We start from the raw sequence: 57,671 nt of genomic DNA, 5'->3' as shown, positions 1-57,671 counted from the left end.
CTGCGGATCGCGGGGCTGAAGCCGGGAAAGGAGGTCCTGCTGGCCCGGCGATTCGAGCTGGAACAGCCCGATCGTCCGGCTCTCCTGGATGAGCTTGAAGGCGAAGGTGTCGTCGAGCGGCACCTGGCGCGGGTCGTCCAGGTCGATCCGCTCGCCGGTCGCCCGTTCGAGTTCATCGACGGCGTGGGCCATCGCGGACTGCATCCGCACGCCCAGGACGTCCAGCTTGATGTTGCCCAGCGCCTCGACCTCCTCCTTGGCCGCCATCACCATCGGGTAGCGGTCCTGCGGCGTGGGCTGCACCGGCAGCCGGTCCAGCAGCGTCGCGTCGCTCACGATCACCCCGCAGGGGTGCATGGCCATGCCGTGGACCAGCGAGTCCAGCCCCTCGGCCAGTTCCCACAGCGGCCCGTAGCGCTCCGCCTCGGCGGACAGCCGCCGCAGCTCGGGCAGTTCGGCGAGCGCGCCGGTGATGTCGGAGGCCGGCAGGTGCGGGAAGCTCTTGGCGATCCGGTCGACCTCGGCCGGCGGGATACCCAGGGCGAGGCCGGTGTCGCGCAGCGCCCGGCGCGCCCGGTAGGTCTCCGGCATCGCGGTGACGGCCACCCGCTCCGCGCCGAACCGTTCGAAGATCGCGTCGTAGCACTCCAGCCTGCGGGCGGACTCCACGTCGATGTCGATGTCCGGCAGCGAGGACCGCCGGGCGCTGAGGAAACGCTCGAACAGCAGCCGGTGCTCCAGGGGGTTGGCCGTGGCGATGCCCAGCGCGTGGCAGACCATCGACCCCGCGCCCGAACCGCGGGCCGCGACCCGGATGCCCCGCTCCCGGATGTCGGCGACGACCTGGCCGACGGCGAGGAAGTAACTGTCGTAGCCCAGCCGGGAGATCACGGCGAGCTCCTCGTCCAGCCGTGCGCGGGCGGCCCGGTCGCGGTCCAGGCCGCGTCCGGCCAGCCCGTCCTCGGACCGCCGGCGCAGCAGGCGCGCGGCGGCGCCCGCTCCGCTCCCGGCGCCGAGGATCTCCGGCTCGGGAAAGTGCGGGGTGCCCAGGCCGAGATCGGCCGCGGGGTCGACGGCGCACACGGCGGCCGTGGCGGCGGTGTCCGCCAGCAGCCGCCGGGCCCGCCGGTCGTCCGCGCCCGCGCACTCGGCGATCCGCCGCGCGGCCTCCGCCATCGCCCGGCCGTCCTTGAGCCAGCGCTGCCCGCCGTCCAGCCGGCGCGGGTCGACGGGGCGCAGCAGCCGCGCGGCGTCCAGGACGTCGGCGAGCCGGTGCTGCTCCGGGTCGGCGTAGCGGACGGCGTTGGTGAGCACGGCGGTGGTCCCGGTGCGGTCGGCCAGCGCGAGGGTGCGGGCGGCCAGCCGCAGCGACCCCGGCCCCGTGCCGGACCGGCCGTGGAGGACGGTCTCCAGCCGCAGGCCGTCCCCGAAGACCTCGCGCCAGGGCGCGAGCAGCGCCGCCGCGGCGTCCTCCCGGCCCGCCGAGAGGGCCCGCGCCGGCTCGGAGACGGGGCCGAGCAGCGCGATCAGCCCTTCGCCGCCGTGGGCGCGCAGCGCCTCCCAGGGAACCACCGGTGGGGTGGCGGCCCCGGAACCGGCCGCCGTGCCCGAGTGGGCGGCCGAGGTGATGCGGCACAGCCGCGCCCATCCGGCCCGGTCCCGGGCGAGCAGGACGAACCGCAGCGGCGCCTCGGCGACATGGGCGCCGCCGCGCACCGGGGTGCGGCGGCGCGGCGCGGGCCGGGGCCCGGGGCGGCCCGCCGGGGCCGGCGGGGCCGACGGCTCCACCGCTAGGTCGACGCCGAAGAGGGGCCGTACCCCGGCGGCCGCACAGGCTTCCGCGAACCGTACGGCGCCGGTCACGGTGTCCCGGTCGGTGAGCGCGAGGGCCGGCAGGCCGCGTTCGGCGGCGCGCCGGACGAGATGCTCGGGGTGGGAGGCGCCGTAGCGGGCGGAGTAGCCGGACGCGACATGCAGATGGGTGTATCCCGCCGTACCGGCCATGCCACGCTTCCTTCACTCCGCCCCTTTTCAGCCAGCCCCCACCCCTCGCCTCGTACGTGCGTTCGATTACTCTAACCCCGTCGTGCCAGTTCAGCGCGGTGGAACAGGCAGCGCTCCGGGCCGCAGCCGTTCGAATCGGCTGGCCGGAAAAGGGCCACCCGGCCACCATCCGGACCCGTCACCGGAGTTGAGTGCGGACCCCTCCCCCGGGCTCCGGCGGGGAGAGGGGTGATGACCTTCGTCACGGTGGCGGTTGTTCGATTCCGTCCGGACCGCTCGGGCCCCGCTCCGGCCCCGGGCGGCCGGGCCCGCCGGAGGGCCGCGCCGTCACACCCTCCCCGGCCCCGCCGCCCGTCCCGCGGACGGCGGGACGGGCGGCGGGACGGACAGGGAGACGGACAGGGACGGAGGGGCACAGAGGAACGCAGGGGGACGGCGGGCGCGGAAGAACACCGACGGCCCCCGGACACCTGTGGTGTCCGGGGGCCGTCGGCCCGCCGTGGGGGGTGAGGAGGCGGAGGGTCACGCGGCGGGGCGCGGGACCGTTTCCGTCAGCCGGTCTGGGCCGGCGCCGGCCGGGTCAGCCGATGGAGGCACCGAAGGCGGAGAGCGCCTCGGGAACCGGCTGGAAGAAGGTCGTGCCGCCGGAGGAGCAGTTGCCGCTGCCGCCGGAGGTCAGACCGAGCGCCGTGGAACCCGCGAAGAGCGAGCCGCCACTGTCACCGGGCTCGGCGCAGACCGTGGTCTTGATCAGACCCGAGACCGACCCCTCCTGGTAGTTGACGGTCTCGTTGAGGCCGGTGACCTCGCCGCCGTGCACCTGGGTGGTGCTGCCGCTGCGCTGCACCTCCTGGCCGACGGTGGCGTTGCCGGCCTGGGTGATCGTCTGGGAGCTGCCGTTGTAGAGGTCCACCTCGCTCGGCTGGCTGCCGCCGGAGGTGTACTTCACCAGCGCGTAGTCGTTGCCCGGGAAGCTGGACTCCTCCATGGTGCCGATGGCGGAGCCGCCCGAGGACGTGGACCAGGTGCTGCCCGTGCTGCCGCAGTGGCCGGCCGTGATGAAGTACGGCTCGCCGCCCTTGACCACGTTGAACCCGAGCGAGCAGCGCGCGCCGCCGCTGTAGATGGCCTGGCCTCCGGAGGCGAAGGTCGTGAACTCGCCGGCGACCCGCTCGACGGTCGCGCGGCCGTCCAGCCCGTCGACGACCTTGTTGAGCTTCTCCAGCTTGGCGCCCTTGACCGTGCTGTCGGCGGTGACGACGACCTTGTTGCTCTTCGGGTCGACCGACCAGGAGGTGCCCGGGATGGTGGCGTCGGCCTCCAGGGTGGAGCGCGCCGCCTTCAGGTCGGCGAGGGAGTGCTCGACGACTCTGGCCACCGCGCCCTGCTCGCGGACGTCGGTGGCGGCCTTCTCGTTCAGGACGTTGACGACGAGCCGCTTGGCGTCGGCGTCGTAGTAGGAACCGGCGGCTTCCTTCCCGAGTTCGGAGAGGAGGTTATCGGCCAGCTTGTCGGCCGAGGCCACCGAGAGGGTGGAGGGGGTGGGGGCGGGCGCCGCGTTGGCGCTGTTCAGGGTGAGCGCGCCGGCGGCGAGGGCCGCGGCGGCGGCTCCGGCGACGGCGATACGGTGGCGCGGTATGCGTCGATGCTTCACGCGTGAGCCTCCAGTGGGGGGCGGGCCCGCCGGGTGAGCGGGGACCCGAGGAGATACGTCGGTCGTACGCCGAGGTCATGGGCGCGGAGGTAAGTCGCGTCCATGCCAACGAGCGACGAGTATTCCGACGGGCACACGGCGTTCACAAGATCCTCCGCATCTCCGGCACAGAAAAGGCGGACAACCCTCACTCCGCCCGCACCAGCCGGTTTCCGAACATCCACATCCGACCATCGGACGCCTACCGATTTCCGTACGCGGCCTTCCGGTGAACGGACGGCAGCGCCGCGATTCGCGCGCACCGGCCACGGCGGAACGCCGACCGGCCTGGCCGGAAATCATCGCCGGATCACCGCTATGCGCAGGGCTGTGGCCGGCCAGCGGACGGCCGGGCCCCGTACCCGGCCCCGGCCGCACGGACGGTCCCCCGCCGGGCGCTCTCCCGTCCCACCACCCGGCCTCGCCGCCCGGCGCCCTTCCGGCCCCACCACCCGGCCCCCGACGCCCGTCTCCGGGGGCCGTTCCGGGTACCCTCCCACGCCGGCCCGCGCGCCTCTCCGGGCGGCTTCCTCCGCCGGGGTCACCGTCCACGCCGTGCCCGTCGGGCCACTCGGGCCACTCGGGCCGGGCAGCCCTTCCTCACCCCCGGCGGGGGAAGCACCCGCACGCGACCAGGGAGGGCGGCACCGGGACGGCGCCCTTCCCCGCGGCCACCGCCGCCGTGGTCCGGAGCGTCCGGGGCGGGGAGCAGGAAGGGGCCGCCGCCCCACCGGCGGCGCCCGCCGCGGTCTCACCGGCGCCCGCCGTTCGGGGTCCGCGCCGGCCGCCCGGACCCGCCGGCCGCCGCCCCGGCCCCGTCCACCGGGAGTCACCGGGGAGCCCCGGAGCCCCCCGGGAGACAGCGCCCCCGGCCGGGCGCACACACGCCCGTCCCGCCCCGGCGGACCGGAGCGGGACGGGCGCCCCGAGCGACACGAACGGCAGGCCAAGACCCCGGTGGGCGAGGCCGCGGGAAACGCGGGAGCCCCCGCCCGGTCGACTCGGGCGGGGGCTCCGTCAGCCGGCGGGACGCGCGCCGGCCCCTGCTGTCAGTAGATGCTCACACCGTAGGCGTTGAGGGCCTCGACCACCGGCTGGAAGAAGGTCGTGCCGCCGGAGGAGCAGTTGCCGCTGCCGCCGGAGGTCAGGCCGATCGCCAGGCTGCCGGAGCGCAGCGAGCCGCCGGAGTCGCCGGGCTCGGCGCAGACGTTGGTCCGGATCATGCCGTAGACGATGTCGCCGCCACCGTAGTTCACCGTGGCGTTGAGGCCGGTGACGCTTCCGCTGTGGGTGCCCGTGGTGGAGCCGTGCCGGGTGACGGACATGCCCACGGTCGCGTTGGCCGCGCCGGTGATGTCGACACCGCCGGCGGTACCCGGGCGGCTGACCGAGCCGTCGTAACGGACCAGGCCGTAGTCGTTGTTGGGGAAGCTGGAGCCGACCGTCGGGCCAATGACCGTGGTCCGGCCGGAGTTGGACCACCAAGTGCCCGCACCGTCGGTGCAGTGGCCGGCGGTGAGCATGTAGTCGGTGCTGCCGGAGCGCACGTTGAACCCGGCGGAACAGCGCCAGCCGCTCGCGTAGATGGCGTCGCCGCCCTGGACGTACTTCTGCATGACGCCGGGGGTGCGCTCGATCTTGAGGGCGCCGGCCTCGGTGCCGGCCTCCTTCTTGATCTTCGCGATCTCGGCCTTCGAGACGGTGCTGTCCACCGTCACGACGACAGTGTTGGTCGCCTTGTCGACATGCCAGGCGGTGCCCGCCACATCGGCGTCCAGCACCGCGTCGCTCGCCTCGGCGAGCTGGTTGGCGCTGTAGGTGACGGTGGGTTCCGCGCTGGCGGTGGCCGGCACGGTGAATGCGGCGGCCGCCGCCAGGCCGGAGGCGATGGCGATCAGCCGGGTGCGTCTCGCCACCGCGCCGTGGGGGGCCGTGCGCTTGATCCTCACTGCTTCCTCCAGAGAAGAATCGATAGATCCGCTTGGGGTGGGCGGACCGTGAGGCGCAGTCAGGGAACACTCCGGATTCCGGATACGTCGTGCCCCTGACAAGCACTGCGAGGAGTATTCGGGGGTGGAACACGAGTTCACAAGGGCCCTTTTCGGCCGGTCATGAGGGCAGAGCGGACTGCCCCGGGGACTCGCGGCCACGCGCGGCGCCCCGGATTCCGGGCACCACTGGGACGCGTCCCGGCGGCGGAGGGTTCCCCTCCGGCCCCCGCCTCCCCGCCAGACATGATCGTCGCTGCTGAGAGGGGCTCCCGGCCCGCCTCCGCCGCCTCCGGCCCCGTCGCCGGCGACCCCGCACCGGTCCGCCGGCCGCACGCCGGAGAGCGGCGGCGGGCCGCCCTCCGTGGCCGGCCCGCCGGGATCACCGACTGGTGCATCACGGGCGGAACACCGTGTCCGAAAATCGACCACCGAGTTGCATCGCGGCAGGTGGCCCGTTCCACCGGCCTTCACTTCCGCTTCGGCCGCCCCGGTCACAACGGTCACAACGGGCGCACCCGCCGCAGAGGCCAAGATCCCGGCGGGAGCCCCCACCTGCCGGGAGGGGGCCCGGGGGCGTTCGGCGGCGCACGCGGCCTCGGCCCGCGCACCTGGCACGACGTTGCGCCGGAGTTGCCGGAAGGAGGAGGGGCGCCCGCGACACGCCGGGAGGACATCTGATTTCCGCGCGCCTCCGGCGCCACCCACCCCGCCCCGGGTACCTCCGCCGCCCTCCGGGGCCGCCCGGAACACCCCGGTTCCACCCGTCCTGACCGGCGATCCGAGGCCCCGTCACCACCCCACCCGGCAAACCGAACTGATGTCCCTTTTGGCCTTCTGCACCAGTACCGTCACGAAAAGCGCGTGCGGGGGCTATCCGTTTGGCGCATCATCCGCATCATGGACGACCATAGGAGGGCGGACGGCAGCGACCGCGGGTAGAGAGGAGGCGTCCATGGGATCGGTGCGCAGGGCCAGCGCATGGCTCGGCCTCGTCGACGACAGCGACGAGCGCTACTACGACGACGACTACGCCGAGGACCCGCAGGACGCGGAGGTCTGGGCGACCGACCCGCGGATCCAGGTGGCCGACGAGGCCGCGCAGGATCAGGGGCGCCGGATCGCCACGGTCACACCCGCGGGCTTCCGTGACGCGCGCGCCATCGGCGAACTCTTCCGGGAGGGCGTGCCGGTGATCGTGAACCTTACGACCATGGAGCCGTCCGACGCCAAGCGGGTGGTCGATTTCGCCGCCGGGCTGGTCTTCGGTCTGCGCGGCGGCATCGAGCGGGTCGCCACCCGGGTCTTCCTCCTCACGCCGCCCGACTACCGCGTCGTCACGGGCGAACCCGGTGGCCGGGTGGCGGGCGGCTTCTTCAACCAGAGCTGAGGCCGGGCGCTCACCGGAACGCGTCGATCCCGGTGAGCGCCTTGCCCAGGACGAGCTGGTGCATCTCCACGGTGCCCTCGTAGGTGAGCACCGACTCCAGGTTGGTGGCGTGCCGCATCACCGGGTACTCCAGTGAGATCCCGTTGGCGCCGAGGATCGTCCGCGCCGTGCGGCAGACGGCGATCGCCTCCCGGACGTTGTTGAGCTTGCCGAAGCTGACCTGCTCCGGGCGGAGCGTCCCCGCGTCCATCCGCCGCCCCAGATGGTGGGCGAGCAGCAGTCCCTTGTGGAGTTCCAGCGCCATGTCGGCCAGCTTGGCCTGGGTGAGCTGGAAGCCGCCGATGGGCCGTCCGAACTGCTCGCGTTCCCGGGCGTAGCCGAGGGCGGACTCGAAGCAGGAGCGGGCGGCGCCCATCGAGCCCCACACGATGCCGTACCGCGCGTGGGTGAGGCAGCCGAGCGGGGCACCCAGCCCGGTGGCCCCCGGCAGCACGGCGCCGGCCGGCAACCGCACGCCGTCCAGGACGAGTTCACTGGTGACGGAGGCACGCAGGGACCACTTGTGGCGGATCTCCGGGGCGGAGAAGCCCGGTGTCCCGGCGGGCACGAGGAAACCCCGGACCCCCTCGTCGGTCCGGGCCCACACGACGGCGACCCCGGCCACCGAACCGTTGGTGATCCAGGTCTTGCGGCCGTCGAGCACCCAGTCACCACCCGGCTCCCGCCGGGCGCGGGTCCGCATCGACCCGGGGTCCGAGCCGTGGTCGGGCTCGGTGAGCGCGAAGCAGCCGATCACCTCACCGGCGGCCATCGGCGGCAGCCACCGCTCCTTCTGCTCCTCGGAGCCGTAGCGGTGGACGGCGTACATCGCGAGCGAGCCCTGGACGGAGACCAGGGAGCGGATGCCGGAGTCGGCGGCCTCCAGTTCGAGGCAGGTGAGGCCGTACTGCACGGCGCTCGCGCCGGCGCAGCCGTAGCCCCGGAGCGGCATGCCCAGGGCGCCGAGCGCGCCCAGTTCCCGGGTGAGTTCGCGGATGACGGGCAGCTCGCCGCGCTCGTACCAGCCGGCGATCTCCGGCTGCACCCGCTCCGCGGCCCAGCGGCGGACGGTGTCGCGCACCGCCCGCTCCTCGGCGTCCAGCAGATCGTCGAGACCCAGCGGATCGAGCGGATCGAACGGCGGCGCTGCGGCTGCGGGCATCTCTGGGGGCCTCCAATCGGGTGCGGCTCCGGGCCGGGCCGCTCACGGTCGCTCAGGGCTCGCCCGCCCGATGATCAGACGCTACGGCGGGGCGTTCGGGCCTGTCCAGCCCCGCCCCGCGTACCCCTGGGGGCGGGGCGGGCCGGGATCAGCGGTGGGCGGTCACGGCCGCGGTGTCCCGCTCACCGTCCCTTCCGCCGTCCCTTCGGCCGTCCTTCCCCGTCTTCCTGAAGGTGTTCCCGGCGTCCCCCGCGGCGCTGGCACCCCCGGCGTCCCCGGACTTCTCCCGGTCCCGGTGTGGCGGTTCACCGGCGGCCTCCCGGCCCCCCGCGCCTCCCGGCCGGCGGGCGGGGAGGGTGGCGGCCGGGTACGGCCCGGCGGTGTGCGGGCCGGGGTCGCGCCGCTCCGGCGTCGCCGCTCCCCGCGGCCCGTCCGCCCCGGCCGGCTCCCCCGCCCCGGCCGGGTCGGCCGGCCCGCAGGGACGGTCGCCGTCCATGCGGCGCGGCAGCCGCAGCGCGGCCAGGGCGCCCAGCAGCAGCAGGAGCGCGCTGACCGCCAGCGTGACGTGGAGGCCGCGGACGAACGCCTCCCGGGCGGCGGTGCGCAGCGCGGCCGCGGCCGGCCCGTCGAGTCCGCGCGCCACCTCCTGGGCCTCGCCCAGGGAGTGGGCGGCGGCGCGCGAGGCGCCGGCCGGGACCCCGGGCGTCCCGGCGACCGCCGGTGCGTAGACCGCGTTCATCACCGTGCCGAGCAGGGCGATGCCGATGCCGGCGCCGAGTTGGTAGGAGGTCTCGCCGATCGCGGCGGCGCCACCGGCCTGCTCGGCGGGCGCGTCGCTGAGCATCGACTCGTACGCGCCGAAGAGCGTGGTCTCCAGGCCGAAACCGAGCAGGACGAAGCCGGTGAGGAGGAGCGCGGGCCGGTCCTGCTGGCCCATGGCGGTCAGCGAGACGACGGCCACGGCGGTCAGCGCGAATCCTGCGGCGACCATGGCGCGCGGGCCGAACCGCTGGAGCATCCGCGAGCCGAGCAGACCGGCGGCCATGGCCGCGCAGGTCAGCGGCACCATCCGGAGCCCGGTCTCCAGCGGGGAGAAACCGAGGACGAGCTGGAGGTACTGGGTGGCGATGAGCTGGAGGCCGACCAGGGCCAGCATCGCCAGCACGATGCAGCCCACAGAGGTGCCGAAGGCCGGGCGGGCGAACATCCGCAGGTCGACCAGCGGGTGTTCGCGGCGCCGCTGCCGGCGGGCGAAGAGCACCAGCAGCACCAGCCCCACGAGCAGCGGGCCCGTCGTGAACAGGTCGAGGACGGGTTCCCCGCTCCCGGCCCGCTTGACGCCGAGGACGGTGCCCGCGAGGCCGAAGGCGGCCATGAGCGCGCCGAGCACGTCCCAGGGGCCTTCCCCGTCCCCGGTGGACTCCGGGAGGAGCCAGCGGCCGACGGGGAGACAGACGGCCATCAGCGGGAGGTTGATCAGGAAGACCGAGCCCCACCAGAAGTGCTCCAGCAGCGCCCCGCCGAGCAGCGGGCCCACGGCCGCGCCGACGGCCGCGACCGCGCTCCAGATGCCGATGGCCAGCGCCCGTTCCCGGCGGTCGGGGAAGACCTGGCGGAGGATGGAGAGCGTGGCGGGCATGATCATCGCGCCGCCGACGCCGAGCAGGGCCCGCCCCGCGATGAGCATGTAGGGACTGTCCGCGGTGGCGGCGACGAGGGAGGCCACGCCGAAGATCCCGTAGCCGAGGAGGAGGACGCGGCGGCGGCCGACCCGGTCACCGAGGGTGCCGAAGAGGATCAGCAGCGAGGCGGCGACGAGCGGATAGGCGTCGACGATCCAGAGGAGTTCCACCGCCCCGGGCCGGAGATCCTCGGTGACGGCGGGGACGGCGACGTGGAGGACGGTGGCGTCCAGCGCGACCAGCAGCAGGCTGACGCAGAGGACGACCAGGACCGCCCAGCGGCTGGGGCCGCCGGCGGGGGGCGGTGGTTGCCGGGGAACGTCCGCCGCCCGTGGTCCGCGGGCCTTGGCCGTTCCGGACATGTGCGCACCTCCGAGTGTTGCGCTCGCTCTCGGCGGGCTCCGGAACGGGCGGCTCCTGCCCGCGCCCGGCGTGGCGTCGAGAAGTGAGTGAAGACGACAGGGTACGCGAGCGCGGAGAGGCGGCCTGTGTCCGGGCTCACTTCCGCCGTCCGCTGTCAACGCGACATGCCGCGGGCCGGGCGGCTTCCGGCGGGCCCCGGGGGTCACCGTCGCCCCGCCCCCGCCGGAAGACCGATTCCGGAGCCCCCGCGGGAAGAGCCGGGCCCTCCCCGCGGGGGCGGGCGGACGGGTGGGCGGGCCGCCCCGCCGGCGACCCGGCCGACGGCGGAAACCCAGGTCAGCGTGGGGTTCACGGAGTTCCGCCCGGGGAACATGAGGGCCGGGCGGGGAAATGGCGGGCGACTTCGGGATGAACGCTTCGCGCCCTCGAAAAGTGAGCCCGATTAACGCCTTCCAGGGAATTCCACCGAGCCCTCGCGGCATTTGAGGGAACACCGCGAATAAACTTCTCGATGAGAGCAAGTCCACATCACATCGTCATCACGAACCCGCACGTATGTGGGGGTCGGCCGTTCACCCCCTGTAACGTCCGTTCCGTGCGTACCGACCGAATCCTCGCCCGGCTCGAACAGGAGCCTGAGAGAGCGAGCAACCGCGATGTCCCGCGGATGAGCCGAACACGCAAGGTGCTCCTCGCCTCGGCCGTCGCCTGTTACGCCGCGATCGTGCTGGCCGTGCTCGTGAGCGACCGTCTGGTCCACCTGGACTGGCAGGTCATGCTCTTCCGCCCGTACAAGCAGTGGCCGGAGCTGCACGCCGCGCTCGACTACTTCGTCGTGCTCGGGCAGCGCGGCCCGACGGCGGTGCTGGTCGCCGCCTGGCTGGGCTGGCGCTCCTGGCGGCAGCGCACCTTGCGCCCGCTGCTGGTACTGGGCGCGGCGCTGCTGCTGCTCAACAGCACCGTGGGCTCGGTGAAATACGGGCTCGGGCGGCTCGGCCCGCACTACGCCACCACCGTCGGGGCGGACGAGATGTTCGCCGGCGGTGACATATTTCCCTCCGGTCACACCGCCAACGCGGTGGTGACCTGGGGGATTCTGGCCTATCTGGCGACGACGCCGCGGGCCCGGCGGGTGCTGTCGCTGGTCGCCGCCGGCTTCGCGCTCGGGGTCGGCGCGACCACCGTCTACCTGGGCACCCACTGGGTGAGCGATGTCCTCCTGGGGTGGATCGCCGGACTGGTGGTGCTACTGGCGCTGCCGTGGTGCGAGCCGCTGATCGCCGCCGCGAACGACTGGCTGCTGGACACCCGGGACCGGCTGAAGGCGGGCCGCCGGCCGGCACCGCTGCCCTTCCCCATCCCCCCGCTTCCCGCGGTGCCCGAACGGCTCCCGAGCACCGCGGTCCCCGACGGGACGGCCACGGCACCGGCGGCGCGTGAGCCGGCCGGGCCCGTCCCGCCCCGTGAGCCGGTGGCGGCCGCAACCGGTTCCCGGCCGGGCGGTACGGGCTACGGGGGCGCGCCGCCGCGGACCTATCCGGCGCCGCGGACGCACCCCCACCCCGGCCGGTCCGAGCGCTCCCCGGCCGGGCCGACCGGCAGCCGCAGACCGCAGCCGGGCGCCGACCGCGCGCCGCGCACCGCGCCCGTCGGTCCCGGCGGGCGGTACGGGCACACGGCCGGCTGAGCCCGGCCCGGACGGCACGCACAGACCTCCGCGCGGCACGCCCCTGGTGGGGTGAGGGCCCGCACCCGGTCCGGGGTGCGGGCCCTCACCGTGTCACCGGTGCGCTCCGCGTGGCGTCGCGCCGCTCGCCCGGGCCCGCGTCCGCACGGCGACTCCCGGGGCCGGGGAGCGGCGGCTCACCCCGTCCAGCAGCGGACCACCTCGCCGTCCGCCACCGCGAAGTTGATGCGCCCTTCCCGGAACTCCATGGTGATGACGGCGTCGGTCGGCAGCGTCCGCACGGTGGCCCAGCCGCGTTCCCGCGCGCGTTCCTCCGCCTCGGCCGCGCCGAGCCCGACGTAGATCTCGCCGGCCTCGCCGACCTCGTCGGCCTCATTGGCAGCCTTGTCGGTCCCGTTGCCGCCGGCCGCCCGCCCGGGGCCGTCCGCCGGTCCGGCTGATTCCGCTGGTTCGGCTGATTCGTTCATGACAGCCACCGTACTGCCCGGCCGCGCGCGGTGGCCCGGCCGCCCCGCCATCCTCCGTACCACCGTGCCGCGATGACGCATCGTGAGCGGTACGGGGCCCGCTCCCCGCGCCGCTCACTCGTCCCGGTGACTTCCACGGCAAGTCATTAACCCGCTCTCCTGCCCGGGATTTCCCCGGCCATTCCGCCGGACCACCGGCCGGTTCCGCATTCGCACCGCTCCCGCACATTGCGTTTGCGTTAGGCCGGACGAGGTAGGCGCGTGCCGAGGAGAGCCATGGCAGACAAATCCGAGAACAGCGACAAGAGCGCGGCGAACGGCCGCGGCGGCAGCCCGGCGGCGCTGGAGGTCCTGCGCACCGCGGGTGCTCAGCTCGCCGAGCTGACCGGCCTGCGGGCGGAGACCGTCACCCGTTTCGAGCGCACGGACGAGGGCTGGGTCATCGAGATCGAAGTCCTCGAACTCCCGCGGGTGCCCGACACGATGAGCCTGATGGCTTCGTACGAAGTCACCACCGACCGGGACGGTCAGCTCACGGGGTACCGGCGCGCCCGGCGCTACGAACGGGGCCGGTCGGACCGCCGCTGACCCGTCGGACGATCCGGCACCGGGCCGTTCTTGCCCCGGGGGCGTCCGAGCACCCCGGGAAACCGGGGGAACCCGGCGGAACGGCAACCGGAGAACCGTCGAACACCAGAAAGGAAGTGCATCCCCGCATGACCGTGGTACCGGCACAGCAACAGGGCGGCTCCGGAGGCGGCAGCAGCGGCCTCTACGACGTTCTGGAACTCATACTCGACCGAGGGCTGGTGATCGACGCGTTCGTCCGGGTCTCCCTCGTCGGCATCGAGATCCTCAAGATCGATGTCCGCGTGGTCGTCGCCAGCGTCGACACGTATCTCCGCTTCGCCGAGGCCTGCAACCGCCTCGACCTCGAATCCGGCCCGCGGAAGGACCCGGGCCTGCCGGACCTCGTCGGCAAGATGACCGAGTCGGGGGCGAAGGGCAAGTCCAAGGGGGCCCTCTCCGGTGCCGCCGAGACCCTCAGCGAGGCGTTCAAGCAGGGCCAGGACCGGGCGGGCGGTGAGGAGCGGGAGGCCGAGCCGGCCCGCAAGTCCACCAGCCGCCGCACCAGCACGCGCCGGAAGGAGGAGAGCGAGTGAGCACCTACGTCTACGGCATCATCGACGCCGAGCGGGAGCTCCCCGACGGTCTCGCCGGTGTCGGCGACCCGCCGAACCCCGTGCGGGCGCTGCGCGCGGGCGGTCTGGCCGCGGTCGTCAGCGACTGTCCCGAGCAGCTCCGCCCCAAGCGCCGTGACCTCCTGGCCCACCAGCACGTCCTGGCCGAGGCCGGGGCCGACGGCGCCGTGCTGCCGCTGCGGTTCGGCAGCCTCTCCGCCGACGACGACGCGGTCCTCGCCGTGCTGACGGACCACGCCGAGCACTACCGGAGCCAGCTCGGCGAGCTGGACGGCCGGGTCGAGTACAACGTCAAGGCGGCCCACCGCGAGGACGACGTGCTGCGTCTGGTGGTCTCCGAGAACGACGAGATCCGGGCGCTGAACGAGGCCAACCGGGCGGCGGGCGGCGGCTCGCACCAGGACAAGCTGCGTCTCGGCGAGATGGTCGCCGGCGCGGTACGGGCCCGCGAGGAACAGGACGCCAAGATCCTGCGGGACGCGCTGGGGTCCGCCGCCGACCGGCAGGCGCCCGGCCCGGAGTCGGCGGGCTGGCTGCTCAACCTCTCGTTCCTGATGGGGCGGGACACCGCCGCGCCGTTCGTGGAGTCCGTCGAGGAGCTCCGCCGGGCCCACCCGCACGTGGACCTGCAGGTGACCGGCCCGCTCCCGCCGTACAGCTTCGTGCGACCCGCGCCGGAGCACGTCTCCTGATGGGACTGCTGGGCGAGATCCTGCTGCTGCCGCTGGCACCCGCCCGGGGCACCGGGTGGGTGTTGCGGCAGGTGGTGGCCGAGGCGGAGCGCCAGTACTACGACCCCTCGGCCATCCAGCGGGAGCTGAGCGAGCTGGCGGAACAGCTGGACCAGGGCCTGATCGACGAGGCCGAGTTCGACCGCCGCGAGGACGAGCTGCTGGACCGGCTCGAAGCGGCGCAGCAGCGCCGGGCTCCGGCGCAAGGCGGTGGGTGGACCCCGCCGCCCCGATGACAGGGAGAACGACCATGGACAACCGGCTGGCCCTCACGCTGGCCGTGGGCGCGGGTTACCTGCTGGGCCGTACCAAGAAGGCGAAACTCGCCCTCGGGGTCGGCGGCATGGTGCTCGGCAAACGGCTGAAACTCACCCCTCAGCAACTGGGCGGGCTGCTCACCGAGCAGCTCAAGAACAACCCGCAGCTGGCCGAGGTACGCGACCAGCTGCGCGGCGACCTGCAGGGCGTGGGCAAGGCGGCGGCGACCGCGCTGGTCTCCCGGCGGCTCGACGCCCTCTCCGACCGGCTGCACGACTCCACCCTCGGGGTCAAGGACAAGCTCGGTGGCCTGAGCGGCGCCGTTCCGGGGGCCCCCTCCCGGGGCGGGCGGGACGGAACCGCGGACCACGACGAGCGAGACGACGACGGGCGTGACGAGCGCGGCGAGCGCGAGCAGGACCGCGGCGACGAGGAGAAGCCCGCGCCCCGCAAGACCGCGCAGAAACGGTCCTCCGGCGCGGGGGCGTCATCCAAGGAGGCCGGGGGGTCCAGGGAGTCCGCGAAGTCCCGGGGATCCGCCTCCGGCGCCACCAAGAAGACGGCCGGGTCCGGCCGCTCCGGGCGCCCGGTGAAGAAGACGGCCGCGTCCGCGGATTCCCGGGGCCGGACGGCCGGTTCGGCGGCGAAGAAGACCGCCGCCCGGCGCCGGACGGGAGGCGAGGACCGTGGCTGAGAGCAGAGGCCCGGCGTCCTCCCTCAAGGAGAACCTGGCCGGCAACCCGGCCGTGGACCGGCTGAAGCAGGAGGCGTCCGCGTTCGCCGCGGCCCAGGCGCAGCGGCTGCTGGTCTCGGCCGGGCAGAAACTCGGCACGGCCACGAACCGCCTCACCGACATCGCCGAGGGCCGTGACTCCGGCGGCGGTTCGGGCCTGCTGAAACTGGCCACGGAGGGCGGGAAGAAGTTCGCCGAGGGCAAGGGCCCGCTGCGTTCCGCCGTCGAGATGGGCGCCTCCTCCGTCAAGGACAAGGCCAAGGAGGCGCTGGGCATGGGCGGCAAGCGCAAGGGCGGTGGTGGCAAGGGCAAGTTCGTCACCATCAGCGAGGACGTCGATGTCGGCGTGCCGCTGCGCGAGGCGTACAACCAGTGGACCCAGTACCAGGAGTTCTCCACCTTCGCCAAGGGCGTACAGGGCGTGGAGTCCGCCGACGACACCACGACCAACTGGCGGGCGAAGATCTTCTGGTCCAGCCGGAGCTGGAAGGCGAGCGTCACCGAGCAGATCCCCGACGAGCGGATCGCCTGGACCTCCGAGGGCGCCAAGGGCACGGTCAAGGGTGTGGTGACCTTCCACTCCCTGGACCACAACCTCACCCGCATCCTCATGGTCGTCGAGTACTACCCCAAGGGCCTGTTCGAGAAGACCGGCAACATCTGGCGGGCCCAGGGCCGCCGGGCGCGGCTGGACCTGAAGAACTTCCGCCGCTTCGTGATGATGCGCGGGGAGGCCACCGGCGCCTGGCGCGGTGAGATCCGCGACGGCGAGGTCGTCCGCAGCCACGACGAGGTCGTGGAGGCCGAGGAGGAACAGGCCGAGCGGCGGGACGGCGCGGCCGCGGAACACCCCGGCGAGGGTCCCGGGGACGGCCACGACGAGGCAGCGGCGCCCCACGGGGAATCCGACGGCGAACACGAGGAAGAAGCGGCGTACGAGGACGAACTCCCCCCGGAGGACGCCGAGTACGACGACGACCTGGAGGACGCCGAGGAGTTCCACGAGGACGAGCCCGCCGACGAGGAGGAGCCGGAGGACGAGGCCTACCTCGACGAGGACGCCGACGAGGCCGAGGACGCCGACGAATACTTCGACGAGCACGAGGAGCCCGACGAGCCCCACGAGCTCGACGAACCGGCCGCCGAGCACGACGAGGAGCCCGTCGAGCACGAGGACGACCTCGAGGACGAACACGAGGACGAGGACGAGCCGGCCGGCACCCGCCGCTGACCCGGGGCCCCTCCCCCGCCGCCGGCCCGCCCGCCGCACGGACATCGCGGCACGCCACCCCACCCGCACGACCAGGAAAGGAACCCGAGCGTGACGAGCCCACTGCCCGGACCCTACGGACAGTCCGGCAACAGCGCGAACCTCGCGGACATCCTTGAACGGGTGCTCGACAAGGGTGTCGTGATCGCCGGTGACATCCGGATCAATCTGCTGGACATCGAGCTCCTCACCATCAAGCTGCGGCTGATCGTCGCCTCCGTCGACAAGGCGAAGGAGATGGGCATCGACTGGTGGGAGCACGATCCGGCGCTCTCCTCCGGTGCCAAACGCCGTGAGCTGGCCGAGGAGAACGAGCGCCTGCGGGAGCGCATAGCCGCGCTGGAGGAGCAGCGGCAGGCGGTCCCGGCGGGCGGGGAGGCGGCCGGCCTGCCCGAGGCCTCCGGCGCCTCCAGGGACTCCGGGGACGACCCCGGGCGGGAAAACGAACGGGAACCCGAGAGGGAGAACGAGCAGAAGGAGAAGAACGGGTGACGACGCTGCGGTATGTCTACGCGGTGGTCCGCCCCGGCGGCCCGCCCCTGCCCGGGGAGCTCCGGGGTGTGTCCGGCGCCCCCGTCGGCACGGTCGACGGGGGCGGGGTCACCGCGGTGGTGAGCCCGGTTCCGGCCGAGGAGTGGGACGAGGAGCCGCTCCGGGCCAATCTGGAGAACCTCGACTGGCTGGAGCGGGCCGCGCGCGGCCACCAGCAGGTGGTGGACGCGGTCGCGGCGCTGGGCGTCGCGCTGCCGCTGCGGCTGGCCACACTCTGCCGGGACGAGGAGGGCGTCCGCCGGATGCTCGACGGCGACGCACAGCGTTTCGAACGCGCCTTCGGGATACTCGAGGGCCGGGACGAGTGGGGCGTCAAGATCTTCACCGAGCCGGACCCGGCCGGCGGCAGCGGTGGTGGTGGGGCCGAGGCCGGCGGTACCGGCACCGGCGGCCCCGCGCCGTCCCGCCCCGCCTCGGGCCGGGACTACCTGCGGCAGCGCCAGGCACACCGCCGCTCCCGGGAGGACTCCTCCCGGCGGGCGGACACCTGGGCGCGCCGGGTCCACGACGAACTCGTCACGCTCGCCGAGCACACCCGGCTGCACCAGCCGCAGAACGCCCGCCTGTCGGGCGCCGCCGGGGAGAACGTCCTCAACGCGGCCTATCTGGTCCCCCGCGACCAGGCCGGGCCGTTCGCCGCCCGGGTGGGCGAACTCGCGCGTGACACCGCGGGGTTGCGGGTGGAGCTGACGGGCCCCTGGGCGCCGTACTCCTTCACCGCGTTCGCCACCGGCGCGGAGGAAGGCGGCGGGACCGGTTCCGGTAGCGCGGGCGCGGCCCCCGCCGCGGGCGCCTCCGCCGGGGAGCGGGCATGAGTACCGAGCCCGAACCGCTGGCGCACCGGCAGGTGGCCCTGGTGGACCTCCTCGACCGGCTGCTCGCCGGCGGGGTGGTGCTCGCCGGGGACCTGACCCTGCGCATCGCCGATGTGGACCTGGTCAGGATCGACCTGCACGCCCTGATCAGCTCGGTGAACACCGACGTACCGTCTCCGTGGGAGCCGGGAGAGGAGTGACCGTGAGCCGCCCCGTGCCGCGGACCGGAAACCGCGTGGAGATCGACAAGGACACCGTCGAACGGGACCTGATGCGCCTGGTGCTGACGGTCGTCGAACTGCTGCGCCAGCTCATGGAGCGGCAGGCGCTGCGCCGGGTCGACCAGGGGGACCTCACGGACGACCAGGAGGAGCGGATCGGCCTCACGCTGATGCTGCTCGCCGAGCGGATGGAGGAGCTCCGCGACCGCTACGACCTGACCCCGGAGGATCTCAACCTCGACCTCGGCCCGCTGGGCCCGCTGCTCCCCCGCGACTGAGCGCCCGGCGGCGCCTGCCCCCGGCCGGCCCGCCGGAGCACGGCCTTCCGCCCGTGCTCCGGCGGGCCGGCGGCCGTTCGCGGCGCCGCCCGCCGTCCCGTCCGCCGTCACCCCGACCGGCTCCGCCGGGATGCCGGACCTCCCCGGACCTCTCCGAGCCTCTCCGGGCCTCTCCGGGCCTCTCCGGGCCTCTCCGGGCCTCTCCGGGCCTCTCCGGAGGAGCGGCCATCCCCTACACGCCGTCACCCACCGGTAGGCCGGCGGACCACGCCCCGGCCCGCCGGCCCGCCGCCGGCTCTCAGCCTGGCGTCGCCCTGACGCCGATCCGTACCGACAGGTCGTTGTCCACCGTGTAGTACGGGCCGGCCATGGCCGGCCCGCGCGGGGTGGCCAGCGGCCGGGCCGGGTAGCTGTAGACCGCCTTCTTGTCGGCGACGTCGTCCAGGATCCGGGCGATCCGCACCGCCACCGCGCCGTCCTCGCCCGTGGGCCGCAGCCAGAGGTCCCACGGCTCCTCGGCGCCCTCCCAGACGTCCGCGAACCAGGCGTACACCAAGGTGGCGGAGAAATGGGAGCCGTCGCCGGTCACCGGCGCCGTGCGGATGTGGGAGGGGTCGAGCCGGCGGCGCGCCTCGATCACGGCCCCGCGCCCCGCGCGGACGCCGTGCAACCGCCCCTCGACGACCACCTCGCCGTCCCGGACGAGCAGATCACCCGCTTCGGCGTGCGGGGCCCGCAGCCAGCTGCGGAGCGAGAGGTTGCCGTGCTTGGTCGCGTAGGGGATGCGGACGGCGACCGGGCCGCTCCCCGGGTCCGGATGGCGATCGGTGATCGTCCGCAGGTCGTTGACGCCGGACGTGAGGCGGACCGGCTCGGCGCCGGGGGCCGTCTCGAAGGCGTCCCAGCGGCCCTCCGGCAGCCTCACCGTGCTCGGCAGCACCGCGCGCAGCCGGCTCTCACCGGAGGGGACCAGCGGCAGCCGCAGCTCGTCGGCCGGACCGCCGCGCCCCCCGCGGCGGCGGAACAGCAGGGCCGTGTCCCAGGAGTCGGCGCGCTCCGGGGCCTCGACGTCGAAGGTGAGCCCCCCGGCGGAGTCCGCTATGCAGTCGGCCCGGGGCGCGGCGGGCGGTTCGGGCCGCGTGGCGGCGGCTCCGGAGGCGGGCCGGGGGATGCCCGGCCGCAGCGGAAGATCGGCGGAGGTGGTCATGCGGTCCTGCCCCCTCTCAGGGCGGCGCCGGCGGCGGCGCGGGCGGAATAGGCGCCACCGAGCAGCGCTCCCCGGGTGCGGTGCAGCGAACTCCGCAGCCGGCCGCGGGTGCCCCGGCCGCCCCGGCTCACCAGGTCCTCGAAGAGGGTCTCGTAGCGGCAGGCGACCCGGGAGGGGTCGAAGCGGGCGGATCCCCGGGCCGCCGCGCGCCCCATCCGTTCCCTTAAGGCGTCGTCGTTGATGAGTTCGAGGAGGGCGGTGGCCACGGCATCGGCGTCCCCGGGCGGGACCAGCCGGCCGTCCACGCCGTTGTCGATGATCTCCCCGGGTCCGTGCGGGCAGTCCGTGGCGACCACGGGCAGCCCGCACCGCATGGCCTCGACGATGGTCATGCCGAAGGACTCCAGGCTGGAGGTCACGGCGGCGATGGAGCCCTTGGCCCACTCGGGGTCCAGCGGATGGGCCGGTCCCATCAGGAGCACGTGGTTGTAGAGGCCGAGGCGGTCGATGAGCGACCGGAGGCGTTCCTTCTCCGCGCCCCCGCCGTAGATCCGCAGCCGCCAGTCCGGGCGGCTCTCGACCACCGTGGCGAAGGCCCGGACGAGCAGGTCGTAGCGTTTGACGCGAGCCAGCCGGCCGGCCGCGACCACGCACTTGCCGGAGCCGTCCGCGGGCGCGACGCGGGGCTCGGGCACGCTGTTGGGCACCGCCCCCACGTGCACCCCGGGCAGCCGCAGTCTGCGCCGGTAGGACGCCGCGTCCGCCTCGGTGACGGTGGTGACCGCGTCCAGCCGCGGGTAGACCCGGGCCAGCTGGGCGCGGAGCGCGGTGGAGTGGCTGTCCAGCGTCAGGTGCTCCTGACCGACGAGCACGGGGCCGCGCCGGGTCTCCCGCGCGATGTGGACGTTGAGGCCGGGCCGGGTGCCGACGACCACATCCGCCTCCACGGAGCGCAGGTGCTCGGCGATCCGGCGGTCGGTGAGCCTGCTGTACTGCTGGTAGCGGCCCTCGGCGGAGGGGAAGACGCGCGCCGGCTGCTGGTGTTCCGGGGCGTCGCCCGCGTACTCGGGGCTGTCCTTGCGCAGGTCCACGAGGTGGTGCACGCGGACGTCCGGGCCGTGGTCGAAGACGGGTCTCTCCCGATGGCGGAAGACGGAGACGATTTCGACGTCGTGCTGTTCGGCCAGCGAGCGCGCGAGATTGCACGTCGTACGGATCGTGCCGCCGATGCCGTACGCGTTGTGAATCAGGAATGAGATCTGCATGCGTCCCCGAATTCCGCGATTCCTGCGGAGAGCCCCGAGTTGCCCGTCTGCTCCGCCTGCCGAAGGATTGGACCCGTTACGGCGGCTCCGGGTTGGCCGCCATGACGATTCCGTTCCGCAAGGGATACGGGATCGATAGCCCATTCCCGGAACCGTCCGCGTCGTGGGAACGTCAATGTCACTGTCCCGGTTACGGCGTGACGGTGCATCGGTCACTGCTTCACCCCCAAGGGCGACCCTCCGGCCCCAGGCCGTGGTGTCGCGCGTGTTCCCCGAGCGGCGGACGGGCCCCGCCGCTCCTCCCCCTCGGCTCCCCCGGCCGGGCCAACCGGCCCGGCCACCTCCTTCCGGGTGTCCGCGCCCGCCCCGGTGAAACACCCGATCGCGGCACAACAGGGCACATCACGGCACACACCGCGGCCCCCGGGCCCGGCTGCGGGCGGGCCGCCGGCCTCACCGCCGCGGCCGGCCCCGGTCCCCCGGCCCGGGCCCCGTCGGCGGGGCCGTCCCCGCCAACGGGATCGGGGCACACGGAGGTTCCCCTCCGGGGCGCCCGCTCCGGGCCCGCGGCACGCCGGGCGTGACCCCGGCCGTGCGTCACCCGTTGTGCTCATGCGGGCCGGAACGCCCGGCCGCCACCGACGAGACCGAGGAGCCTTCCGTGCCGCGTTTGCTCGACGTCAGCGACGACGTGCGCGCCGAGATCGGCGACGAAGAAGCCGACCGGCTGCTCACCGGCGAGAACGCCCCGGGCAGTTATGACTGCACCTCCTGCCGGACCCCTGGCGACACCGAGCAGGAACGGACCAGCACGGTCCTCTTCGTCGGCGACGAGACGGCCGTGCTCGCCTTCGCCCACGCCACGTGTGTGCCCTCGCAGGTGGTGCCGGTGGCGGAGGAGCAGTTGCAGGGCGCCGTCCGTTCCATCACGGCCGGGGAGGGCGTGGAGGCGGGCATGGAACCGCTGCCCGCCGGGCCCGCCGGGCCGGAGCTGCCGGCCCTCCCGGGGCACCGGGCGCCGGACCTGGCGCACGACTTGCGCGCCGTACCCGCGGGTGGCGCCCGGCCGGGCCCGCCGGCGCCGCTGCGGGACCCCTCCCCGGTGCCCCCGGCGGAACCGCGTCCGGCGGTGATCGGGGTGACCTGCGGTCTGGTGCTGGTCGACGGGGCGCTGTGGCCGGCGCTCGCCGTGGAGCCCACCGGCCCGATCACGCGGCCCGGCACGGCCGGTGACGCCTTCCTGCCGATCCTGCTGGAGCAGGGGTTCCGGCCGCTGAGCCGTCTGGAGCAGGCGGCTCCGGTGCTGCCGGGCTGGTCCGTGCTGCTGGTGGAGGGAAAGCTGCACGCGGTGCTCCAGCCCGGCGCCCCCGGGTCCACCCCCACCGCCTGGTGGCAGGCGCACCAGCCGCTGGCGGTCACCGACGGCTGGCGGACCGCGGCCGCGCGGCTGGCGAAGGTGCTGGTCGTGGCGGGGCCCGCGGGCTCGATCGGCCCGCAGTCGCACGAGGACGTGCTGCGCGAGGCCCTGGACCGGGCGGCGGCCGGCGGTCTGCTGGTGGCCGCCGTGCTGCCGCTGGCGGGCACATGACCCCGGGGACGGCCGGGGACGGCCGGTCCCGTCCCGCGGGCGGGCCACCGGCCGGGCGGTGGCGAGTTCACCCCGGGGAGCCGCATCCCCCGGGCGCCCGGTTCGTTGGCCCGTACGTGCACTCCTACGAACCGGCGGCCCGCCTCCCGTACACCCCGTACGTCTCCGGGTCGCTCCCGGCGTACCCCGCCCCCCGCGGCGCCGGGCAGCAGTCGCCGACGCCGATCTACGACACGCTCTACGCCGAGTACCGGCGCGCGTTCCGCGCTCTGCCGGGCGACCGCCTCGGCGAGGAGGACCTGGCCTTCACACCGTTCGGCATCCGCGAGCTCGCCGAACCCCGGCACATCTGGGAGCGCGTGCCGCCGCCCGAGCCGCCACGGCGGCACCGGCGTCCCGTGCCCCGCGCGCTGCCGCCGGCCGCGCGGGACCGCCACCCGCGCTAGGAAGAGCCCGGCGGGCGGCGTACGGCTCGCCGGTCACGGCGCCCCGGCCGGAGGGCTCACCGGCTCGCGGTGCCCGGCGCGGCGGTTCGGCCGCGCCGGGCACCGGATCACTTCTTGCGGCCGCGCTTCTCCCGGACCCGCACCGACAGGTGGATCGGAGTGCCCTCGAAGCCGAACTCCTCGCGCAGCCGCCGCTCGATGAACCGACGGTAGCCCGCCTCCAGGAACCCCGAGGCGAAGAGGACGAACCGCGGCGGGCGGACGCCGGCCTGGGTGCCGAAGAGGATCCGGGGCTGTTTGCCGCCGCGGACCGGGTGCGGGTGGGAGGCCACCAGTTCGCCGAGGAAGGCGTTGAGCCGGCCGGTCGGCACCCGGGTCTCCCAGCCCGCGAGGGCGGTGTCGATCGCGGGGACGAGCTTCTCGAGATGGCGCCCGGTGCGGGCGGAGAGGTTGACCCGGGGCGCCCAGCGGACCTGCACCAGATCCTGTTCGATCTCGCGCTCCAGGTAGTAACGGCGCTCCTCGTCCAGCGTGTCCCACTTGTTGTAGGCGATCACCAGGGCGCGTCCGGCGTCGACGGCCATGCTGATGATGCGGGTGTCCTGCACGCTGATCGTCTCGCTCGCGTCGATCAGGACGACCGCGATCTCCGCCTTCTCCAGAGCGGCCGCGGTGCGCAGCGAGGCGTAGTAGTCGGCGCCCTCCTGGAGGTGGACGCGGCGGCGGATGCCCGCGGTGTCCACGAACTTCCAGGTGCGCCCGGCGAGTTCCACCAGTTCGTCGACCGGGTCGCGGGTGGTGCCGGCCGTCGCGTCGACGACCACCCGGTCCTCACCGGCGACCTTGTTGAGCAGGGAGGACTTGCCCACGTTGGGGCGGCCGATCAGCGCGACGCGGCGCGGTCCGGCCGGTCCGCCGCCGAAGCTCTGCGCGGGAGCCTCCGGAAGCGCCTCGAGGACGGCGTCCAGCAGGTCGCCGGTGCCCCGGCCGTGCAGGGAGGAGACCGGGAAGGGCTCGCCGAGGCCGAGGTTCCACAGGGCGGCGGCGTCCGCCTCACCGCTGGGACCGTCGACCTTGTTGGCGCAGAGCACCACCGGCTTGCCGGCCCGGCGCAGCAGCTTCACCACGGCCTCGTCGGTGTCGGTGGCGCCGACCTTGGCGTCCACCACGAAGACCACCGCGTCGGCGGCCTCGATGGCGTACTCGGCCTGGGCGGCGACGGCGGCGTCGATGCCGAGGACGTCCTGCTCCCAGCCGCCGGTGTCGACGACCTTGAAGCGGCGCCCGGCCCACTCCGCCTCGTAGGTCACCCGGTCGCGGGTGACCCCGGGACGGTCCTCGACGACCGCCTCACGGCGGCCGATGATCCGGTTGACGAGGGTGGACTTGCCGACGTTCGGGCGGCCGACGACGGCGAGCACGGGCAGCGGCCCGTGCCCCGCGGCGGCGAGGTCGCTCTCGATCTCCTCGGGGTCGAAGCCCTCCTCGGCGGCGAGCTCCATGAACTCCGTGTACTCGGCGTCGCCGAGCGCACCGTGCCCGTCGCCGGCCGTGTCGTTCACGTGATGGTCGTTCATGAAGTCCGTTCCTCGTTCGTACGTCGGCGGGCCGCTGACGGGCCCGCGTGCTGCGGTCGGCGGGGGCCTGACGGCCCGGCGGGTCAGCGCCCCGTGAGGCGCCGCGCCTCCGCCAGGTGCGCGCTCAGCCGCCGCTGGATGCGCTCGGTCGCGGCGTCCATCGCGGTCCGGGTGCGCCGCCCGGTGCCGTCCCCCGCGTCGAAGGGGTCACCGAAGACCAGGTCGACCCGGCCGCGCAGCGGGGGCAGCGCGGGGACGAGCCGGCCGCGGCGGTCGTTGCTGCCGAGCACCGCCACCGGCACGACCGGTGCCCCGGAGCGTACGGCGAAGTAGGCGAGCCCGGCGCGGAGCGAGGCGAAGTCGCCCTCGCCCCGGGAGCCCTCGGGGAAGATCCCGAGGACCCCGCCGCGCTCCAGCACGCGGAGCGCGCCGGCGACGGCGGAGCGGTCGGGGCGCGTCCGGTCCACCTTCAGCTGCCCGATCCCGCGCAGGAACGGGTCGAGCGGACCGGCGAACGCCTCCTTCTTGATCAGGAAGTGCACCGGCCGGGGTGCCGTGCCCATGAGCAGGGGGCCGTCGATGTTGTGCGTGTGGTTCACCGCCAGGATGACGGGCCCCTTGGCGGGGACCCGCCAGGCGCCCAGCACCCGGGGCCGCCACAGCCCGTACATCAGCCCCGCGCCGAGTCGGCGGCCGAACGCGGCTCCGCCCGCCGACGCCCGTCCCGCGGAGGGGGGCGCCGCGGACGGGGCGCCCGCGCGCGCCGTCCTCACGCCGACTGCCCCGCGCGGTCCGCGGTGCCGGTGGCCGGTGCCGGGCCGTCGCCGGCCACCTGCTCGACGAGGGTCACCACGCACTCGACGACCTGCTCCAGGGAGAGTTCGGTGGTGTCCACCTCGTGCGCGTCCTCCGCCTTGGCCAGCGGGGAGACGGTGCGGCCGGAGTCCGCGGCGTCCCGCCGGGCCAGCGCCTCACGGGTGGCGTCCAGGCCGGCGGCCTCCTTGCCCTTGAGCTCTCCGCTGCGGCGGGCGGCGCGCGCCTCGGGCGAGGCGGTCAGAAAGATCTTCAGGTCGGCGTCGGGGAGCACGGTGGTGCCGATGTCCCGGCCCTCGACCACGATGCCCCGCCCGGTGGAGCGGGCGATCTCCCGCTGGAGGTCCGTCATCCGGGCCCGGACCTCGGGGACGGCGCTGACCGCGCTGACCGCGGCGGTGACCGCCTGGGTGCGGATCGGGGCGGAGGCGTCGGCGCCGTCGACCGTGATGGCCGGCCGCTCCGGGTCGGTGCCGGAGACGATCGAGGGTTTGGCGGCGGCGGTCGCCACGGCGCCGGCGTCGGCCACGTCCACCCCGTTGTTCAGCATCCACCAGGTGATCGCGCGGTACTGCGCCCCGGTGTCCAGGTACCGCAGGCCGAGCTTGGCGGCGACGGCCTTGGACGTCGAGGACTTGCCCGTGCCGGAAGGGCCGTCGATGGCGACGATCACTGCTGCCGGAGCGGTCCGGGCGGCGGTTTCCACGGTGACGAACACCTTCCTCGAATGCACGGGCGGGAGCGGGCCGGCCGGGGAGCCGGCCGGGAACCTCCGCACAAGGTTACCGGCCCTCCGGAGCGCCCCGCGCAGCCCCGGTCCCGGCTGCCCGGCGGGGCGCCGGGGCCGCGGGGGGCCGCCGGGACCCGGCCGGGGCTCCCGGCCCGCCCCGCCCCGGCCGCGGTGGTCCGGGGCGGGGTGGCTGCGGGCGGCGGGCGGCGGGTGGTCCGGGCTCCGCGGGTCACTGCCGGATCGACCAGCCCCGCTCCCGCAGCGCCGCGGTGAGGTCGGGGGCCGCCGCCGGTTCCACCATGAGCTGGATGAGACCGGCCTGCTGCCCGGTGGCGTGCTCGATCCGGACGTCCTCGATGTTGATCCCGGCCCGGCCCGCGTCGGCGAAGATCCGCGCCAGCTCGCCGGGCTGGTCGCCGATGAGCACCGTGACGCTCTCGTACGCCGCGGGGGCCGCGCCGTGCTTGCCCGGCACCCGCTCGCGGCCGGCGTTCCCGCGCCGCAGCAGATCCGTGATGCCGGTGGCGCCGTCCCGCCGCTTCTCCTCGTCCGCGGAGTCCAGGGCGCGCAGGGCCCGTACGGTCTCCGCGAGGTCGTCCGCGACGGCGGAGAGGACCTCGGCGACCGGGCCGGGGTTGGCGGAGAGGATCTCGGTCCACATCCCCGGGTCGGAGGCGGCGATCCTGGTGACGTCCCGGATGCCCTGCCCGCAGAGGCGTACGGCCGTCTCGTCCGCGTCCGTCAGCCGGGCCGCGACCAGGCTCGAGAGGAGCTGCGGGGTGTGGGAGACCAGCGCCACCGCCCGGTCGTGCGCGTCGGCGTCCATGACGACCGGCACGGCCCGGCAGACCGCGACCAGCTCCAGGGCGAGGTTCAGCACCTCGGTGTCGGTGGCGGCGGTGGGGGTGAGCACCCACGGGCGGCCCTCGAACAGGTCCGCGGTGGCGGCCATCGGGCCGGAGCGCTCGCGGCCCGCCATGGGATGGCTGCCGAGGTAGCTGACCGGGTCCCCGCCCAGCTCCGCCAGCTCGCGGCGCGGGCCGCCCTTGACGCTGGCGACGTCCAGGCAGGCCCGGGCCAGCCCGCGGCGCTGCGCGTCGGCGACGGTGGCGGCGACCCGGCCCGGCGGCACGGCGACGAGCGCCAGGTCGACGGGGCCGTCCGGGGCGTCCTCGGTGCCGGCGCCGAGCGCCGCGGCGGTACGGACCCGGGACGCGTCACGGTCGGACAGATGGACGCGGACACCGCGGCCCGCGAGGGCGAGCGCGGCGGAGGTGCCGATCAGTCCGGTCCCGATGACCAGGGCGGTTCTCACTGGATGACGTCCTCGCGGAGTGCGGCTGCGGCGCCGGTTCGGGTGGGTGCGGCGGCCGCCGCGGGCCCCGGCGCGCGACGGCGCGTCGCGTCCCGGCTCGCCGCCCAGCCTAGCCAGTGCCGCGGCAGGGGAGGTCCACCGCTCCGCCCGGCCACGGGTTCCGGCCCCTCCGGCCGCCCGTCCCCGCGCCCGTCCGGCCGCGCCGCGGGGGCGGGCGGCCGGAGGGGGGAAGAGGGGGGAAAGGGGGGAAACCGTCAGAGTTCGACCTCGCGCATCAACATGCCCACCTCGGTGTTGGTCAGCCGGCGCAGCCAGCCCGACTTCTGGTCGCCCAGCCCGATCGGCCCGAAGCCGGTGCGGACCAGCCGGTCCACGGGGAAGCCCACCTCGGCGAGCATCCGGCGGACGATGTGCTTGCGGCCCTCGTGCAGGCTGACCTCGACCAGGTAGTTCTTGCCGGTGTTCTCCACCACGCGGAAGCTGTCCGCCCGGGCGTAGCCGTCCTCCAGCGGGACGCCGTTCTTCAGCTGCTTGCCGAGGTCGCGCGGGATGGGGCCCTGGATGGCGGCCAGGTAGGTCTTCCGCACGCCGTAGCGGGGGTGGGTCAGCCGGTGTGCCAGCTCGCCGTGGTTGGTCAGCAGGATGATGCCCTCGGTCTCGGTGTCCAGCCGGCCGACGTGGAACAGCCGGGTCTCCCGGTTGGTCACGTAGTCGCCGAGGCACTGCCGGCCGTCGGGGTCCTCCATGGTGGAGACGACCCCGGCGGGCTTGTTGAGGGCGAAGAAGAGGTACGACTGGGTGGCGACGGTCAGGCCGTCCACCCGGACCTCGTCCTTCTCCGGGTCGATGCGCAGTCCCTGCTCGGTGACGACCCGGCCGTTGACCTCCACCCGCCGCTGGTCGATCAGCTCCTCGCAGGCCCGCCGGGAGCCCAGGCCGGCCCGGGCGAGGACCTTCTGGAGCCGCTCGCCCTCCGGCTCCCCGAAGGTCTTCGGGGGCCGGGGCCGCTGCTCGGCGTGACGGGCGCGGTTGCGCTCCTCGATCTGCGCCTCGTACTCGCGCGGCCGGGACGGGGGCTGCGGGCGCCCGCCCCGGACGGGCCCGCCGGCGCGGGAGCCGCCGCGGCCGCCCACCGGGGTCCGGGGGCCGCCCTTCGCGCCGCCCCGGGCCGACGCGCCCCGCGCGCCGCCGGAGGACGGGCGGGGGGCCCCGCCGCGGCCGTCCCGCTCGCGGTCACCCCGGGGGGCGCCCCTGCGGTCGTCACGGCCGCGGTCGTCGCGGCGGTCGTCACGGCCCCGGTCGTCGCGGCGGTCGTCACGGCGCCGGCCGGTGCCGTCGCGGTCCCGGTCCCGGTCCCGGTCCCGGGTGAAGTCCACGTCGTAGCGGCGTTCCTCGGGACGGGGCCGGCCGCGCCGCTGTCCCTCCTCGCGTCCCCCGCCGGCCTGCCGCCGGGAGGAGGGGCCGCCTGCTCCCCGCCTGTCCCGGTCGCCGGTGTCCCTGTTGTTCCTGCCGCTGCTTCGCATCAAAGTTCCGTCTGTGGAGGGCCGCTGTCGTCGGTGTCCGGGGCGTCCGGATCGAACGACGCCACTCCCTCCCGGGACTCCGGCTCCACCGCCTCCGCCTCGGGGAGGAAGGGCGCGAGCTCCGGCAGTTCGTCCAGGCCGCGCAGGCCCATCCGCTCCAGGAAGTAGTGCGTCGTCCTGTACAGGATCGCACCTGTCTCGGGTTCCGTGCCCCCCTCCTCCACCAGCCCCCGCTGGAGCAGGGTCCGCATCACGCCGTCGCAGTTCACCCCCCGTACGGCGGAGACCCGTGAACGGCTCACCGGCTGCCGGTACGCGACGACTGCCAGGGTCTCCAGCGCGGCCTGGGTGAGCCGGGCCTGCCGCCCGTCCAGCACGAAGGACTCGACGGCTGCCGCGTACGCGGGCCGGGTGTAGAACCGCCAGCCCCCCGCCACCAGACGCAGTTCGAACCCCCGGCCCTGCGCGGTGTACTCGTCGGCCAGCTCGCGCAGCGCGCGCGTGACGGCGCGCTGCGGCCGTTCCACGGCCTTGGCGAGCTGTTCGGCGGTGGCCGGTTCGTCGACGACCATCAGCACGGCCTCCAGGGCGGGCCTGAGGTCCAGTCCGGCCACGTCCGGGGAGCCCGCGGGAGGCCCCGGGGCCTCCCCCCAGCCGTCCACCGCCGGTCCGGGGAGGTCGTAGCCGGGGTCCTCCGCGGGGCGGGCGGGGCCGGCGGCGGGTCCGTCCGGGGCACCTCCCGCGCCTGTGGGCCCCGCCGGCCCCGGTGCCTCCGCCGGTTCCGGCGCACCCGGGGCACCCGGCACCTCCGGCACCTCAGAGGGTCCTGGGGCGGTTCCGCCCGTCCGGCCGCGCGGGACCACTCCCCCGCCGTCCGGGCCGGCGGGAGCCCCGGCGGTGCCGTTGGCTTCGTTCACGCCGTTCACGCCGTTCACGCCGTTCGCACCGTTCACGCTGACCACGTCATCCCTCTTCCTCCGGATCGCCCGCACCGCCGGGGGCGGCCGTGCCGCCCCCGGCCCGGGCCTCTTCCGCCACACCCGGCCGCTTCTCCGGCCGGTCCGCCTCGCCGCCCGGCTCCTGGTCGAACTCGTCGGTGACCAGCGGCCGCGCCCCGGCCCCGTCCGCCGCCCCGGTCCAGCGGACCAGCAGCGCGCCCAGCGCGTCCTCCTGCTCCAGCGCGACCGCCCGCTCCCGGTAGAGCTCCAGCAGCGCGAGGAAACGGGCGACGACGGTCAGGGTGTCCTCGGTGTCCTCGGTCAGTTCCGCGAACGTCGCCGAACCCGCCTCCCGCAGCCGGGCGATGACCACCTCGGCCTGCTCCCGCACGCTGACCAGCGGGGCGTGGATGTGGTCCACGTAGACCTGTGGCCTGGCCCGGGGCTGCATCGCCTTGACGGCGAGCCGCGCGAAGCCCTCGGCGCCGATCCGGATGACGACGTCCGGCAGCAGCTCCGCGTGGTGCGGCTCCAGGCCGACGGTACGGGGGTGACGGCGCGCCTCGGACATCAGCCGCTCGTCGAAGATGTCCGCGATCCGCTTGTACGCGCGGTATTGCAACAGCCGCGCGAAGAGCAGGTCCCGCGCCTCCAGCAGCGCCAAATCCGCCTCGTCCTCGACCTCGGCGGCGGGCAGCAGCCGGGCTGCCTTGAGGTCGAGGAGGGTCGCGGCGACGACGAGGAATTCGGTGGTCTGATCGAGATCCCAGTCGGGGCCCATGGCACGGATGTGCGCCATGAAGTCGTCGGTGACCCGGGAGAGGGCGACCTCGGTGACATCCATCTTGTGCTTGGCGATCAGTTGGAGCAGCAGGTCGAACGGGCCCTGGAAGTTGGCCAGCCGCACGGTGAAGCGGCCGTCACCGCCGTCGCCGGCCTCGCCGCCGTCGCCGCCACCGGCCTCCGGGGGAGGCCCGGCGGTCTTCCCGGGAGGGCGATCGACGGGGCCGGAGCCCGGTCCGGGGGCGGGACCGGTGCCTGGTTCGGGGGCGGGACCGGCCGTGGGGCCCGTTCCGGAGGAGAGGGCCAGGGGGCCGGTGGGGGGTTCGCCGGAGGCGGGGAGGGCGTCGGCGGCGGTACCGGACGGGCCGGCGGCCCGCGCGGTGTCCTGCCCGGGGCCGGTTCTCCCGGGGCCGGTTCTCCCGGCGCCCCGGGCGGTCCCGGCAGCCCCCGTCCCTTCCTGGTGCGGGTCCACGCCGTCCCCGGCGGGCTCGGGGCCCGAAGTGACCGGCGCAGCCCCGGCGTTCTCCGGTGGTGCGCCGGCGCCGGCGCCGGTGGGGGCGCGGGGGGCCGGGGCGCGGGCGCCGTCCCCGGTGTCCCCGGTGTCCCCGGTGTCCCCGGTGTCCCCGGTGTCCCCGGCGGATGGTGCGTCCACGGGCGCCTCACCACGGCCCGGCGCGGCCGGTGGCGTGGGCGGGCGTGCGCGGGGGGCCGGCCAGGCGGCCGGTTCGGTGAGGGGCGGCGCGGCCCCGGAGCCGCCGTCTCCCGCGCCGGTTCTGCCGTCCCCGGCCCCGGTTCTGCCGTCCTCGACACCGTCCGGCGCCGGTTCCGGCGCCTCGGGGGGCCACCGGGGGGCCGCCGGCTCCGGCACCGCCGGACGCGCTCCCGGCCCGGCGCCCAGGGGGCGGCGGGCGGGCCGGCGGGGCGGCGGGGGTCGGTCGTCGGTCGGGGGCATCGCGCGGTCCATGGTGCGGAGGTACCGGGCGATACCGCCCGTGACACGGGCAGGTTACCGCTCAGCTGCCCCGCAGGCGCCGTACGAGGATGCTCGCGTCCCCGCGGGACTCCAGGTCGGCGAGGACGACCGCGACGGCCTCGCGGACGATCCGGCCGCGGTCGACGGCGAGTCCGTGCTCGCCGCGCAGCACCAGGCGCGCGTGCTCCAGGTCCATCAGCTCCTCGGCGGAGACATAGACCGTGATCTTCTCGTCGTGGCGCTCCCGGCCACTGGGACGGCGCGCCGCCGCGCGCCCCCGGCGCCGGGGCGCCCCCTGCGGGGCCGCGGCGGCGGGGCGGTCGGGGCTCTCCTGCGCCTGCCGCGCGGCGGGACGCCGGACGGACGGCACCGGCGGCACCGTCGGCGCGGAGGGCGCCGCGGCCGCCGGGGACCCCCCGGGCGCCGTGCCGGCCGGGGCTCCGGGCCGGTCGGAGCCTTCGGGACGTTCGGAGCGCTCCGGCCGATCGTCAGGGGAGCCGGAGCCACGCCCGCCGTGCTCCGGCGGGGTGTCGCGATCGGGGCCGGCGGCCTCGTCCTCGCCGGGGAACGCCGGGGCGGGCACCCGCGGCGTTCCGTCGGCGGGGGCGTCCCCGTCCCCGTTCCGGCGGGCGGGGGCGGGGGCGGCCGGCGCCTGGGACGCCGGGGTGGAGGCCTGGAGCGCGGTGCCCCCGGTGGTGCGGAAGAGTTCGTCGGCGCCGGGAAGACTCACTCGGCGTGGCACCGGGCGAGCACCTCCCTGGCGAGCTGGCGGTAGGCCGCGGCACCGACGGAGTTGGAGGCATAGGTGGTGATGGGCTCACCGGCGACCGTGGTCTCCGGGAAGCGGACCGTGCGGCCGATCACCGTGTGGTAGACGTGCTCGTCGAACGCCTCGACCACCCGCGCGAGGACCTCACGGCTGTGGACGGTGCGCGAGTCGTACATGGTGGCGAGGATGCCGTCGAGCTGAAGGTCGTGGTTGAGCCGCTCCTGGACCTTCTCGATGGTCTCGGTGAGCAGCGCCACCCCGCGCAGCGCGAAGAACTCGCACTCCAGCGGCACGATCACCTTGTGCGCGGCGGTGAGGGCGTTGACGGTCAGCAGACCGAGCGACGGCTGGCAGTCGATGACGATGTAGTCGTAGTCCGGGAGCAGCGGCTTGAGGGCGCGCTGGAGCGTGGACTCCCGCGCGACCTCGCTGACGAGCTGCACCTCGGCGGCCGAGAGGTCGATGTTGCTGGGCAGCAGGTCCATGTTGGGGACCGCGGTCTTCAGCAGCACCTCGTCGGCCGCCATGCCCCGCTCCATGAGCAGGTTGTAGACGGTGAGGTCCAGCTCCATCGGGTTGACGCCGAGGCCCACGGAGAGCGCGCCCTGCGGGTCGAAGTCGACCAGCAGCACCCGGCGGCCGTACTCGGCCAGCGCGGCGCCCAGGTTGATGGTCGACGTCGTCTTGCCGACCCCGCCCTTCTGGTTGCACATCGCGATGACCTTGGCCGGGCCGTGTTCGGTGAGCGGCCCGGGGATCGGGAAGTACGGCAGCGGGCGGCCCGTCGGGCCGACCCGTTCGCGGCGCTGGCGGGCGGCGTCCGGGGCGAGGGTCGCCGCGTACTCGGGATCGGGCTCGTACTCGGCGTCCGGGTCGTAGAAGTGCCCGTCGGGCAGGTCCTCGTAATCGGCGAAACCGGGCTCGCCGCCGGCCTGGCCGCCGGCCGTGTCGTTCACGTGATGGCCGTCCATGCTCGTGTGGGCTGTCGTGCTCTGGTGGGCTGCGAAGGTGTGGACGGCTATGGACCCGGCCGGGCCGAGCCCCGCGAGGTCACGGGTCCGGTCATGGTCCTGACCGCCGTCCGGGGCCGGTGCGGCCACCTCCGGCCGGCCACCTCCGGGAGAAAATGTCGACTCATTCACAAGTCGTCTCGCCTCCTTGGATGTGACCGGAAAACTTTATCGACAGGTCAGCATGGCACCATGCCGACGGTTGGCGACTCTATGGCGTGTCGACGCCTCACAGCAACACAATCCGCCGCACCCGGCGGGCTGTGTCGGTGGTGAAACTGCCCGCTGTCAAGGGTGTTCAGGCCATCGGACGTCAGGAACCGCGCGGGAGGAAGCGGTTGAAGCGTGATGTTCGAGGCGTGCCCGGGCCGGGACGGGAGAAGCCGGACACACGTCCGGCCGGACCTCACTCGTCAAGGTCCGGCCGGACGTGAGCGGTTGACACCGTGCGCCGGCGGGCGGCGGGCGGCACGGGGACCGTACCGCGGCGGCCGGCTCAGCCGAGCAGCGCGGCCGGTTCCGTCACGGCCATGCCGTGCGCCTCGGCGACGGGTCCGTACACGACCTGCCCGTCGTGGGTGTTGAGCCCCTTCGCCAGCGCCGGGTCCCGGCGGAGCGCCTCGCGCCAGCCGCGGTCGGCGAGTTCCACCACATACGGCAACGTGACGTTGGTCAGGGCGTGGGTGGAGGTGCTGGGCACGGCGCCGGGCATGTTGGCCACGCAGTACAGGACCGAGTCGTGCACGGTGAAGGTCGGCTCGGCGTGCGTGGTCGGCCGGGAGTCCTCGAAGCAGCCGCCCTGGTCGATGGCGATGTCGACAAGGACACTTCCCGGCTTCATGCGGGAGACCAGTTCGTTGGTGACCAGCCGCGGCGCCTTGGCTCCGGGGACGAGCACGGCGCCGACGACGAGGTCCGCGGCGAGCACGGCGCGCTCCAGCTCGAAGGCGTTGGAGGTGACGGTCTGCACCCGGGTGCCGAAGACCTTGTCCGCCTCGCGGAGCTTGTTGACGTCCGTGTCGAGCAGGGTGACGTGGAAGCCCATGCCGACGGCGATCTGGGTGGCGTTCCATCCGGAGACGCCGGCGCCGATGATCACGGCCCGGCCCGCGGGGACGCCCGGCACCCCACCGGGCAGCACCCCGCGCCCACCGGCGGAGCGCATCAGGTGGTACGCGCCGACCTGGGGCGCGATCCTCCCCGCCACCTCGGACATCGGGGCCAGCAGGGGCAGCTTGCGGCCGGCGGTCTCCACGGTCTCGTAGGCGATGGCGGTGGTGCCGGACTCCAGCAGCGCCTCGGTGCACTCCCGGGAGGCGGCGAGGTGGAGGTAGGTGAAGAGGACCTGGTCCTTGCGGAGCCGGTGGTACTCCTCGGCGACCGGCTCCTTGACCTTCAGCAGCAGGTCGGCGGCGGTCCACACCTCGTCCGCGGAGTCCGCCAGGGAGGCACCGGCCGCGGTGTACTCGGCGTCGGGTATGGAGGAGCCGAGGCCCGCGCCGCGCTCGACGACGACCTGGTGACCGTGGCGCACCAGTTCGTGGGCTCCGGCGGGGGTGATCGCCACCCGGTACTCGTTGTTCTTGACCTCGCGGGGAATGCCGACCTTCACGGGGATCACGGTCCTTGGATGAGGGGGTGGTTCCGGCCGTACGGGGGACGGATCCGCATCCGCCGCCCTTCGCCCCGTCCCGCGGCGAGGGGCCACGGAGGGCCGCGACGGGCTGGGGCGGGTGACGGCGGGTGCGCACAGGTCTGCCCGCGGCACGACCAGTCTAATGAAGGGATTGCCGCTGTACAGCCTTGCAAACCTCAAATTTCCACCGCATGTACTCAGCATTTCTTAGGCTGGTCCTACACCGGACCCGTCCCCGGGGCCGGGTTGTCACCCAACAGCCGCCGGGCGGCGGCCCGGTGGACACCGGCGGCCACCGGATCGCCGAGCCGGTCCAGGGTGTCCGCGGTCCGCAGCCGCAGCCCCGCCGCCAGCCGCGGATCGGCGGCCCGTTCGGCGGCGGCCAGCGCCTCCGCCCCGGTGCGCAGCGACTCCTCGGGCCGCCCGGCCCGCTCCTGGGTCCAGGCCAGCTCGCCGAGCGCGCGGGCGTACCCGGCCTCGTCCCGCAGCCTGCGGTGGCCCGCCGCCGCGGCCCGCCAGTCGCGGAGCGACCCCTCCCAGTCACCGGCCCGGCCGCGGGCGGCGCCCAGCCGGGCGTAGAGCCGGGTCTGAGCGGCCAGGTCACCGCCGGAGAGCAGCAGGTCCAGCGCCCGGCCGTACCAGTCGGCGGCCCGCGCCCAGTCCCCCAGCTCCCCGAAGGCGGCGCCCAGCGACTCCAGCGCCCGTGCGGTGAGGGCGGTGTCACCGGACTCCCGCGCGGCGGCCAGGGCGGAGCGGTAGCGGGCCACGGCGTCCCGCGTCCGGCCCGCCGCCGCGTCCAGGTCGGCCAGGTTGACGTGCGCGGCGGCCTGGTCGCGTACCCGTCCCTGCCGCTCGGCCGACTCCAGGGCCAGCTGGTGCAGGGGGTACAGCTCGGGAGCGGCGCCCTCGGCACCGCGGTGCGCCAGCAGCGCGCGGGCCAGCGCGGCCGGCAGCCGCCGGGCCTGCCCGGCGTGCTCCCCGGCCGCGCCCGGGGAACCCGAAGACCCCGGCGACCCCGGCGACCCCGGAGGACTCGGAGGACTCGGAGGACTCGGGGAACTCGGGGAACTCGGGGAACTCGGGGAACTCGGGGAAGGGGCCCCGGTGGCCGCCCCGGGGAGCCCGGTGGCGTCCCCGGCGGTGGCCCGCACCGCGCTCCGCAGCACCGGCAGCCGGGCGTCCAGCCAGGCCCGCGCCGCCGCCCGGGACGGGAACCGCAGCTCCCGCGGCTGCCGCTCCAGCCAGGCGCGCGCGGCCGGGTCCGCGCGCTCGGCCTCGGCCCGGCAGACCCGGAGCTGCCGGACCAGGCGCTCCACCATCCGGGCCCGGGCGGCGCGGACGGCGGCGGGCTTCTCGTGCTCCCGCAGCGCCGCGGCCACCAGGGGGTGCAGGCTTCCCGGCAGCCGGTAGGCGGGCCCGCCGGGGAACGCCCCTCCGTTCCCGGGAGCCCCGGGGCCCCCGGGACCCTCGGGGCCCTCGGGTCCCTCGGGGCGGAGCATCCCGCGCGCCGCCAGATCGGCGAGGACGGAGCGGGCCACCGCCACCGGGCAGCCCGCGAGGGCGGACGCGAGCTGGGCGTCCACGAACCCGCCGGGGGCGAGCGCCAGCAGCCGCAGCAGGACGGCGCCGGACCGCGGCAGTCCCGCGTAGGCCAGCCGGAAGGCGCGTGCCAGCGGGCGGGCGGCGGCCCCGGCGGGCACCGCCGCTCCGGCGGGCACCGCGGGCCGCGGGACGGCGGGGCCGCTGAGGGCGGCGGGGCCGATGGCGGCGGGGCCGGCGGGAGCGGCCTCGTCCGCGGGCCGCCCCGCGGCGGTGGACGGCCGGCGGGGGGCGCGGGAGCCCGGCTCACGCAACCGCAGCAGGGCGTCGGCGACGGAGGCCGTCGGGCGGCCGGCCAGCCAGCCGCCGACGAGGAGCAGCGCGGCCGGGGAGCCACCGCACTCCTCGACGAGTTCCTGCGCCGCCTGCGGGTCCACGGTGACCCGGGTACGGCCCGCGGAACGGGTCAGCAGCGCCACACCGGCGGTGGGGCCGAGCCCTCCCAGGGTGCAGGGCCGCACATCGGGGACGCCGGTCAGCGGGCCCGCGGCGACCGCGACCACCAGGCAGCCCGGGGTGTCCGGGACGAGTTCGTCCACCTGCCCGGGCCCGGCCGCGTCGTCCAGCAGCAGTACACAGCGGCGGCCCGCGAGTTCCCGGCGCACCGCCTCGGTCAGCTCCTCCTCGGGCGCCCCCGCCGGAGCCGTGGCGCCCAGCCCGGCGAGCAGGTCACGGGCGGCGTCCTCCAGGGGGACGGGCTCCCCGCCGGGCTCCGACAGCCGCACCCGGAACACCCCGCCGGGGTAGTCCCCGGCCACGGAACGCGCGAACTCCCCCGCCAGCGCGGTGCGGCCGGAACCGGGCCGGCCCGCGACGAGCAGCACCCGGCTGCGCGCCGGGCCCCGGCCGGAGAGGGTGTCCAGACCGGCCCGCCCGATGTCGGCGCGGAGCGCCGCCAGCTCCCGGTCGCGCCCGATGACACCGCCCGCCACCCCGGCCGGCCCGCCGGCGCCGACCGCCTGATCCGTCACCGGCCACGCTCCGTCCCGTCCGCTGTACCAGGGGCACCCTGAGGGTAGTTCACCCCGGGCGGTGATCCCGCCGTCCCCGGTCCGCCGGGACGGGCGGGACCGCGGGGACGGACGGAGCGGAGGAGGGCGCGGGGGCGGCCGGGGCGTACGGGCCGCAGGGGCCGTACGGCCCCGCCGGGGCCCGGGCCGGCGTCCGGCTCAGGAGAACGGCCGGGCCGGCCAGGGAGCGCCGGCGGGGCGCAGCGCGTCCAGGCCGCCGTCGGCGGCGCGGGCCGCGGTGAGCGCCAGTACCCCCACCGTCAGGCAGGTGTTGTGCAGTTCCCCGGCGAGCACCCCGCGCACCAGCTCGGGCAGCGCGACCCGGGCCAGCTCCATGTCCGCCTCCTCCTCGGCGGTCTCGAAGCGCTCGCCCTCGGCGGCGGAGAGATCCCGGGCGAGGAAGATCCGCACGGCCTCGTCACAGCCGCCGGGCGAGGTGTAGATGTCGGTGAGCACGCGCCAGTCCCCGGCCTTGACGTGGGCCTCCTCGTACAGCTCGCGCTCGGCGGCGTGCAGCGGGTTCTCCCCGGGCACGTCCAGCAGCCCCGCGGGGATCTCCCAGAGCCGGTGCCGGACCGGGTGCCGGTACTGGCGCAGCACCAGCACCCGGTCCTCGTCGTCGAGGGCGAGCACGGCGACCGAGCCCGGGTGCACCTGGTAGTCCCGGTGGGCGGTGGAGCCGCCCGGCATGACCACCTCGTCCCTGCGGACGCTGGTCTTGTTGCCGGTGAAAGGGGTCTCGGTGGCGGTGACCCGCCACTCCTCCGGGGTGTCCCGGATGTCGGGGGTGCCCATGGCCTGTCGGCGTCCTTCCGTCGAGCGTCCCGTGGCGGGCGCTGCCGCGCCGCCGTTCCCGGGGGCGGCCGCGCCGCGCCCCCGGCCACCGTAGCGCCTGGCGTCAGGCCGTCCCACGACCGTCGATCACGGCCTTGACCAGGCCCGCGAAGAGCGGGTGCGGGCGGGTCGGGCGGGAGCGCAGCTCCGGGTGGGCCTGGGTGGCGACCAGATATGGGTGGACCTCGCGCGGGTACTCGACGAACTCCACCAGCCTGCCGTCCGGGGAGGTCCCGGAGAACACCAGTCCGGCCTTCTTCTCCAGCTCGCCCCGGTAGGAGTTGTTGACCTCGTAACGGTGGCGGTGGCGCTCCTCGACGTAGGGCTGGTCGCCGTAGGCCTCGCGGACCACGGAGCCCTCCGCCAGCTTGGCGGGGTAGAGCCCGAGGCGCATGGTGCCGCCGAGGTCGCCGGCGCCCTCCACGATGGCGAGCTGCTCCTCCATGGTGGAGATCACCGGGTGCCCGGTGGCCGGGTCGAACTCGGTGGAGTTGGCGTCCGCGACCCCGGCCAGGTTGCGCGCGGCCTCCACCACGATGCACTGAAGCCCCAGGCAGAGGCCGAGCAACGGCAGCTTGTGCTCCCGCGCGTAGGTGATGGCGCCGACCTTGCCGTCCACCCCGCGCTCGCCGAAGCCGCCGGGGATGCACACCGCGTCCACGTCGCCGAGCTGCTCCTTCGCGCCGGCCGGGGTGCGGCAGTCGTCGGAGACGACCCACTTGATCCGCACCCGCGCGTTGTTGGCGAAGCCGCCGGCGCGCAGCGCCTCGGTGACGGAGAGATAGGCGTCGGGCAGGTCGATGTACTTGCCGACGAGGGCCACGGTGACCTCGTGCGCGGGCCGGTGGACCCGGCCGAGGAGGTCGTCCCACTCCGTCCAGTCGACGTCCCGGAACGGCAGGTCCAGCTTGCGCACCACGTAGGCGTCGAGACCCTCGGTGTGCAGCACCTTGGGGATGTCGTAGATGGACGGGGCGTCCTTGCAGGCCACCACGGCGTCCTCGTCGACGTCGCACATCAGCGAGATCTTGCGCTTGATGGAGACCGGGACGTCGCGGTCGGCGCGGAGCACGATGGCGTCCGGCTGGATGCCGATGTTGCGCAGCGCGGCGACGGAGTGCTGGGTCGGCTTGGTCTTCAGCTCACCGGACGGCCCGATGTACGGCAGCAGCGAGATGTGGACGACGAAGACGTTGTCCCGGCCGACCTCGTGCCGGACCTGGCGGACGGCCTCCAGGAACGGCAGCGACTCGATGTCGCCGACGGTGCCGCCCACCTCGGTGATGACGACGTCCACGTCCTCGGTGGCCATGCGACGGATGCGGTGCTTGATCTCGTTGGTGATGTGCGGGATGACCTGGACGGTGTCGCCCAGGTACTCCCCGCGCCGCTCCTTGGCGATCACCGTGGAGTAGATCTGGCCGGTGGTGATGTTGGCCGAGGCGTCGAGGTCCACGTCGAGGAAGCGCTCGTAGTGGCCGATGTCCAGGTCGGTCTCCGCGCCGTCGTTGGTGACGAAGACCTCACCGTGCTGGAACGGGTTCATCGTGCCCGGGTCGACGTTGAGATACGGGTCCAGCTTCTGCATGGTCACGCGCAGCCCGCGGGCCTTGAGCAGCCGGCCGAGGCTGGAGGCGGTGAGTCCCTTGCCGAGCGAGGAGGCGACACCCCCGGTGACGAAGAGGTGCTTGGTCGTCGTGGGCTTAGCGGCGATGGCCAAGAGGGGGCTCCCGTGGTCGCGAGGTGAGGTGCGGATCGGCCCCTTCCGTAAGGGTCGCCGGCGCTGCGGTTACCGGGGCGCCACCTGGTCGGACGCGCCCGCCGGTCCACGGGCCACCAGGGTATCAGCGCTCACGGGGGACTGCTCCGTGCCACCGGCGCAAGCCACGGGGCCGCTGCGCGCCGTAGCCCACCCGATCGGCTGAGTCACCTTGCCCGGACCCGCGCACAACTCCCTTCCCCGCGTCGTATCCTGCTCGGACACATCAGCGAGCCCCGGCATGGCACCCACCACGACCGTCACCGGAACGAGAGCTCGTCACATGTTCCCTTGACCGCAAGACCTTCGCGCACGCGTGCACGGAGGCACCACAGGCCGTTCGACTGGAGATGCACGTGGCCGGGCGCATCGAGGACTACGCACTCATCGGCGATATGCAGACCGCCGCCCTCGTCTGCCGGGACGGGACAGCAGACTGGCTGTGCCTGCCCCGCTTCGATTCCCATGCCATCTTCGCCGGGCTCCTCGGCACCGAGGATCACGGCTTCTGGCGACTGGGCCCGGCCCACGCCAAGGACGCGGAGCCCCCGGCGGCCGACCGGCGGCGCTACCGCGGCGACTCCCTGGTCCTGGAGTCGGAGTGGGACACCCCCCGGGGCACCGTCCGTGTGATCGACTTCATGCCGCCGCGAGACGGCGCCCCGCAGCTCATCCGGATCGTGGAGGGCGTCAGCGGCCGGGTGCGGATGCGCTCCGCGCTGCGGATGCGGTTCTCCTACGGCTGGGTCGTGCCGTGGGTCCACAAGGTGGACGACCGCACGGTCGCCGTGGCCGGGCCGGACTCGGTCTGGCTGGACACCGAGGTGCCGACCTACGGCGAGGACCTCACCACCTACGCGGACTTCACCGTCGCGCCGGGTGAGCGGATCGCGTTCACCGTGAGCTGGCAGCCCTCCCACAAGACGCCGCCGCCGCTGCCGGAGCCCGAGCAGTCGCTGGAGGCCACCGAGGACTTCTGGCGCGACTGGGTCGCCCAGTGCACGTACCACGGCCCGTACCGGGACGCCGTGGTGCGCTCGCTGATCACGCTCAAGGCGCTGACGTACGGCCCGACCGGCGGGATCGTCGCGGCCCCCACCACCTCCCTGCCGGAGGACGTGGGCGGCAGCCGCAACTGGGACTACCGCTTCACCTGGCTGCGGGACGCCGCCATCACCCTCTCCTCGCTGCTGCGCACCGGGTACCGGGAGGAGGCGCGGGCCTGGCGGGAGTGGCTGCTGCGGGCCGTCGCCGGCGATCCGGAGAACCTCCAGATCATGTACGGCATCGCCGGGGAGCGCGAGCTGGGCGAGACCGAGCTGACCTGGCTGCCGGGGTACGAGAACTCGCAGCCGGTCCGGGTCGGCAACGGCGCCGCCGGCCAGCTCCAGCTCGACGTCTACGGCGAGGTCACCGAGGCGCTGCACCTGGCCCACATGACGGGCCTGGCCCGCAACGACTACGCCAGCCTCCTGCAGATCAAGCTGATCAGCTATCTGGAGGACCACTGGGACGAGCCCGACGAGGGCATCTGGGAGGTCCGCGGGCCCCGCCGCCACTTCGTCCACTCCAAGGTGATGGCGTGGGTCGCCGTGGACCGCACGGTGAAGCTGATCGAGTCGGGCGAGGTGGACGGCCCGCTGGACCGGTGGCGGGACCTGCGGGACGAGATCCACCGCGCGGTCTGCGAGAAGGGTTACGACAAGGAGCGGAACACCTTCACCCAGTCCTACGGCTCCCGGGAGCTGGACGCCTCGCTGCTGCTGATCCCCCAGATGGGCTTCCTGCCGCCGGACGACAAGCGGGTCATAGGCACCATCGAGGCGATCCAGCGGGAGCTGTCGACCTCCGACGGCTTCGTGCTCCGCTACCCCACGCAGGGCGAGGACGCGGGCGTGGACGGCCTGGAGGGGGACGAGGGCGCGTTCCTGGCGTGCTCCTTCTGGCTCGCCGACGACCTGGCGATGATCGGCCGGGTCGACGAGGCGCGGAAGCTGTTCGAGAAGCTGCTGGCGCTCCGCAACGACCTCGGTCTGCTCGCGGAGGAGTGGGACCCGCGGCTCCAGCGCCAGGTGGGCAACTTCCCGCAGGCGTTCAGCCACGTCCCGCTGATCGACACCGCCCTGCGGCTGACGGCCTCGGGGGCGTACGGGGCCTGAGCCCCGGCGCGTGAGGCACTCGCGCAAACCGGCCCCCGGCGGACTGATCGTCCGCCGGGGGCCGGTTCTCGTTCCTCCCGGACCCGGGCCCGGACCCGCGGGGCCCTCGGACCCGTGCGCGGTCCGTCAGAGGGGCCCGATGGTGAGGGTGAACCCGCTCGGCGCCCCGTCCTCGATGTACGAGGCGAAGCCGGCGACGTCGTCGAAGGCGAAGCCGTAGGCCCGGCCGTCGGCGCTCACCTCGTGCAGCGCGCGGGCGTAGTGGTTGGTGATCGCCTCCTGGTAGAACGCGGCCGGGTCGGTGACCGGCTGCTCGGGGTGGCTGCGGAGCACCGACCGGTTCAGCCCGGCGCCCAGGATCGCCGCGACCGGGCCGGTGGTGCCGTCGTTGGGCGCGGCCAGGGCCCCGTCGCAGAAGAGCACGTCCCGGGTGGACGGACGGCCGAAGGAGACCTCGGCGGGCCCGGTGAACGCGAGCCGGTCGCCGCTCACGCGGCCGGTGAAGGTGCCCGCGTTGGTGGTGACCTTCAGGTCCCGGCCGGTGTAGTGGTCCCACACCTCGGCGACCGCGCCGTCCAGGTAGTCGGCCGCGAACAGCCCGCCGTCCAGGCCGTGCCCGGGGGCGATGACCCGCTTGTCGCCGACGACGAGCCGGGAGAAGCCCTCGGTCTCCCGCAGGTCGGCGAAGACCGTCTCCCGGGCGCCCGCCCGCAGTTCCCCGGCGGTCTGGTCCTTCGCCCCGGTCAGCCGGATGCTCAGCGGGACGCTGAACATGTCGACCATGGTCGTGTTGCAGAACATGCCGCTGTCGTTGTACGTGAACTCGGCGCAGTCGTGCAGCACGTCGCTGGACGCGTCGGTGTCGACCCAGCCGGCCGGGTACTGAAGGGCCGCTGCCCCGTTGCCGTCCTGGACGACCTTGAAGGGCAGTTCGCCGTCGAGGGCGACGTAGATCCGTCCGGACATCCGGGGCAGGGTCAGCCGGGTGTCACCGGAGGACGCGAGCGGGATGGCGTAATCCGCCGCGCCGCCGGCGCCGTTGTCGCCGAGGGCGACCGGGGCGACCTCGCCGTCGGGGGTGACGCGCACCTGGCGGCCGCCCTCGTTGCCGACGATGTAGAGCCGGATCGAACTGTTGTCGAAGGCCCCGGTCTTGTTGACGACCGTGAGCGGCAGCCCGTCGGCGGCCTTCCTGCCCGCCTGTGCGGCACCGGCCGGCGTGCGCCCGGAGAGCAGCACGGCACCGGTGGAGGCGGCCGCTCCGGCGGCCAGTCCTCCGAGAAGCTTCCTTCGGCTGATCACAAAACTCACCCGCTCTGCTGGACGGAGACGTAGTCGATGACCATGGGCACCCCGGGACGGGTGGCGTCGGTGGGGGTCTCATGACCCGCGACCCCGTCCGGGAAGGCGCCGCCCATGGCCAGGTTGAGCAGCACGAAGTGGCCGTGGTGGGTGGCGTTCGCCCAGGTCTCCGGATCCATCCGGGGATCGTCCGAGCTGATCGAGTGGAACTGCTGCCCGTCGACGTACCAGCGCAGCTCCTCGGTGGAACCGGTGCGGTCGAGCTCCAGCGCGTAGGTGTGGAAGCCGGCCTGGCAGGTGGTGCCCGGGCAGGCCGTGGAGTCGCCGATGCCGTCGTACTCGCCGCAGGGACCGCCCGGGGCGGTGCCGCAGTGGAGCACGCCCCAGACGGTGTTGAGGCCGTTGACGTTCTCCATGATGTCGAACTCGCCGATGCCCGGCCAGTTCCAGTAGTCGCCGCGGTAGTCGGCGCCCAGCGTCCAGAAGGCCGGCCAGTAGCCGAGCGCCTCCTCGCCGCTGATGTCGGGCATCTGGATGCGCGCCTCGATACGGAGCGTGCCGCCGGCGGGGGCCGCGAAGTCGGTGCGGCGGGTCTCGATCCGGCCGGAGGTCCACCGCCCGGAGCCGTCCTTGAGCGGTGTGATCCGCAGGTTGCCCGAGCCGTCGAGGCTCAGGTTGGCGGGGTCGTCGGTGTACGTCTGCCGCTCACCGGTGCCCCAGTTGTCCGGGCCGCCGGGGTACGCCGTGCCGGTGTCGATGATCCAGTCGTCGGTGGAGGGCAAGCTGCCCGCCGGGCCGTCGAAGTCGGAGCGCCAGACCTCCTCCAAGGCCTTCGTCTCTCCGGTGCCGTCCGGGCCGGCCCACGCCTGGGGAAGCGTGAACGCGGCACAGGCCAGCAAGCCGGCCGCCAGGGCGGCCAGCCGTGTCCTCGTGCTCATGGGGGGTTCTCTCCTCGCATGGTGGGGGTCAAGGGGAGTGAGCCGGAGCGCTCACGGGAACATCGCGTGAGAGCGCTCTCAAACTGTGCGGAAGACACTGCCCATTCCGCGCTGTAACGTCAAGTCGATCCGTCGAACGAGGAGTTGCAGGTGGCCGAGTCCCGACCCACGCTGGAAGCCGTCGCCGCGCACGCCGGAGTGTCCCGGGCCACCGTGTCGCGCGTGGTCAACGGCGGTGCGGGCGTGCGGGCCGCCCTGCGTGACCGGGTCGAACAGGCGGTGGCCGATCTGGGGTACATACCGAACAGCGCGGCCCGCTCCCTGGTGACCCGGCGGACCGGCGCGGTCGCCGTCGTCGTCGCCGAGCCGGAGCGCCGGGTCTTCGCCGACCCGTTCTTCGCCCAGCAGCTCCGCGGCATCAGCCGTGAGCTGGCCGCGCACGACATCCAGCTGGTGCTGCTGCTGGTGGAGCGGAAGGCGGACTACGGCCGCATCGGGCGCTACCTCGCCGGCGGCCACGCCGACGGCACCTTGATGTTCTCCCTCCACCACGACGACCCGCTGCCCGCCATGGCCGCCGAGTCCGGGCTGCCCGCCGTCTTCGGCGGCCGGCCCGGCTGGCCCGGCGCGGAGCGCGACCCGGACCTGCTCTATGTGGACACCGACAACCGCGACGGCGCCCGGCAGGCCGTCCGCCATCTGCTGGACCGCGGGCGGCGGCGGATCGTGGCGGTCACCGGACCGCTCGACCAGACCTCGGCGGCCGACCGCCTGGAGGGCTACCGGGACGCGCTCGGCGGCGCCGGAGAGGCGGCGCCGGGCGACTTCACCGCCGAGGGCGGCGAGCGTGCCATGGCCGAACTCCTCGAACGCCGCCCGGATCTGGACGCCGTCTTCGCCGGCTCCGACCTGATGGCCACCGGCGTGCTGCGGGCCCTGCGCGCCCGGGGCCTGCGGGTGCCGCAGGACGTGGCCGTCGTCGGGTACGACGACATGGAGGGCGCCGCCTGGTCCGACCCGCCGCTCACCACCGTCCGCCAGGAGGTCGAGGAGATGGGGCGGGTGATGGCCGCGCTGCTGCTGCGCCGCCTCGGGGTCACGGCGCCGGAGGCCGGGGACGGCGGGGGGCGGGCGGCTCCCCTGGCGCCCGTGATCACCGCGGCCCGGCTGGTGGTACGCGCCTCGACCTGACGGGGCCCCCCGGGGGGGGCGGAGAGCCGCCCGGGGGCGAGGGACTGCGCCGGGAGCCGCCCCTCAGACGCGCCGGCCGCCGGTCACCCGGGCCGGCGTCGCGCCGCGCGAGTACACCGACACCGGGGCGGGCCTGCGGCCCAGCGCGTCCCAGACCCGCAGCACGGGGCGGTCGAGCCAGGCCGGGCCGTCGCCGACGCGGTCACCGGCCGCCGCGGCGGCGAGCAGCAGGGCCGTGGCGAGCACGAGCCCGCCCCGCCCGGCGGAGGCCGCCACCGCCACCCCGAGCCCGGCGCCGAGCGCGTGCGCGCCGGCGTCCCCGAGCATGGACCGCTCATCGAGGTCGTCCGCGAGGAGGGCCGCGGCGGCGCCCATCGGCGCCGCGCACAGCGCCCCCGGCGCCCCGCCGCGCAGCAGTGCCGGCGCCCCGGCGGCGAGCACGGCCTTGGCGGCCCGGCCGGGCCGTACGTCCAGCAGGTCGACCACGTGGGCCGAGCCCGCGACGACGGCGCCGGCCAGCAGCGCGTCCACCGGCCGGCGGCCGAGCAGCACCCCGGCGGCGAGCCCGGCCGCGCCGGTGCCGAGCAGCTGGACGGCGCCCGAGGTGATCTCACCGCGCCGCAGCGCGGAGAGGTGCGCGCGGACACCGCGCCGTGCGTCGTTCCGTCCCACCACGTCGTCGTACGCCCCGCAGGCGCCGGCCGCGAGCACCGCCAGACCGGCGGCCCGGCGCACCCGCGGGGGCAGCCCGGGGGCGGTGGCCGCGGCGAGCGCCGTGCCGAGGACGGCGGCCGGGCCGGCGTACAGGTCGACCGGGCGCCCGGCGTGATTGCGCCGCTCCCAGACCGCGGAACCGCCCGGCGGCCTGCGGCGTATCCCGGCCACGACGGCCCGGGCCGCTCCCGCCGCGGCGAACAGGACCTGCACCCGTCCCGGCCCCGCGCCGTCCGGCACCACCATGCGCCCGCTCCCCTCACCGCTGAACGCCCGACACCCTACGCGCCCGGGCCGCCCGGGCGGGCCCGAACGGCGAGCGGGGCCCCGTGGCCGCGCGCGGCGCCGGTTGCCCGGACGCTCCCGGCGCGGGCGGGCCGGGCCCGTTCACCCGTCCGGCCCGCGCGGCCCGCCCGGCGCGGCCGTCCCGATCCGTGCGCGCCGCGCGGTCCTTCACACGCGGTCCGGCCGTCGGCGCGCTCCGGGCGGTCCGGGCGGTCCCGGTCGCTCAATCCACGGCGCCGGCCGCGGACCGGGCGGCGGCCAGGAGCTCCTCGGCATGGGCCCGGGCCAGCTCGGAATCCTCCTGCCCCGCCAGCATCCGGGACAGCTCCCGGATGCGGTCCTCGCCGTCCAGCACCTGCACACCGCTGCGCGTCACCGAGCCGTCGTGGGTCTTCTCCACCAGCAGGTGCCGGTCGGCGAAGGCGGCGACCTGCGGGAGGTGGGTCACCACCACGACCTGCGCCGTCCGCGCCAGCCGGGCCAGCCGGTGGCCGATCTCCACCGCCGCCTTGCCGCCGACGCCCGCGTCCACCTCGTCGAAGAGGTAGGTCGGAACCGGGGAGGCACCGGCGAAGACCACTTCCACGGCGAGCATCACCCGGGACAGCTCGCCGCCCGAGGCGCCCTTGGCGATCGGCCGCGCCGGGGCGCCGGGGTGCGGGGCAAGCAGCAGTTCCACCTCGTCGGCGCCGGTGGGTCCGTACGCCACGGAGCGGCCGTTCACCTCGATCCCGTCCGGCGCGTCCGTCTCGCTGACGCGGACGTCGATGGTCACCCGGGCGTGCGGCATGGCCAGCCCGGACAACTCCTCGGTGACCGCGCCGGCGAGGCGGCCCGCCGCCTCCGTGCGCGCGTCGGTGAGCCGCTGGGCCAGCTCGGAGAGACGGGCGCGCAGGGCGTCGCGCTCGGTGGCCAGTTCACCGATCCGGTCGTCGTCCCCCTCCAGTTCGGCGAGGCGGGACGCGCTCCGCTCGGCCCAGGCGAGGACACCCGCGAGATCGCCGGCGCCCGCCGGCCCCTCCGCCGCGCCGTACTTGCGGACGAGGTGGGTGAGGGCCGCGCGGCGCTCCTCCACCGCGGCGAGGCGCAGCGGGTCGGCGTCGAGGTCGTCGGCGTATCCGGCGAGTTCGCCGGCCACGTCGGAGAGGAGGATGGCGATCTCCCCGAGCCGGTCGGCGAGCCGGGCCAGCGCCGGGTCGTGGGCGCGGACCGCCTCCAGCGCCCGGTGGCCGCCGGCCACCAGGGTCGCCGCGTCCACCGCCTCCAGGTCCTCCGGGTTGCCGGCCAGGGCACCGTGCGCGGCGGTGGCGGCGGTGGCCAGCGCCTCCGCGTGACCGAGCCGTTCGGCCTCGGCGGCGAGTTCGGCGTCCTCACCGGGGCGCGGCTCGGCGGCGGCGATCTCCTCCAGCCCGAACCGGAGCCGGTCGGCCTCCTCGGCGCGCTCCCGGGCGCGGGTGGTCAGCTCGTCCAGCTCGGCGGTGACGGACCGCAGCCGCCGGTGGACGGCGGTGTACTCACCCAGCGGGCCGGACACGGCCTCGCCGGCGTAGCGGTCGAGCGCCTCGCGCTGCCGGGCGGGGCGCAGCAGGCCCTGCTGGTCGGTCTGGCCGTGGACGGCCACCAGGTCCGAGGCGAGCTCGCCGAGCAGGCCGACCGGTACCGAGCGGCCGCCGAGGTGGGCCCGCGAGCGCCCTTCGGCGGAGACGGTACGGCTGATCAGCAGGGCGCCGTCGTCCAGTTCGGCGCCCGCCTCCTCGGCGCGCCGGGCGGCGGGGGCGCCGTCCGGCAGGGCGATCCGCCCCTCGACCACCGCCGACTTCGCCCCGATCCGCACCAGGCCCGCGTCCGCCCGCCCGCCGAGCAGCAGGCCCAGACTGGTGACGACCATCGTCTTGCCCGCGCCCGTCTCACCCGTGACCGCGGTGAAACCCGGCGAGAGCTCCACGACGGCGTCGTCGATGACCCCGAGCGACCGTATCCGCATCTCCTCCAACACGGACACGACCTTACGAGGTGCGACGGGCGCGGCGCGACGTACCTCCCCGCGACAGGCGGGAGTCCCGCCCTGGGGGTGGTCCGCGCGACCCGGATTGATCCCCGCCGCGCGCCGGGAAACGCGCGGCGGGCGGGGCGCCTCCCCGGCCGGGTCGCTCAGTGCGGCGCCCCTCGCCAACCGGCCACCGGAAGCGCGAACTTGGCCACCAGCCGGTCGGTGAACGAGGCGTGGTGCAGCCGGGCCAGCCGCACCGGCACGGCGCCGCGCCGCACCTCCACGCGCGCCCCGGCGGGGAGTTCCACGGTGCGCCGGCCGTCACACCAGAGCACCCCGTTGGGCGTCTCCGGCTGCACCTCCACGGCCAGCACCGCGTCCGGCGTGGTCACCAGCGGCTTGGCGAACAGCGCGTGGGCGCTGATCGGCACCATGAGCAGCGCCTCCACCCCGGGCCAGACCACCGGCCCGCCGGCCGAGAAGGCATACGCGGTGGAACCGGTGGGGGTCGCGCACACCACGCCGTCGCCGCCGAAGCGCGACACGGGACGGCCGTCGACCTCGGTGACCACCTCCAGCATCCGCTCGCGCGCCGCCTTCTCGACGGACGCCTCGTTCAGCGCCCAGTCGGTGTGCGCCACCTGGCCGTCGTTGCGCACCACCACGTCGAGGGTCATCCGCTCCTCGACCTCGTAGTCCCGCGTCACGACCCGGTCGACGACCTTGTCGAGGTCGTCCCGCTCGGCCTCGGCGAGGAAGCCGACCCGCCCCAGGTTGACGCCGAGCATCGGCACCCCCGAGGCGCGGGCGAACTCGGCGCCGCGCAGCAGTGTCCCGTCGCCGCCGAGCACCATGAGCAGCTCGCAGCCGTCGAGGACATCCTCGTCCCCGGCCGCCGCCTCGCCCCCGGCGCCGACGAGGTCCACCTCCGGCGGCAGGGTGAGGTCCGCGGCCTCCTCGGCGAGCACCCGGACCCCTATCCCGCTCCGCAGCAGCCCCTGGACCACCAGTTCGGCGCTGCGCACGGCGGCCGGCCGGCCGGTGTGCGCGAGCAGGAAGACCGTCCGCGGCGCGGGCCGCGCCGCTGTCCCGGCCGGTGCGGGTTCCGGTGTCCGCCCCGGTGGCTCGCCCGGGATCGGTGTCGGTGTCGGTGTCGGTGCTGTGGTCAACGCGGCCCCTCCGCCACTGCTCGGTCCACTTCTGCGGGGTCGAGTGCGGGTGCTCCGGCGCGCAGCCAGAGGAAGTACTCGACGTTTCCGGACGGCCCGGGCAGCGGGCTCGCGGTGACGCCCAGCACCCCCAGACCGTGTTCCGCCGCCTGTCCGGCGACCTTGCGCACCGCCTCGGCCCGCAGTTCGGGGCTCCGCACCACCCCGCCGCTGCCCAGCCGCTCCCGGCCCACCTCGAACTGCGGCTTCACCATCAGCACCAGGTCCGCGTCGGGCGCGGCGCACCGGACGAGCGCGGGAAGCACGATTCCGAGCGGGATGAACGACAGGTCGCCGACGACGAGCCCGGCGAGCCGGCCGCCGAGGAGATCGGGTGACAGGTCACGGACGTTCGTACGGTCCCGCACGGTGACCCGTTCATCGTTCCGCAGCGACCAGGCGAGCTGCCCGTAGCCCACGTCCACGGCGATCACGTGGGCGGCGCCGGCCCGGAGCAGGACATCGGTGAAGCCGCCGGTGGAGGCGCCGGCGTCAAGCGCGCGGCGGCCCGTCACCGTCAGGCCGAGGGGGGTGAAGGCGGCGAGGGCGCCGGCCAGTTTGTGGCCGCCGCGGGAGACGTAGTCCGGATCGTCGTCGTCCGCGGAGACGACCAGGGCGGCGCCGGTCTCCACCTGGGTCGCCGGTTTCGCGGCGACGCTGCCGCCGACCGTGACCCGCCCCGCGGCGATCAGCTGGCCGGCGTGCTCACGGGAACGGGCCAGCTTCCGGCGGACGAGTTCCGCGTCGAGTCGGCGTCGGGACACTGCCACGGGGGGTTCAGCTCCTGGGGGTCATGCGGGGTGGACGGGGCCGGGACGGAAGCGGTCGGTGGGTCGGTGGGCCGGTGCCGCGCGCCGGTGGCGCGGACGGTGGGTCGGACGGTGGGTCGGTGCCGTGCGGTCAGGGCGCGGACGGGCGGGCGGGCGCCGGCGGGCCGGGGCTCCGGTCGAGCGCCGTGAGCGCGTCCCGCAGTGCCCGGTGCACATCCTCGTACACCTCGATGTGGCCGTCACCGGGGAGGTGGTCGGCGTCCGCCAGCCGCCGCAGCGCGGCGTCCACCTCGGCGTTCCCCGTGTCCGTCCGGTCCACACCGAGCGGGGCGGGACCGGCGGGCGCGTCGGGGTCCGCGCCGGCTCCCCCGGGTACGGTCCCGCCGGCCGCGGACGGCCCCGCGGAGCCCGCGTCCCCGGCGCCCGCCGGCCCGGCGGGACGGTGCCCGCCGCCGTCCCGCGCGCCGGTCTCCTCCGCACCACCGCCGTGCGCCGGGGCGCCCCCGGAACCGCCTCCGCCGGCCGGCTCCCCGTCACCGGCCTCCCGGGGCGGAGGCGTCGGGCGGGGCCCCGGCACGGCCCCCGGGCTCGCCCCGTACCCCGTCCCCGGCCCCGTGACGAGAGGACCGGCGGGCTGGGCTTCCGGCCGTGTGCCGGGCGTCGGCTCGTTCATGCCCCCGACGCTACCCGGACCGGGCCGCCTCCGGGGTGAGCCGGCCTGGGGTAACGTCGGCCGGGATGACCAGAACCACCGAGGAGTGCCGCCGCTCGCTGGAGCGGCTGGCGGAGAATCTCGCCCGCGCCGACGACGACGTCCGCGGCGCCGCCGCCCTCCACCGCACCGTGAGCTGCCATCTCACCGACCTCGACACCACCTTCACCGGGCGCCTCGCCGACGGCCGGGTCGAGGATCTGGACCAGGCGCCGGGGCCACCGGCCGAGCGGGCCCAGGTCCGGCTGGCGATGGCCTCGGACGACCTGATCGCGCTGGTCGACGGGGAGCTGCACTTCGCCCGCGCCTGGGCCACGGGCCGGGTCAAGCTGGAGGCGGGCTTCCGCGACCTGCTCCGCCTGCGCTCCCTCCTCTGAGCCCCGGCACACCCGCTGAGCCCCGGCACGCCCGCCGAGCCCTGGCGTGCCCGCGGCCCGGTGGGCACCCGCGGGTGTTCGGGTGGCCGGGGGGTGCCCGCAGCACTCGGGCCGCCCCGAGCCTCGTCCGGCCACCCCCGCCCGGCCGCCGAGCCGCCGGCCGGGCGCGTCCCGGCCCGCTCACACCACGGCGTGACCGGCGGGCGGGCCGCGGCCGGCCGCCCGGCCCGCGCCCGCGGACCTTCAAACCGCCCCGCCCGCACCCGGCGAACCATCCGTAGGCCGCCGCACCACGGCCCCGTTGCCCCCGCCCCGCTCAGCCGAGCCCGAGCCGGGCCAGCGCCTTCCCCGTCCGCAGCCGCCCCCCGGCCGGGTCGGCGCCCGCCGCCGTCCAGACCGCCGCGCAGGCCGCGCGCAGCCCGTCCAGCGGGTCGCCGTCCCCTTCCACCAGCAGTTCGTCCCCCTCGGCCCGCGCCGTCCAGCCGCCGCAGCGGTGCCCGTCCGGGCCGGAGCCGGTCCGGACGGCGGCCTCGGTCCCCGGCTGCGCGGTGAGCAGCGCCCGCAGGTCGGCGGCGACGTAGGTCGGCCGGTGCCGGGGCGGTGCCGAGAGCAGCTGCGCCGCGTCGGTCACCCCCGTCAGCACCAGCAGCGAGTCGACTCCTCCCGCGTACGCGCCCTCGATGTCCGTGTCCAGCCGGTCCCCGACCACCAGCGGCCGCCGCGCCCCGGTCCGCAGCACGGTCTCCCGGTGCATGGGCGGCAGCGGTTTCCCCGCCACCTGCGGCCGCGCGCCGGTGGCGATCCGTACCACCTCCACCAGCGCGCCGTTGCCGGGCGCCCGGCCGCGGCCGGTGGGGATCGTGAGGTCCGTGTTGGAGGCGAACCAGGGCACGCCCCGGGCCACCGCGTACGAGGCCTCCGCCAGGTGCTCCCAGCCCACCGAGGCGTCGTACCCCTGGACGACGGCCGCCGGGTCCTCGTCCGCGGAGTCCACCGGGCGCAGCCCCCGCTCGCGCAGGGCCACCCGCAGCCCTTCGCCGCCGACCGTGAGCACCCGCGAACCGGCCGGTACCCGCTCGGCGACGAGCCTGGCCACGGCCTGCGCCGAAGTGATCACCTCCGACGGCTCGGCGGGTACCCCGAGCCGGGTCAGATGGGCGGCGACGTCGGCCGGTGTCCGGGAGGCGTTGTTGGTGACGTACGCGAGCCGCAGCCCCGCCTCCCGCGCCGACTCCAGCGAGGTCACCGCGTGGGCGACGGCCTCACCGCCCGCGTACACCACCCCGTCGAGGTCGAGCAGCGCCGTGTCGTACTCCGCGCACAGCGGCCGTTGCGTCCCCTCGGTCCGGGTGCGGATACCGCTCCCGCCGTGCTCACCCATGGTCACTCCCGCCCTCGTCCGTCATCGCTCCCCCGATCATCGCGCATGGTCCGATCCCGCTTAACATGCACCAATGAGCACACCCGGTCTCACGCGCGAGGGCCTGCGGCTGCTCCCCTTCCGTGGCCTGCGCTACGCGCCGGAGCGGGTCGGCAGCATCGCCGCCGTCACCTCGCCCCCGTACGACGTGGTGGTACGGCCCGACGGCCAGCGCCACCTGGAGACGGCGGACCCGCACAACATCGTCCGGCTCATCCTGCCGCAGGGCGACGACCCCGCCGGGCGCCACCGGCGGGCCGGCGCGACCCTGCGGCGCTGGCGCTCCGAGGGGGTCCTCCGGGCGGACCCCGAGCCCGCGCTCTACGTCTACGAACAGTCCGGCGACGGCCTGGTGCAGCGCGGCCTGATCGGTGCCCTGCGCCTGTCGCCGCCCGAGGAGCGGATCGTCCTGCCCCACGAGGACGTCATGCCGGAGATCGTCGCCGACCGCGCGGCCGTGATGCGTGCCACCGCGGCCAACCTCGAACCCCTGCTCCTCAGTTACCGCGGCGAGCCGGCCGGAGCCGAGGGGGGCGGGAGTGACCCCGCGGGAGGTGGAGGAGACGGGGCGGAGGGCGCCACCGCCCTCCCGGGCGCGGCAGGCGTCATCGAACGCGCCGTCCTCCGCGCCCCGCTGCTCGCCACGACCACGGAGGACGGGCAGAATCACCGGCTGTGGGCCGTCACGGACCCCGCCGAACTGGCCCAGATCGACGCCGACCTCGGCCGCCGCCAGGCCCTCATCGCCGACGGCCACCACCGCTGGGCCACCTATCTGCGCCTGCGCGCGGAACACCCCTCCCCCGGCCCCTGGGATTACGGGCTGGTGCTGCTGGTGGACACCGCGCGCCACCCCCTGCGGGTCCGCGCCATCCACCGGCTGCTGCCGCACCTGCGCCCGCACGACGCGCTCGACGCGCTCCAGGGCGCCTTCCGCGTGCGCCGCGTGGACGGTCCGCTGCCGCACGCCCTCAAGGCGCTCGCCGGTGTGGACGGACCGGGGCGGCCCGGCACCGCGGAACCCGCGCCCGGCAACGCCTTCCTCCTCGCCGGGGCCGATGGCGGCTTCCACCTCGTCGACCGTCCCGACACGGACCTGCTCTCCCGCACGGTCCCCGGCGACCGGCCCCGTTCCTGGCGCACCCTCGACGCCACGGTGCTCCACTCGGTCCTGCTCGGACGGCTCTGGCGGGTACCGGACGACCCGGGGCACATCCGCTACCTGCACGACGCCACGGCCGCCGTCGACCAGGCCCGGCGCCACGGCGGCACGGCCGTCCTCATGCGGCCGGTCCGCGAGGAGATCGTGCGGGAACTCGCCCAGCAGGGCGTCACGATGCCCCGCAAGTCCACCTCCTTCGGCCCGAAACCCGCCACGGGCCTGGTCCTCCGCAGCGTCGGCCAGGACTGACGCCCCACGGCCCGGCGCCGGCCGCCACCGCCCTGCCGCTCTCCCCCGGCGCAGCGGGCGCCTCCACCCGCGAGCGGGCGAGCGGGCGAGCGGGCGAAGGACAACACAAAAGGGGGCGGTACCCGTCCGGGTACCGCCCCCCATCGCCTGTTCCAGGCCCGGTCAGCCCGCGGAACCGGGGTCCTTCCCGGCCTCGGACGGCCCCGCTCCGGACACGTCCGCTTCCGTCGTGTCCTCCGCCCGGGGCTCGGACTCCCGGGGCCCCCGGGGCTCCCGGTTCTCCGCCTCGCCGCGCTCCGCCGGCTCCGGGTCACCGCCGTCCCGGGCCGGGCCATCGGCCTCACCGCTCGCCGGGTCCTGCTCATCCGCCGGGGCTGTCTCCGCGGCGGCCGGTGTCACGGCCCGCTCGACCGCGCCCCGGCCCTCACCACCAGGCGCGGGCTCCCCGCCGGGCTCGTCCGCCGTGTCCCGGGGACCGGCCCCGGACGCGCCCTCGGCGTCCTCCGCGGGCTCACGCCTGGCGGACGCCGCTTCGGCGCCGTCCTCCGCGCCGCCTCCGGTGGCCACCTCGGCCAGGACCGTCTTCCGGGCCTCGTGCGCGTCCCCGCTCTCCGCCTCCGGGTCGAGGGCGTCCACGAACTCCACCCCGTCGAGCTCCGCGAGCCGGTCGGAGGCGTCCGTCGTACCGCCGGCGTCGGCCTCCAGCGCCCGCGCGAACCACTCCCGCGCCTCGCTCTCCCGGTCCACGGCGAGCAGGGCGTCGGCGTAGGCGTACCGCAGACGCGCCGTCCACGGCTGTACGGAGTGCGCGGCCAGCTCGGGGCTCTGCAGGGTGACCACCGCCGCGTCCGGCTGTCCCATGTCGCGCCGCGCGCCGGCCACCACCAGGCGCATCTCGACCTGGCCCGCCTTGTCCAGCCGCTGCACCTCCGGCTCACCGGCCATGGCGAGCGCGCGCTCCGGGCGGCCCAGGCCACGCTCGCAGTCCGCCATCACCGGCCACAGGTGGGCCGAGCCGGTCATCCGCCGCGCGGCACGGAACTCCGCCAGGGCCTCGGCGTACTTCCCGACCCCGTACGCCGCGAAACCGGCGGCTTCCCGGACGGAGGCGACCCGGGAGGCGAGCCGCAGCGCGACCCGCGCGTAGCCGTACGCCTGCTCCGGCTCCTCCTCGTCCAGCAGCCTGGCCACCATGACGAGGTTCCGGGCGACATCCGTGGCGAGGGTCTTCGGCAGGCTCATCAGGTCCTGCCGCACATCCTTGTCGATCTCCTCACCGGTGACCTCGTCGGGAATGGGCAGCCGCTGGACCGGCTCGCGGTCCTCGCGCCGGGCGGCGCCGAACCCGCCCTCCCGGCGGCCCCGCTCACCCCGGTCGTCACGGCGGCCGTAACCGCCGCGCCCCCGGTCGTCGCGGCGGTCGTCCCGCCCCCGCCCGGAGCCGTAGGAGCGTCCACCCCGGTCGTCGCGACGGCCTCCCCGGTCGTCGTCCCGCCGGAAACCCGGACGGTCCTCACGGCCCCGGAACCCACCGCGCTCGTCCCCGTGCCGGTCGTCCCGCCGCGGTCCCTCACGCCGCGCCCGGTCGTCCGGGCGGTCCCGGTCGTCCCGCCGGAACGCCGCGGACCCGCTGTCACGCCGGTAACCGCCCCGGTCGTCGTCCCTCCGGGGGCCGCGCCGGTCGTCGTCACGGCGGAACCCACCACGGTCGTCGTCACGGCGGAAGCCGCCCCGGTCGTTCTCACGCCGGAACCCACCACGGTCGTCATCACGCCGGTAACCGCCCCGGTCGTCGTCCCTGCGCGGGCCACGCGGCCGGTCGTCCTCACGACGGAACGACGGCCGCTCCTCGCGCCGGAATCCGCCCCGCTCCGAACCACGCCGGTCATCGTCGCGCCGCGGCCCACCGGAAGCACCCTCACGCCGGACACCACGATCGTCATCCCGGCGGAAGCCACGGTTCTCGCCCCGGAAGCCACCACGGTCGTCATCGCGCCGGGGGCCACGGTCCCGCTGATCCCCGCGCTCACGGTCCCGCTCGCGTCCCCCGAAGCCGCCACCACGGCCGCCGCGGTCGTCCCGGCCGGCGAAACCACCCCGGTCGAACCCACCACGACCACCGTCCCGACGCGGGCCACCCGACCGGTCGTCACGGCGTCCGCGGTCACCCTCGTCACGCCGGAAACCACCGCGCGCGCTCTCCCCGCGGAAGCCACCGCGGTCGTCGTCACGGCGGGGGCCGCGCCGGTCGTCGTCACGGCGGAAGCCACCGCGGTCGTCCTCCCGCCGGGGGCCGCGCCGGTCGTCGTCACGGCGGAACCCACCACGGTCGTCGTCACGGCGGAAGCCGCCCCGGTCGTTCTCACGCCGGAACCCACCACGGTCGTCATCGCGCCGGTAACCGCCCCGGTCGTCGTCCCTGCGCGGGCCACGCGGCCGGTCGTCCTCACGACGGAACGACGGCCGCTCCTCGCGCCGGAACCCACGATCGTCATCCCGGCGAGGTCCACGGTCCCGCTCGCGTCCCCCGAAGCCGCCACCACGGCCGCCGCGGTCGTCCCGGCCGGCGAAACCACCCCGGTCGAACCCACCACGCCCACCGTCCCGACGCGGACCACCCGACCGGTCGTCACGGCGTCCGCGGTCACCCTCGTCACGCCGGAAACCACCGCGCCGCTCTTCACCGTCCTGCCGCCGCGGCCGGCCCTCCGGCCGCCCTGCGCGCTCCTCTGGCGAGTTGTTGGACATCGACGTGACTCCTGACTGCGGTACCGCGGATGGTGACTGATTCCCATGCCTCGGGCATGGGCCGGCGCGATGCGCCGCAAAACAAAAAGGGCCCTTGGCCCCAGCTGTACGCTGGGGCCAAGGGCCCTCACAGATT

46 protein-coding genes and 3 pseudogenes (1 of these 49 running past the window's edge) are annotated in these 57,671 nt (G+C 75.3%); 18 read left to right on the top strand and 31 right to left on the bottom strand.

Annotation, left to right across the window (positions count from 1 at the left end; genetic code table 11):
- The 3 genes from HCK00_RS12620 to HCK00_RS12610 all read right to left on the bottom strand — a co-directional run.
- Positions 1 to 2,004, bottom strand: partial view of a DNA polymerase III subunit alpha gene (locus HCK00_RS12620; RefSeq protein WP_168101957.1) — the 5' portion only. Its footprint begins 1,512 nt before the window's first position; 2,004 of the gene's 3,516 nt are visible here — the first part of the coding sequence; it begins with the start codon at positions 2,002 to 2,004; the stop codon falls past the left edge of the window.
- Positions 2,005 to 2,584: 580 nt separating this feature from the next.
- Entirely contained in the window at positions 2,585 to 3,658 is a 1,074-nt protein-coding gene (locus HCK00_RS12615) for a S1 family peptidase (protein ID WP_168101956.1), read from the bottom strand.
- A gap of 1,088 nt (positions 3,659 to 4,746) precedes the next feature.
- Positions 4,747 to 5,646, bottom strand: a complete 900-nt coding sequence (locus tag HCK00_RS12610; protein WP_168101955.1) for a S1 family peptidase — start codon at positions 5,644 to 5,646, stop codon at positions 4,747 to 4,749.
- A gap of 994 nt (positions 5,647 to 6,640) precedes the next feature.
- Between HCK00_RS12610 and HCK00_RS12605 the strand changes: the two genes are divergently transcribed.
- Positions 6,641 to 7,075, top strand: a complete 435-nt coding sequence (locus HCK00_RS12605) for a cell division protein SepF (protein WP_168101954.1) — start codon at positions 6,641 to 6,643, stop codon at positions 7,073 to 7,075.
- Positions 7,076 to 7,085: 10 nt separating this feature from the next.
- Here HCK00_RS12605 and HCK00_RS12600 read toward each other — a convergent pair whose 3' ends face one another.
- Both HCK00_RS12600 and HCK00_RS12595 read right to left on the bottom strand, forming a co-directional pair.
- Positions 7,086 to 8,276: an acyl-CoA dehydrogenase family protein gene (locus HCK00_RS12600; protein ID WP_168101953.1), complete on the bottom strand. Its 1,191-nt coding sequence runs from the start codon at positions 8,274 to 8,276 to the stop codon at positions 7,086 to 7,088.
- A 148-nt stretch (positions 8,277 to 8,424) separates the two neighbouring features.
- Positions 8,425 to 10,320, bottom strand: a complete 1,896-nt coding sequence (locus HCK00_RS12595) for an MFS transporter (protein ID WP_240965539.1) — start codon at positions 10,318 to 10,320, stop codon at positions 8,425 to 8,427.
- 596 nt (positions 10,321 to 10,916) lie between these two features.
- Between HCK00_RS12595 and HCK00_RS12590 the strand changes: the two genes are divergently transcribed.
- Complete coding sequence (locus tag HCK00_RS12590; protein ID WP_168101952.1) at positions 10,917 to 12,008, top strand: phosphatase PAP2 family protein; 1,092 nt, start codon at positions 10,917 to 10,919, stop codon at positions 12,006 to 12,008.
- Between the two features lie 176 nt (positions 12,009 to 12,184).
- Here HCK00_RS12590 and HCK00_RS28715 read toward each other — a convergent pair whose 3' ends face one another.
- The gene (locus HCK00_RS28715; RefSeq protein WP_375781954.1) at positions 12,185 to 12,475 is read right to left on the bottom strand and encodes a hypothetical protein; all 291 of its coding nucleotides are present in this window, start codon (positions 12,473 to 12,475) and stop codon (positions 12,185 to 12,187) included.
- Positions 12,476 to 12,751: 276 nt separating this feature from the next.
- On the opposite strand from HCK00_RS28715, the gene HCK00_RS12580 reads away from it, so the two are divergent.
- The 10 genes from HCK00_RS12580 (at position 12,752) to HCK00_RS12535 (ending at position 18,535) form a co-directional block, all read left to right on the top strand.
- Positions 12,752 to 13,063, top strand: coding sequence for a gas vesicle protein GvpO (locus HCK00_RS12580; RefSeq protein ID WP_168101951.1), 312 nt, complete (start codon positions 12,752 to 12,754; stop codon positions 13,061 to 13,063).
- A gap of 128 nt (positions 13,064 to 13,191) precedes the next feature.
- Positions 13,192 to 13,638: a gas vesicle structural protein GvpA gene (locus tag HCK00_RS12575; protein WP_168101950.1), complete on the top strand. Its 447-nt coding sequence runs from the start codon at positions 13,192 to 13,194 to the stop codon at positions 13,636 to 13,638.
- Positions 13,635 to 14,369, top strand: a complete 735-nt coding sequence (locus HCK00_RS12570; protein WP_168101949.1) for a GvpL/GvpF family gas vesicle protein — start codon at positions 13,635 to 13,637, stop codon at positions 14,367 to 14,369. Before HCK00_RS12575 ends, HCK00_RS12570 begins: the two co-directional genes overlap by 4 nt.
- Complete coding sequence (locus HCK00_RS12565; protein WP_168101948.1) at positions 14,369 to 14,644, top strand: gas vesicle protein GvpG; 276 nt, start codon at positions 14,369 to 14,371, stop codon at positions 14,642 to 14,644. Before HCK00_RS12570 ends, HCK00_RS12565 begins: the two co-directional genes overlap by 1 nt.
- Positions 14,645 to 14,658: 14 nt before the next feature.
- Entirely contained in the window at positions 14,659 to 15,360 is a 702-nt protein-coding gene (locus tag HCK00_RS12560) for a DNA primase (protein ID WP_168101947.1), read from the top strand.
- On the top strand, positions 15,353 to 16,630 hold the full coding sequence (locus HCK00_RS12555; protein ID WP_168101946.1) for an SRPBCC family protein: 1,278 nt from the start codon (positions 15,353 to 15,355) through the stop codon (positions 16,628 to 16,630). Before HCK00_RS12560 ends, HCK00_RS12555 begins: the two co-directional genes overlap by 8 nt.
- A gap of 90 nt (positions 16,631 to 16,720) precedes the next feature.
- Positions 16,721 to 17,161, top strand: coding sequence for a gas vesicle protein (locus tag HCK00_RS12550; protein ID WP_311765289.1), 441 nt, complete (start codon positions 16,721 to 16,723; stop codon positions 17,159 to 17,161).
- The gene (locus HCK00_RS12545; protein WP_168101945.1) at positions 17,158 to 18,036 is read left to right on the top strand and encodes a GvpL/GvpF family gas vesicle protein; all 879 of its coding nucleotides are present in this window, start codon (positions 17,158 to 17,160) and stop codon (positions 18,034 to 18,036) included. Before HCK00_RS12550 ends, HCK00_RS12545 begins: the two co-directional genes overlap by 4 nt.
- Positions 18,033 to 18,236 carry a gas vesicle protein gene (locus HCK00_RS12540; protein ID WP_168101944.1) on the top strand — a complete coding sequence of 68 codons (204 nt, stop codon included), beginning with the start codon at positions 18,033 to 18,035 and terminating at the stop codon, positions 18,234 to 18,236. The genes HCK00_RS12545 and HCK00_RS12540 overlap by 4 nt, the downstream gene beginning before the upstream one ends.
- 2 nt (positions 18,237 to 18,238) lie before the next feature.
- The gene (locus tag HCK00_RS12535) at positions 18,239 to 18,535 is read left to right on the top strand and encodes a gas vesicle protein K (protein WP_311765288.1); all 297 of its coding nucleotides are present in this window, start codon (positions 18,239 to 18,241) and stop codon (positions 18,533 to 18,535) included.
- Between the two features lie 298 nt (positions 18,536 to 18,833).
- Here HCK00_RS12535 and HCK00_RS12530 read toward each other — a convergent pair whose 3' ends face one another.
- Both HCK00_RS12530 and HCK00_RS12525 read right to left on the bottom strand, forming a co-directional pair.
- Entirely contained in the window at positions 18,834 to 19,742 is a 909-nt protein-coding gene (locus HCK00_RS12530) for a hypothetical protein (protein ID WP_240965538.1), read from the bottom strand.
- Positions 19,739 to 21,007 (bottom strand): glycosyltransferase family 4 protein, encoded by a 1,269-nt coding sequence (locus HCK00_RS12525; RefSeq protein WP_168101942.1) that lies wholly within the window; start codon positions 21,005 to 21,007, stop codon positions 19,739 to 19,741. Before HCK00_RS12525 ends, HCK00_RS12530 begins: the two co-directional genes overlap by 4 nt.
- Before the next feature lie 661 nt (positions 21,008 to 21,668).
- Between HCK00_RS12525 and HCK00_RS12520 the strand changes: the two genes are divergently transcribed.
- Positions 21,669 to 22,595: a DUF8842 C-terminal domain-containing protein gene (locus tag HCK00_RS12520; protein WP_168101941.1), complete on the top strand. Its 927-nt coding sequence runs from the start codon at positions 21,669 to 21,671 to the stop codon at positions 22,593 to 22,595.
- Positions 22,596 to 22,711: 116 nt separating this feature from the next.
- Positions 22,712 to 23,041, top strand: coding sequence for a hypothetical protein (locus HCK00_RS12515; protein ID WP_168101928.1), 330 nt, complete (start codon positions 22,712 to 22,714; stop codon positions 23,039 to 23,041).
- A gap of 107 nt (positions 23,042 to 23,148) precedes the next feature.
- Here HCK00_RS12515 and der read toward each other — a convergent pair whose 3' ends face one another.
- From der to pyrG, 13 genes are all read right to left on the bottom strand, one after another.
- Positions 23,149 to 24,618, bottom strand: coding sequence for a ribosome biogenesis GTPase Der (der, locus tag HCK00_RS12510; RefSeq protein ID WP_168101940.1), 1,470 nt, complete (start codon positions 24,616 to 24,618; stop codon positions 23,149 to 23,151).
- An 83-nt stretch (positions 24,619 to 24,701) separates the two neighbouring features.
- The gene (locus HCK00_RS12505; RefSeq protein ID WP_168102150.1) at positions 24,702 to 25,289 is read right to left on the bottom strand and encodes a lysophospholipid acyltransferase family protein; all 588 of its coding nucleotides are present in this window, start codon (positions 25,287 to 25,289) and stop codon (positions 24,702 to 24,704) included.
- Between the two features lie 98 nt (positions 25,290 to 25,387).
- The gene (cmk, locus tag HCK00_RS12500) at positions 25,388 to 26,149 is read right to left on the bottom strand and encodes a (d)CMP kinase (protein ID WP_168102149.1); all 762 of its coding nucleotides are present in this window, start codon (positions 26,147 to 26,149) and stop codon (positions 25,388 to 25,390) included.
- A gap of 241 nt (positions 26,150 to 26,390) precedes the next feature.
- Positions 26,391 to 27,476: a prephenate dehydrogenase gene (locus tag HCK00_RS12495; protein WP_168101939.1), complete on the bottom strand. Its 1,086-nt coding sequence runs from the start codon at positions 27,474 to 27,476 to the stop codon at positions 26,391 to 26,393.
- Between the two features lie 254 nt (positions 27,477 to 27,730).
- Entirely contained in the window at positions 27,731 to 28,999 is a 1,269-nt protein-coding gene (locus HCK00_RS12490) for a pseudouridine synthase (RefSeq protein ID WP_206320274.1), read from the bottom strand.
- Complete coding sequence (scpB, locus tag HCK00_RS12485; RefSeq protein WP_311765287.1) at positions 28,999 to 29,661, bottom strand: SMC-Scp complex subunit ScpB; 663 nt, start codon at positions 29,659 to 29,661, stop codon at positions 28,999 to 29,001. The genes HCK00_RS12490 and scpB overlap by 1 nt, the downstream gene beginning before the upstream one ends.
- 301 nt (positions 29,662 to 29,962) lie before the next feature.
- On the bottom strand, positions 29,963 to 31,372 hold the full coding sequence (locus tag HCK00_RS12480; RefSeq protein ID WP_375781953.1) for a segregation and condensation protein A: 1,410 nt from the start codon (positions 31,370 to 31,372) through the stop codon (positions 29,963 to 29,965).
- A gap of 361 nt (positions 31,373 to 31,733) precedes the next feature.
- Positions 31,734 to 32,435: a hypothetical protein gene (locus tag HCK00_RS12475; RefSeq protein WP_311765286.1), complete on the bottom strand. Its 702-nt coding sequence runs from the start codon at positions 32,433 to 32,435 to the stop codon at positions 31,734 to 31,736.
- Positions 32,420 to 33,604, bottom strand: coding sequence for a ParA family protein (locus HCK00_RS12470; RefSeq protein WP_375781952.1), 1,185 nt, complete (start codon positions 33,602 to 33,604; stop codon positions 32,420 to 32,422). Before HCK00_RS12470 ends, HCK00_RS12475 begins: the two co-directional genes overlap by 16 nt.
- Before the next feature lie 364 nt (positions 33,605 to 33,968).
- Complete coding sequence (gene ald, locus HCK00_RS12465) at positions 33,969 to 35,084, bottom strand: alanine dehydrogenase (protein ID WP_168102145.1); 1,116 nt, start codon at positions 35,082 to 35,084, stop codon at positions 33,969 to 33,971.
- 242 nt (positions 35,085 to 35,326) lie between these two features.
- Entirely contained in the window at positions 35,327 to 37,678 is a 2,352-nt protein-coding gene (locus tag HCK00_RS12460) for a tetratricopeptide repeat protein (protein ID WP_311765285.1), read from the bottom strand.
- A 198-nt stretch (positions 37,679 to 37,876) separates the two neighbouring features.
- A complete protein-coding gene (locus HCK00_RS12455) occupies positions 37,877 to 38,512 on the bottom strand; it encodes an NUDIX domain-containing protein (RefSeq protein WP_168101937.1) in 636 nt (211 codons plus the stop codon).
- A 103-nt stretch (positions 38,513 to 38,615) separates the two neighbouring features.
- Positions 38,616 to 40,265, bottom strand: coding sequence for a CTP synthase (gene pyrG / locus HCK00_RS12450; protein ID WP_168102143.1), 1,650 nt, complete (start codon positions 40,263 to 40,265; stop codon positions 38,616 to 38,618).
- Positions 40,266 to 40,660: 395 nt separating this feature from the next.
- Here pyrG and HCK00_RS12445 point away from each other — a divergent pair, with 395 nt between their 5' ends.
- The gene (locus HCK00_RS12445; RefSeq protein WP_168101936.1) at positions 40,661 to 42,469 is read left to right on the top strand and encodes a glycoside hydrolase family 15 protein; all 1,809 of its coding nucleotides are present in this window, start codon (positions 40,661 to 40,663) and stop codon (positions 42,467 to 42,469) included.
- 126 nt (positions 42,470 to 42,595) lie between these two features.
- Here the strand turns inward: HCK00_RS12445 and HCK00_RS12440 are convergent, their stop codons facing one another.
- Both HCK00_RS12440 and HCK00_RS12435 read right to left on the bottom strand, forming a co-directional pair.
- Complete coding sequence (locus HCK00_RS12440) at positions 42,596 to 43,771, bottom strand: beta-1,3-glucanase family protein (protein WP_168101935.1); 1,176 nt, start codon at positions 43,769 to 43,771, stop codon at positions 42,596 to 42,598.
- A 5-nt stretch (positions 43,772 to 43,776) separates the two neighbouring features.
- Complete coding sequence (locus HCK00_RS12435) at positions 43,777 to 44,709, bottom strand: glycoside hydrolase family 16 protein (protein WP_168101934.1); 933 nt, start codon at positions 44,707 to 44,709, stop codon at positions 43,777 to 43,779.
- A gap of 150 nt (positions 44,710 to 44,859) precedes the next feature.
- Here HCK00_RS12435 and HCK00_RS12430 point away from each other — a divergent pair, with 150 nt between their 5' ends.
- Complete coding sequence (locus tag HCK00_RS12430; protein ID WP_168101933.1) at positions 44,860 to 45,900, top strand: LacI family DNA-binding transcriptional regulator; 1,041 nt, start codon at positions 44,860 to 44,862, stop codon at positions 45,898 to 45,900.
- 63 nt (positions 45,901 to 45,963) lie between these two features.
- On the opposite strand, the gene HCK00_RS12425 is transcribed toward HCK00_RS12430, so the two are convergent.
- From HCK00_RS12425 to HCK00_RS12405, 5 genes and pseudogenes are all read right to left on the bottom strand, one after another.
- Positions 45,964 to 46,860, bottom strand: a complete 897-nt coding sequence (locus tag HCK00_RS12425) for a hypothetical protein (RefSeq protein WP_240965535.1) — start codon at positions 46,858 to 46,860, stop codon at positions 45,964 to 45,966.
- 262 nt (positions 46,861 to 47,122) lie between these two features.
- A complete protein-coding gene (gene recN, locus HCK00_RS12420) occupies positions 47,123 to 48,883 on the bottom strand; it encodes a DNA repair protein RecN (protein ID WP_168102142.1) in 1,761 nt (586 codons plus the stop codon).
- 167 nt (positions 48,884 to 49,050) lie between these two features.
- Positions 49,051 to 50,058, bottom strand: a complete 1,008-nt coding sequence (locus HCK00_RS12415) for an NAD kinase (protein ID WP_277348227.1) — start codon at positions 50,056 to 50,058, stop codon at positions 49,051 to 49,053.
- Positions 50,055 to 50,861 (bottom strand): TlyA family RNA methyltransferase, encoded by an 807-nt coding sequence (locus tag HCK00_RS12410; protein ID WP_168102140.1) that lies wholly within the window; start codon positions 50,859 to 50,861, stop codon positions 50,055 to 50,057. The genes HCK00_RS12415 and HCK00_RS12410 overlap by 4 nt, the downstream gene beginning before the upstream one ends.
- Before the next feature lie 136 nt (positions 50,862 to 50,997).
- A pseudogene (locus HCK00_RS12405) lies at positions 50,998 to 51,216 on the bottom strand (hypothetical protein); the annotation flags it as partial.
- Positions 51,217 to 51,605: 389 nt separating this feature from the next.
- Between HCK00_RS12405 and HCK00_RS12400 the strand changes: the two are divergent.
- Entirely contained in the window at positions 51,606 to 51,956 is a 351-nt protein-coding gene (locus HCK00_RS12400) for an SCP2 sterol-binding domain-containing protein (protein ID WP_168101932.1), read from the top strand.
- Positions 51,957 to 52,272: 316 nt separating this feature from the next.
- On the opposite strand, the gene HCK00_RS12395 is transcribed toward HCK00_RS12400, so the two are convergent.
- A complete protein-coding gene (locus tag HCK00_RS12395) occupies positions 52,273 to 53,337 on the bottom strand; it encodes an HAD-IIA family hydrolase (RefSeq protein ID WP_168101931.1) in 1,065 nt (354 codons plus the stop codon).
- Between the two features lie 73 nt (positions 53,338 to 53,410).
- Between HCK00_RS12395 and HCK00_RS12390 the strand changes: the two genes are divergently transcribed.
- The gene (locus HCK00_RS12390) at positions 53,411 to 54,787 is read left to right on the top strand and encodes a DUF1015 family protein (RefSeq protein ID WP_168101930.1); all 1,377 of its coding nucleotides are present in this window, start codon (positions 53,411 to 53,413) and stop codon (positions 54,785 to 54,787) included.
- A 621-nt stretch (positions 54,788 to 55,408) separates the two neighbouring features.
- Here HCK00_RS12390 and HCK00_RS12385 read toward each other — a convergent pair.
- Together HCK00_RS12385 and HCK00_RS28815 are read right to left on the bottom strand one after the other, a co-directional pair.
- A pseudogene (locus HCK00_RS12385) lies at positions 55,409 to 56,044 on the bottom strand (tetratricopeptide repeat protein); the annotation flags it as partial.
- A 570-nt stretch (positions 56,045 to 56,614) separates the two neighbouring features.
- Positions 56,615 to 57,265 (bottom strand): annotated as a pseudogene (locus HCK00_RS28815) (DEAD/DEAH box helicase); the annotation flags it as partial.
- Between the last annotated feature and the right edge of the window lie 406 nt (positions 57,266 to 57,671).

The organism is Streptomyces zingiberis (assembly GCF_012034935.1).
Taxonomy (GTDB): Bacteria; Actinomycetota; Actinomycetes; order Streptomycetales; family Streptomycetaceae; genus Streptomyces; species Streptomyces zingiberis.
The sequence above is the reverse complement of the archived record's forward strand: the minus strand, read 5'-3'. Positions and strand labels throughout refer to the sequence as shown.

Bases quoted from the DNA above. Each gene is read 5' to 3' on its own strand.
- HCK00_RS12605 (WP_168101954.1), top strand. From the start codon at position 6,641: ATGGGATCGGTGCGCAGGGCCAGCGCATGGCTCGGCCTCGTCGACGAC.
- HCK00_RS12600 (WP_168101953.1), bottom strand. From the start codon at position 8,276: ATGCCCGCAGCCGCAGCGCCGCCGTTCGATCCGCTCGATCCGCTGGGT.
- HCK00_RS12595 (WP_240965539.1), bottom strand. From the start codon at position 10,320: ATGTCCGGAACGGCCAAGGCCCGCGGACCACGGGCGGCGGACGTTCCC.
- HCK00_RS28715 (WP_375781954.1), bottom strand. From the start codon at position 12,475: ATGAACGAATCAGCCGAACCAGCGGAATCAGCCGGACCGGCGGACGGC.
- HCK00_RS12580 (WP_168101951.1), top strand. From the start codon at position 12,752: ATGGCAGACAAATCCGAGAACAGCGACAAGAGCGCGGCGAACGGCCGC.
- HCK00_RS12575 (WP_168101950.1), top strand. From the start codon at position 13,192: ATGACCGTGGTACCGGCACAGCAACAGGGCGGCTCCGGAGGCGGCAGC.
- HCK00_RS12565 (WP_168101948.1), top strand. From the start codon at position 14,369: ATGGGACTGCTGGGCGAGATCCTGCTGCTGCCGCTGGCACCCGCCCGG.
- HCK00_RS12560 (WP_168101947.1), top strand. From the start codon at position 14,659: ATGGACAACCGGCTGGCCCTCACGCTGGCCGTGGGCGCGGGTTACCTG.
- HCK00_RS12540 (WP_168101944.1), top strand. From the start codon at position 18,033: ATGAGTACCGAGCCCGAACCGCTGGCGCACCGGCAGGTGGCCCTGGTG.
- HCK00_RS12530 (WP_240965538.1), bottom strand. From the start codon at position 19,742: ATGACCACCTCCGCCGATCTTCCGCTGCGGCCGGGCATCCCCCGGCCC.
- HCK00_RS12525 (WP_168101942.1), bottom strand. From the start codon at position 21,007: ATGCAGATCTCATTCCTGATTCACAACGCGTACGGCATCGGCGGCACG.
- der (WP_168101940.1), bottom strand. From the start codon at position 24,618: ATGAACGACCATCACGTGAACGACACGGCCGGCGACGGGCACGGTGCG.
- HCK00_RS12505 (WP_168102150.1), bottom strand. From the start codon at position 25,289: ATGTACGGGCTGTGGCGGCCCCGGGTGCTGGGCGCCTGGCGGGTCCCC.
- HCK00_RS12490 (WP_206320274.1), bottom strand. From the start codon at position 28,999: ATGCGAAGCAGCGGCAGGAACAACAGGGACACCGGCGACCGGGACAGG.
- HCK00_RS12455 (WP_168101937.1), bottom strand. From the start codon at position 38,512: ATGGGCACCCCCGACATCCGGGACACCCCGGAGGAGTGGCGGGTCACC.
- HCK00_RS12445 (WP_168101936.1), top strand. From the start codon at position 40,661: ATGCACGTGGCCGGGCGCATCGAGGACTACGCACTCATCGGCGATATG.
- HCK00_RS12435 (WP_168101934.1), bottom strand. From the start codon at position 44,709: ATGAGCACGAGGACACGGCTGGCCGCCCTGGCGGCCGGCTTGCTGGCC.
- HCK00_RS12425 (WP_240965535.1), bottom strand. From the start codon at position 46,860: ATGGTGGTGCCGGACGGCGCGGGGCCGGGACGGGTGCAGGTCCTGTTC.
- recN (WP_168102142.1), bottom strand. From the start codon at position 48,883: ATGCGGATACGGTCGCTCGGGGTCATCGACGACGCCGTCGTGGAGCTC.
- HCK00_RS12400 (WP_168101932.1), top strand. From the start codon at position 51,606: ATGACCAGAACCACCGAGGAGTGCCGCCGCTCGCTGGAGCGGCTGGCG.
- HCK00_RS12395 (WP_168101931.1), bottom strand. From the start codon at position 53,337: ATGGGTGAGCACGGCGGGAGCGGTATCCGCACCCGGACCGAGGGGACG.
- HCK00_RS12390 (WP_168101930.1), top strand. From the start codon at position 53,411: ATGAGCACACCCGGTCTCACGCGCGAGGGCCTGCGGCTGCTCCCCTTC.